Annotated in this window: 51 protein-coding genes and 7 pseudogenes; 38 read left to right on the plus strand and 20 right to left on the minus strand. The window is 39.4% G+C overall.

Annotation, left to right across the window (positions count from 1 at the left end):
- Nucleotides 1-37 precede the first annotated feature (37 nt).
- The 18 genes and pseudogenes from LIR34_RS14685 to LIR34_RS14770 all read left to right on the plus strand — a co-directional run bounded on the left by LIR34_RS14685 (nucleotide 38) and on the right by LIR34_RS14770 (nucleotide 18,078).
- The gene (locus LIR34_RS14685; RefSeq protein WP_265107742.1) at nucleotides 38-124 is read left to right on the plus strand and encodes a hypothetical protein; all 87 of its coding nucleotides are present in this window, start codon (nucleotides 38-40) and stop codon (nucleotides 122-124) included.
- A gap of 1 nt (nucleotide 125) precedes the next feature.
- A complete protein-coding gene (locus LIR34_RS14690; RefSeq protein WP_173903122.1) occupies nucleotides 126-1,517 on the plus strand; it encodes a tyrosine-type recombinase/integrase in 1,392 nt (463 codons plus the stop codon).
- 980 nt (nucleotides 1,518-2,497) lie between these two features.
- Entirely contained in the window at nucleotides 2,498-3,463 is a 966-nt protein-coding gene (locus tag LIR34_RS14695) for a ParB/RepB/Spo0J family partition protein (RefSeq protein ID WP_117754071.1), read from the plus strand.
- Between the two features lie 14 nt (nucleotides 3,464-3,477).
- Nucleotides 3,478-4,152: pseudogene (locus tag LIR34_RS14700) on the plus strand (ParA family protein); the annotation flags it as partial.
- Between the two features lie 18 nt (nucleotides 4,153-4,170).
- Nucleotides 4,171-7,275 (plus strand): annotated as a pseudogene (locus tag LIR34_RS14705) (SpaA isopeptide-forming pilin-related protein); the annotation flags it as partial.
- Nucleotides 7,271-7,405: a TnpV protein gene (locus LIR34_RS14710; protein WP_244092337.1), complete on the plus strand. Its 135-nt coding sequence runs from the start codon at nucleotides 7,271-7,273 to the stop codon at nucleotides 7,403-7,405. The pseudogene LIR34_RS14705 and the gene LIR34_RS14710, both read left to right, overlap by 5 nt.
- Nucleotides 7,406-7,618: 213 nt before the next feature.
- Nucleotides 7,619-7,948: a DUF6442 family protein gene (locus tag LIR34_RS14715; protein ID WP_005349825.1), complete on the plus strand. Its 330-nt coding sequence runs from the start codon at nucleotides 7,619-7,621 to the stop codon at nucleotides 7,946-7,948.
- Nucleotides 7,945-8,151, plus strand: coding sequence for a helix-turn-helix transcriptional regulator (locus LIR34_RS14720; protein WP_003865061.1), 207 nt, complete (start codon nucleotides 7,945-7,947; stop codon nucleotides 8,149-8,151). Before LIR34_RS14715 ends, LIR34_RS14720 begins: the two co-directional genes overlap by 4 nt.
- A 9-nt stretch (nucleotides 8,152-8,160) precedes the next feature.
- Nucleotides 8,161-8,463: a hypothetical protein gene (locus tag LIR34_RS14725; RefSeq protein WP_008121271.1), complete on the plus strand. Its 303-nt coding sequence runs from the start codon at nucleotides 8,161-8,163 to the stop codon at nucleotides 8,461-8,463.
- 19 nt (nucleotides 8,464-8,482) lie between these two features.
- Nucleotides 8,483-9,280 carry a YhfC family intramembrane metalloprotease gene (locus tag LIR34_RS14730; protein WP_227240103.1) on the plus strand — a complete coding sequence of 266 codons (798 nt, stop codon included), beginning with the start codon at nucleotides 8,483-8,485 and terminating at the stop codon, nucleotides 9,278-9,280.
- A gap of 78 nt (nucleotides 9,281-9,358) precedes the next feature.
- Nucleotides 9,359-9,543: pseudogene (locus LIR34_RS18130) on the plus strand (YdbC family protein).
- Nucleotides 9,544-9,562: 19 nt separating this feature from the next.
- Nucleotides 9,563-9,898, plus strand: a pseudogene (locus LIR34_RS14740) (group II intron maturase-specific domain-containing protein); the annotation flags it as partial.
- A gap of 232 nt (nucleotides 9,899-10,130) precedes the next feature.
- Nucleotides 10,131-11,597: a GH39 family glycosyl hydrolase gene (locus LIR34_RS14745; protein ID WP_173903125.1), complete on the plus strand. Its 1,467-nt coding sequence runs from the start codon at nucleotides 10,131-10,133 to the stop codon at nucleotides 11,595-11,597.
- A 38-nt stretch (nucleotides 11,598-11,635) separates the two neighbouring features.
- Nucleotides 11,636-13,381: a cache domain-containing sensor histidine kinase gene (locus tag LIR34_RS14750; RefSeq protein WP_173903126.1), complete on the plus strand. Its 1,746-nt coding sequence runs from the start codon at nucleotides 11,636-11,638 to the stop codon at nucleotides 13,379-13,381.
- 20 nt (nucleotides 13,382-13,401) lie between these two features.
- Entirely contained in the window at nucleotides 13,402-14,961 is a 1,560-nt protein-coding gene (locus LIR34_RS14755; protein ID WP_173903127.1) for a response regulator transcription factor, read from the plus strand.
- Between the two features lie 89 nt (nucleotides 14,962-15,050).
- Nucleotides 15,051-16,334, plus strand: coding sequence for an ABC transporter substrate-binding protein (locus tag LIR34_RS14760; protein ID WP_227240107.1), 1,284 nt, complete (start codon nucleotides 15,051-15,053; stop codon nucleotides 16,332-16,334).
- A 4-nt stretch (nucleotides 16,335-16,338) separates the two neighbouring features.
- Nucleotides 16,339-17,226, plus strand: coding sequence for a carbohydrate ABC transporter permease (locus LIR34_RS14765; RefSeq protein WP_161286395.1), 888 nt, complete (start codon nucleotides 16,339-16,341; stop codon nucleotides 17,224-17,226).
- A 12-nt stretch (nucleotides 17,227-17,238) separates the two neighbouring features.
- On the plus strand, nucleotides 17,239-18,078 hold the full coding sequence (locus LIR34_RS14770) for a carbohydrate ABC transporter permease (protein ID WP_161286393.1): 840 nt from the start codon (nucleotides 17,239-17,241) through the stop codon (nucleotides 18,076-18,078).
- A gap of 59 nt (nucleotides 18,079-18,137) precedes the next feature.
- On the opposite strand, the pseudogene LIR34_RS14775 reads toward LIR34_RS14770, so the two are convergent.
- A pseudogene (locus LIR34_RS14775) lies at nucleotides 18,138-19,301 on the minus strand (IS1182 family transposase); the annotation flags it as partial.
- A gap of 80 nt (nucleotides 19,302-19,381) precedes the next feature.
- On the opposite strand from LIR34_RS14775, the pseudogene LIR34_RS18000 reads away from it, so the two are divergent.
- The 14 genes and pseudogenes from LIR34_RS18000 to LIR34_RS14845 all read left to right on the plus strand — a co-directional run bounded on the left by LIR34_RS18000 (nucleotide 19,382) and on the right by LIR34_RS14845 (nucleotide 31,036).
- Nucleotides 19,382-20,291 (plus strand): annotated as a pseudogene (locus tag LIR34_RS18000) (DUF6017 domain-containing protein).
- Nucleotides 20,292-20,300: 9 nt separating this feature from the next.
- On the plus strand, nucleotides 20,301-20,597 hold the full coding sequence (locus LIR34_RS14785) for a hypothetical protein (RefSeq protein ID WP_005334864.1): 297 nt from the start codon (nucleotides 20,301-20,303) through the stop codon (nucleotides 20,595-20,597).
- 7 nt (nucleotides 20,598-20,604) lie between these two features.
- Nucleotides 20,605-21,009, plus strand: a complete 405-nt coding sequence (locus LIR34_RS14790) for a hypothetical protein (RefSeq protein ID WP_173903128.1) — start codon at nucleotides 20,605-20,607, stop codon at nucleotides 21,007-21,009.
- Between the two features lie 134 nt (nucleotides 21,010-21,143).
- A complete protein-coding gene (bsh, locus tag LIR34_RS14795; RefSeq protein WP_161286586.1) occupies nucleotides 21,144-22,121 on the plus strand; it encodes a choloylglycine hydrolase in 978 nt (325 codons plus the stop codon).
- A 38-nt stretch (nucleotides 22,122-22,159) separates the two neighbouring features.
- Nucleotides 22,160-22,840, plus strand: coding sequence for a GTP pyrophosphokinase (locus LIR34_RS14800; protein ID WP_161286584.1), 681 nt, complete (start codon nucleotides 22,160-22,162; stop codon nucleotides 22,838-22,840).
- Nucleotides 22,841-22,875: 35 nt separating this feature from the next.
- Nucleotides 22,876-24,435: a cardiolipin synthase gene (cls, locus tag LIR34_RS14805; RefSeq protein WP_173903129.1), complete on the plus strand. Its 1,560-nt coding sequence runs from the start codon at nucleotides 22,876-22,878 to the stop codon at nucleotides 24,433-24,435.
- Nucleotides 24,436-24,725: 290 nt separating this feature from the next.
- The gene (locus LIR34_RS14810; protein WP_173903130.1) at nucleotides 24,726-26,159 is read left to right on the plus strand and encodes a phospholipase D family protein; all 1,434 of its coding nucleotides are present in this window, start codon (nucleotides 24,726-24,728) and stop codon (nucleotides 26,157-26,159) included.
- Nucleotides 26,138-26,848 (plus strand): response regulator transcription factor, encoded by a 711-nt coding sequence (locus LIR34_RS14815; RefSeq protein WP_173903131.1) that lies wholly within the window; start codon nucleotides 26,138-26,140, stop codon nucleotides 26,846-26,848. Before LIR34_RS14810 ends, LIR34_RS14815 begins: the two co-directional genes overlap by 22 nt.
- The gene (locus LIR34_RS14820) at nucleotides 26,848-27,891 is read left to right on the plus strand and encodes a HAMP domain-containing sensor histidine kinase (protein WP_005347239.1); all 1,044 of its coding nucleotides are present in this window, start codon (nucleotides 26,848-26,850) and stop codon (nucleotides 27,889-27,891) included. The genes LIR34_RS14815 and LIR34_RS14820 overlap by 1 nt, the downstream gene beginning before the upstream one ends.
- A 33-nt stretch (nucleotides 27,892-27,924) precedes the next feature.
- Nucleotides 27,925-28,989, plus strand: a complete 1,065-nt coding sequence (locus LIR34_RS14825; RefSeq protein ID WP_173903132.1) for an FUSC family protein — start codon at nucleotides 27,925-27,927, stop codon at nucleotides 28,987-28,989.
- Nucleotides 28,979-29,551, plus strand: coding sequence for a CDP-alcohol phosphatidyltransferase family protein (locus LIR34_RS14830; RefSeq protein ID WP_161286579.1), 573 nt, complete (start codon nucleotides 28,979-28,981; stop codon nucleotides 29,549-29,551). The genes LIR34_RS14825 and LIR34_RS14830 overlap by 11 nt, the downstream gene beginning before the upstream one ends.
- Nucleotides 29,552-29,804: 253 nt before the next feature.
- Nucleotides 29,805-29,984 (plus strand): hypothetical protein, encoded by a 180-nt coding sequence (locus tag LIR34_RS14835; protein WP_227240109.1) that lies wholly within the window; start codon nucleotides 29,805-29,807, stop codon nucleotides 29,982-29,984.
- A gap of 5 nt (nucleotides 29,985-29,989) precedes the next feature.
- Entirely contained in the window at nucleotides 29,990-30,235 is a 246-nt protein-coding gene (locus LIR34_RS14840; RefSeq protein ID WP_330585630.1) for a hypothetical protein, read from the plus strand.
- A gap of 237 nt (nucleotides 30,236-30,472) precedes the next feature.
- Nucleotides 30,473-31,036, plus strand: a complete 564-nt coding sequence (locus LIR34_RS14845) for a hypothetical protein (protein WP_173903133.1) — start codon at nucleotides 30,473-30,475, stop codon at nucleotides 31,034-31,036.
- A 74-nt stretch (nucleotides 31,037-31,110) separates the two neighbouring features.
- Here the strand turns inward: LIR34_RS14845 and LIR34_RS14850 are convergent, their stop codons facing one another.
- Together LIR34_RS14850 and LIR34_RS14855 are read right to left on the minus strand one after the other, a co-directional pair.
- The gene (locus tag LIR34_RS14850; protein WP_117640132.1) at nucleotides 31,111-31,320 is read right to left on the minus strand and encodes a DUF6219 family protein; all 210 of its coding nucleotides are present in this window, start codon (nucleotides 31,318-31,320) and stop codon (nucleotides 31,111-31,113) included.
- A gap of 60 nt (nucleotides 31,321-31,380) precedes the next feature.
- Nucleotides 31,381-31,560 (minus strand): hypothetical protein, encoded by a 180-nt coding sequence (locus LIR34_RS14855; RefSeq protein WP_330609240.1) that lies wholly within the window; start codon nucleotides 31,558-31,560, stop codon nucleotides 31,381-31,383.
- Nucleotides 31,561-32,373: 813 nt separating this feature from the next.
- Between LIR34_RS14855 and LIR34_RS14860 the strand changes: the two genes are divergently transcribed.
- A complete protein-coding gene (locus tag LIR34_RS14860; protein ID WP_008705300.1) occupies nucleotides 32,374-33,012 on the plus strand; it encodes a DUF1847 domain-containing protein in 639 nt (212 codons plus the stop codon).
- Nucleotides 33,013-33,136: 124 nt separating this feature from the next.
- On the opposite strand, the gene LIR34_RS14865 is transcribed toward LIR34_RS14860, so the two are convergent.
- The 3 genes from LIR34_RS14865 to LIR34_RS14875 form a co-directional block, all read right to left on the minus strand.
- The gene (locus LIR34_RS14865) at nucleotides 33,137-33,424 is read right to left on the minus strand and encodes a tyrosine-type recombinase/integrase (protein WP_330597755.1); all 288 of its coding nucleotides are present in this window, start codon (nucleotides 33,422-33,424) and stop codon (nucleotides 33,137-33,139) included.
- Between the two features lie 96 nt (nucleotides 33,425-33,520).
- Nucleotides 33,521-33,844 carry a VOC family protein gene (locus LIR34_RS14870; RefSeq protein WP_244092338.1) on the minus strand — a complete coding sequence of 108 codons (324 nt, stop codon included), beginning with the start codon at nucleotides 33,842-33,844 and terminating at the stop codon, nucleotides 33,521-33,523.
- Between the two features lie 18 nt (nucleotides 33,845-33,862).
- Nucleotides 33,863-33,973, minus strand: coding sequence for a VOC family protein (locus tag LIR34_RS14875; protein WP_244092339.1), 111 nt, complete (start codon nucleotides 33,971-33,973; stop codon nucleotides 33,863-33,865).
- A gap of 312 nt (nucleotides 33,974-34,285) precedes the next feature.
- Between LIR34_RS14875 and LIR34_RS14880 the strand changes: the two genes are divergently transcribed.
- Complete coding sequence (locus LIR34_RS14880; RefSeq protein WP_173686037.1) at nucleotides 34,286-34,525, plus strand: DUF6061 family protein; 240 nt, start codon at nucleotides 34,286-34,288, stop codon at nucleotides 34,523-34,525.
- Between the two features lie 186 nt (nucleotides 34,526-34,711).
- On the opposite strand, the gene LIR34_RS14885 is transcribed toward LIR34_RS14880, so the two are convergent.
- From LIR34_RS14885 to LIR34_RS14940, 12 genes are all read right to left on the minus strand, one after another.
- On the minus strand, nucleotides 34,712-35,173 hold the full coding sequence (locus tag LIR34_RS14885; RefSeq protein ID WP_173686036.1) for a hypothetical protein: 462 nt from the start codon (nucleotides 35,171-35,173) through the stop codon (nucleotides 34,712-34,714).
- Between the two features lie 2 nt (nucleotides 35,174-35,175).
- Nucleotides 35,176-35,994, minus strand: a complete 819-nt coding sequence (locus LIR34_RS14890; RefSeq protein WP_173686035.1) for an ABC transporter permease — start codon at nucleotides 35,992-35,994, stop codon at nucleotides 35,176-35,178.
- 12 nt (nucleotides 35,995-36,006) lie between these two features.
- Nucleotides 36,007-36,801, minus strand: a complete 795-nt coding sequence (locus LIR34_RS14895; protein ID WP_173686034.1) for an ABC transporter permease — start codon at nucleotides 36,799-36,801, stop codon at nucleotides 36,007-36,009.
- Nucleotides 36,794-37,720, minus strand: coding sequence for an ABC transporter ATP-binding protein (locus tag LIR34_RS14900; protein WP_173686033.1), 927 nt, complete (start codon nucleotides 37,718-37,720; stop codon nucleotides 36,794-36,796). Before LIR34_RS14900 ends, LIR34_RS14895 begins: the two co-directional genes overlap by 8 nt.
- Nucleotides 37,721-37,854: 134 nt before the next feature.
- Nucleotides 37,855-38,772 (minus strand): sensor histidine kinase, encoded by a 918-nt coding sequence (locus LIR34_RS14905; RefSeq protein ID WP_173686032.1) that lies wholly within the window; start codon nucleotides 38,770-38,772, stop codon nucleotides 37,855-37,857.
- A 5-nt stretch (nucleotides 38,773-38,777) separates the two neighbouring features.
- Nucleotides 38,778-39,470 (minus strand): response regulator transcription factor, encoded by a 693-nt coding sequence (locus LIR34_RS14910; protein ID WP_002594745.1) that lies wholly within the window; start codon nucleotides 39,468-39,470, stop codon nucleotides 38,778-38,780.
- A complete protein-coding gene (locus LIR34_RS14915) occupies nucleotides 39,463-40,398 on the minus strand; it encodes a nucleotidyl transferase AbiEii/AbiGii toxin family protein (RefSeq protein WP_237998141.1) in 936 nt (311 codons plus the stop codon). Before LIR34_RS14915 ends, LIR34_RS14910 begins: the two co-directional genes overlap by 8 nt.
- Nucleotides 40,399-40,992 (minus strand): type IV toxin-antitoxin system AbiEi family antitoxin domain-containing protein, encoded by a 594-nt coding sequence (locus tag LIR34_RS14920; RefSeq protein ID WP_055056411.1) that lies wholly within the window; start codon nucleotides 40,990-40,992, stop codon nucleotides 40,399-40,401.
- Nucleotides 40,993-41,074: 82 nt separating this feature from the next.
- Nucleotides 41,075-41,779 carry a DUF6040 family protein gene (locus LIR34_RS14925; RefSeq protein WP_173685913.1) on the minus strand — a complete coding sequence of 235 codons (705 nt, stop codon included), beginning with the start codon at nucleotides 41,777-41,779 and terminating at the stop codon, nucleotides 41,075-41,077.
- Nucleotides 41,763-43,484, minus strand: coding sequence for a MobA/MobL family protein (locus tag LIR34_RS14930; protein WP_173755580.1), 1,722 nt, complete (start codon nucleotides 43,482-43,484; stop codon nucleotides 41,763-41,765). The genes LIR34_RS14925 and LIR34_RS14930 overlap by 17 nt, the downstream gene beginning before the upstream one ends.
- Before the next feature lie 328 nt (nucleotides 43,485-43,812).
- Nucleotides 43,813-44,127, minus strand: a complete 315-nt coding sequence (locus LIR34_RS14935; protein WP_019162971.1) for a hypothetical protein — start codon at nucleotides 44,125-44,127, stop codon at nucleotides 43,813-43,815.
- A 146-nt stretch (nucleotides 44,128-44,273) separates the two neighbouring features.
- Entirely contained in the window at nucleotides 44,274-44,504 is a 231-nt protein-coding gene (locus tag LIR34_RS14940; protein ID WP_097773271.1) for a helix-turn-helix domain-containing protein, read from the minus strand.
- 175 nt (nucleotides 44,505-44,679) lie between these two features.
- Here LIR34_RS14940 and LIR34_RS14945 point away from each other — a divergent pair, with 175 nt between their 5' ends.
- Both LIR34_RS14945 and LIR34_RS14950 read left to right on the plus strand, forming a co-directional pair.
- Nucleotides 44,680-45,309, plus strand: coding sequence for a helix-turn-helix domain-containing protein (locus LIR34_RS14945; RefSeq protein ID WP_173903134.1), 630 nt, complete (start codon nucleotides 44,680-44,682; stop codon nucleotides 45,307-45,309).
- Between the two features lie 86 nt (nucleotides 45,310-45,395).
- Nucleotides 45,396-46,691 (plus strand): tyrosine-type recombinase/integrase, encoded by a 1,296-nt coding sequence (locus LIR34_RS14950; RefSeq protein WP_074732835.1) that lies wholly within the window; start codon nucleotides 45,396-45,398, stop codon nucleotides 46,689-46,691.
- A gap of 297 nt (nucleotides 46,692-46,988) precedes the next feature.
- On the opposite strand, the gene LIR34_RS14955 is transcribed toward LIR34_RS14950, so the two are convergent.
- On the minus strand, nucleotides 46,989-47,192 hold the full coding sequence (locus LIR34_RS14955) for a hypothetical protein (protein ID WP_173903135.1): 204 nt from the start codon (nucleotides 47,190-47,192) through the stop codon (nucleotides 46,989-46,991).
- Nucleotides 47,193-47,232: 40 nt separating this feature from the next.
- Nucleotides 47,233-48,177, minus strand: a complete 945-nt coding sequence (locus tag LIR34_RS14960) for an IS110 family transposase (RefSeq protein ID WP_265107741.1) — start codon at nucleotides 48,175-48,177, stop codon at nucleotides 47,233-47,235.
- A gap of 15 nt (nucleotides 48,178-48,192) precedes the next feature.
- Between LIR34_RS14960 and LIR34_RS14965 the strand changes: the two are divergent.
- Nucleotides 48,193-48,745 (plus strand): annotated as a pseudogene (locus tag LIR34_RS14965) (replication initiator protein A); the annotation flags it as partial.
- 240 nt (nucleotides 48,746-48,985) lie between these two features.
- On the plus strand, nucleotides 48,986-50,239 hold the full coding sequence (locus tag LIR34_RS14970; RefSeq protein WP_055182611.1) for an ATP-binding protein: 1,254 nt from the start codon (nucleotides 48,986-48,988) through the stop codon (nucleotides 50,237-50,239).
- Nucleotides 50,240-50,662 lie beyond the last annotated feature (423 nt).

Consider the following 50,662-nt stretch of genomic DNA (forward strand, 5'->3'; position numbering starts at 1 on the left):
GATCAACAAGTGGGCGGATAAAGGAAAGTTCACAGTAATAAAAGTTGGCAGTCGAGTTAGGATCCGTCGGGATGAATTTGAAGACTGGATGGAACAAAGAGATTTGGAAAGGAGCATGCAATAATATGGCATCAATAAGAGAACGAAACGGAAAATTCAATGTAATCTATTCTTATACGAATGAAAAAGGTGAGAGGAAACAGAAATGGGAAACCTATGAAACAAAAGCCGAAGCAAAGAGAAGAAAAAAAGAAATTGAATATAAAAAAGAGATGGGATCATTTGTCGTTCGTAAATGCAAAACACTGGATGAGCTTATTACAGAATATGTTGCATTGTATGGAAAAGAAAACTGGGCACTTTCTACATATGAAGGAAATGTCTCTCTTATCAATAACTATATCCTTCCAGTCATTGGTGATGCAAAGCTGTCAGAGATCAATACCCGATTCATCGAAAGATATTATCAGAGTCTTTTGAAGAGGCGTGCTGTTATCAATCCATTAAATAAAACAAGTAGAAATGAATTTGTATCATCCAGTACAGTCAGGGATGTTAATAAGCTGCTTAGGAACTGTTTTGAGCAGGCAGTGAAATGGGAATTGATGGAGAAGAATCCCTGCACTCATGCGACTGTGCCAAAACATAAATCACAAAAAAGAGACATCTGGACAGCGGATACATTGATGTATGCGCTTAGTGTCTGTGAAGATGAACGATTAAAGCTCGCAATTAATCTATCGTTTTCATGCTCCTTACGACTTGGAGAGCTGCTTGGTCTTACCTGGGATTGTGTAGATATCTCTCCTGAGGCAATTGAAGAAAATCGTGCATATGTCTTTATTAATAAAGAATCACAGCGTATAAGAAAAGAATCTTTGAATGCACTGGATGGAAAAGATGTGTTGTTGGTATTCCCGACAAATCATAAGAAGAATTCTACGGTACGTATTTTGAAAACACCGAAGACAGAAAGCAGTGTACGTAAAATTTTCTTACCGAAAAGTGTTGCTAATATGCTTGTAGAATGGAAAGCGGAACAGGATGAAATGAAAGAAATCCTGGGTGATGAATATATGGACTATAATCTGGTTATGGCAAGTACCTTTGGGCTTCCTCTAGGTGATGGAGCAATTCGTGGTCCGTTAAAGAAACTAATTGAAGACTATAATCTCCCACCGGTTGTATTTCACAGTTTTCGTCATAGCAGTGTTACTTATAAGCTGAAACTGAATGGTGGAGACATCAAAGCGGTACAGGGTGATTCCGGCCATGCTCAGGTCAATATGGTTACGGATGTGTACTCTCATATTCTGGATGATGACCGAAGGAAAAATGCAGAGCTTTTTGAAGAAGCATTTTATGAGAAAAAGAATCTGGATCCACAGATGCATGTACAGCAGGAAAATAATAATGCAACTGTTGCTGATGAAATCGATCCGGAACTTCTGGCAAAAGTGTTGGCAAATCCAGAGATGCGGGCATTGCTCAATTCACTGGCGAAGACGATGAAGTAATGAAAAATAGTGAAAAAATAGTGTAATTTTAGTGAAAAAACGATTCGCAACGATATAAGAAATAAGTATCGGAATAATAATACAAATAAAGCTTCAAATGAATCAATAAATGAATCAATAAATGAATCTTTAAATTCAAATAGTTGGTAGCATACACGAACACAAGGCAGACAGGAATTATTTCTCGAAGCCAATGTAGATGAACAGAAAAGACTTTTAGAAGTTCTTCGATTCCGTTACAGAAAAGGTTACAGAAATTTTTAATGAATAAAATTTGCCAGTCAAAAACGCATGGACAAACCGTCTCGTATGCGGTATATTAATTGTAGACAAGAAAATATCTTGTGCTTTTGATAGGAAGTTTAATTGAATACTGTTTACCATGATCGAACGTACGAAGCATGGTGGTCATATAACAGATGTCGATGGTAATATCAAGGCATTCCCCGATTATTAGCTGGAGCAAACAATCAGCTAACTTTCAGAGCTTTACAGAGCTTGACATAGGGGGTATTCAGAATAACTCAAATTGAATCGGAAACAGTTTTTAATAGTGTCCCATATGGGTTTACCTTACCTCAGATTGACAGAGAGTGACAATAGGTTGGAGCTCTCCTAAGCGAGGGGTCGGAGGTTCAAATCCTCTTGGCGACGGGCTTCAAAGCGTTCGAAAATGTTAGCTGGATTAGCTGACAACGAACGCTTTTGTTATTTTCTAATCACGTTCGTGACACAAAATTCCATTCAAAATGATCAATTTCCAGCTAACGCAATCCGATTTTTGTTAGCTGACAGCTAATCAAAATTACCGGTTTGCAAACATGGGTTTTAGGAAGTTCAGCTAACATTTGGGTTCCGCTCTGTTGTCACCCCTTATTCGGGGATGTAAATCAGAGAAAAGGCGGGAAAAGAAACAATCTCTCCCAAACTTGCAAACATGAATTAGCTGAAACAGTATTCAATTCTATTAGCTACAGCTAATGGTCAAACAGCAATGTCTGTTTGGAACTTTACTATCTATAAAAGTTCCAGGCAGGCATTTTTTATTTCCTGAATCCTGGAGGAAAGGAGTCAAGATGACTGAGCCAAACAGACAATCAGGAGAAAACGAAGAAAGAATCATAGAAATTGAGATTGAGCGTCTTCGTCCGTTCAAAGAGCATCCGTTTCAGGTAAAAGATGATAAGGAAATGTTTCTTTTGCAGGAAAGCATTGAGAAGTATGGAATTTTAAATCCGCTAATCGTCAGACCAGTACCGGATGGATACTATGAGATCATATCCGGTCACAGAAGAAAACATGCTGCGGAGAAACTGGGATACCGTAAAGTACCGGTAATCATTCGGGTATTAAGTGAAGATGATTCCATCTTGAGCATGGTAGATTCCAATCTTCACAGAGAACGGATTAGCTACAGTGAAAAAGCTTTTGCTTACAAACTGAAGAATGACGTATTAAAAAGAAAAAGTGGTCGAAAAAAGAGCCAAGTTGACCACAAAACACCAAGAAAGCGGGCAATAGAAATCATCAGTGAGGATTGTGGAGATAGTCCAAAACAAGTGCAGCGTTATATATCACTGACAAAGCTTATACCGGAAATGCTGCAGAAACTGGATGATGAGATTATTTCTTTTTGTCCGGCTGTAGAGATAGCTGCATTAAGTGAAAAAGAGCAAAAGGAACTGCTTGTAGCAATGGAGTATGCACAGGCAATCCCGTCACTCTCACAGGCCCAGAGGATCCGGCAACTGAGTAAAGAAAAGCAGTTGTCACTGGAAAAGATGGAAGAAATCATGTGTGAGGTTAAAAAGGGTGAAATCACAAGAGTGGCTTTCACGAACGAGCAGTTACACAAGTATTTTCCAAATTCCTATACACCGGCAATGATGAAACGGGAAATACTGGCACTGTTGAAATTATGGAAAAAAGAATCATGGGAAAGTTAAAGGAGGAAGAAATCATGTGTAAAGTTATATCCGTAGTAAACCAGAAAGGTGGCGTCGGAAAGACCACCACAACCGTAAATGTAGGCATTGGACTGGCAAGAGAAGGTAAGAAAGTGTTGCTGATCGACGCGGATCCACAGGGAAGTTTAACAGCAAGTCTTGGATATGAGGAACCGGATGATCTTCGCATCACACTGGCAACGATCATGATGGATGTCATTAACGAAGAAGAAATCTCTCTGGAAGATGGTATCTTACATCACCAGGAAAATGTAGATCTACTTCCGGCAAATATTGAGCTTTCTGCCCTGGAAGTAACGATGGGAAATGTCATGAGCAGGGAAATGATCATGAAAGAATATATCGATGCGATAAGATGCCGATACGATTATATCCTGATCGACTGTATGCCGAGCCTTGGTATGATGACAATCAATGCACTGGTCTCTTCCGATTCCGTGCTGATACCTGTACAGGCCGCATATCTGCCGGTGAAAGGACTTCAGCAGCTGATCAAGACTATTCTTACAGTAAAGAAAAGGCTGAACCGGAAACTGGCGATTGAGGGCATTCTGTTGACTATGGTTGATTTCAGAACCAATTACGCAAATTTCAGGAAAGGAGGCGATCATCTTCGTATAAAAGATAATACGCAGACACGAACAGATAATCATATACAAAAAATCAGAAAGGAAGGATTTAAGAGAATGAACGTGAAAAAGAAAGCACGCAGGGTGATGTCCGGTTTATTGACTGCAGTAACGGTTCTATCGACGGTACTCTCTCCCGCAGTTGCCTATGCTTCTGATGATGCCGGATCTGTAAAAAAGATTCCGTATTATGAGGAGATCAAGGATCAGCTGGATGAAGATGAAGTGGTAACTGCAAAGGATTATGAGATCAAGGTTGGAGACAATTTCGATGTAAAGAGTGATTATACCGGTCTTACGATCCAGGATGACAGCAAAGTAAAAGTTACATTTCAGGAAGCAAAAGATACGGACGGGAATGACTTTTCTACCGATTATGCCAATTCCTATAAGGCAGTCTATTATGTAGAACCACAGACAACGGATCACCCAACCTACCAGATCAATCGAAAGATCGTAGTAAAAGAAGCGGATCAGCAGAAAGATTCGCAGTCAGAAAGTTCTTCTGATCAGGATGCTGGTTCTTCCGATGAGACAGAAACAGAGGATTCTGAGGCTGGCTCGTCTACAGAGGAAACTGGTGATGCTAAAACGGAGAGCAAAACAGAACTGACAGAAAAAGAATTTGATGCAGAGATCGAAGCAACGGAGAATCAGGAGACCGTTGATCCGGAAACAGGGATCACACTCTCAGAGGTTATGCAGGAAGCTGTTGACCAGGAAGTTGCTCTTGCAGATCTTGAAGCAGGTGAAAGTATTACTTTCGATATGCCAATGATGCTTGCTTCTGGTGAGACAGGAACAAAATCAGTCACTGTTACAGCGGGTTCCTGGTACTATTATGCAGACTATGGATTAGGTTCGTATCTGACTTGTCCATATTATGTGAAATGGGGAAGCATTAATGCGACAGCATACTGTGTTGAACCATCGAAAAAAGGACCGGGAAATGGAACTTATACAATCCAGAAACTTGCCGATGGAAAGACACTTGCAAAGGTCTGCTATTACGGAACAAAAGCAAGTGATGAGAATGGTTTCTTCGATGAGAAACATCCGGATTTTCCGGCAGGAAAGAGATTCATCATTACCCATCTTGCAGCAGCTTATGCAAATGGATCCAGTGACTGGGCATCCGGAACTAATGCAACAGGAAAGAACCTGGCAATGGAGCTTTACAATTATTGTGTAAATATGCCGGACATTCCGTCTGTAGATATGAGCTTTTCCGAATCTAATGTAAAGGCTTATGTGGAAGGAAACAGCCAGCGAACAAGCGTGATCACATTCAAAGCAGATAAACTGCAGACAATCACATTTAAGTTGCCAAGCGGTGTAAAGCTTGTAAATGTGACAACCGGTAAAACCAGTGCTGCAGGAGCAAGTGTAGAAATCAGTGGAGGTACACAGTTTTATCTGACAGCACCACTTGATCAGGCAGAGAGCGTCAGTGCTACATTTTCTTCTCGGATGAAGGGAAGCATTGATAAAGAATACTCTGCTTACAAGATTGTAACAGGATCTGGAACACAGGACCTGGCTCTTGTTTTCGGTGAAGGTGTCGGAAATGAGAAATATGTGGATTTTAAAGTAACCTGGACAAAAGAATGCAAGGTATCCATTGTAAAGAAAGACCAGGATACAGGCAACGCACTGGCTGGTGCAGTGTACGGGATCTATTCCGATGCTGCATGTACAAAGCTGATTGCAGAGATGCCTGCAACTGATCAGAATGGTGCTTCACAGCTCACAATGGAAAAGACACAGGAAGTTGTTTATCTGAAAGAAATCTCTGTTCCAACAGGGTATCAGATCGATACAAAGTCTTATAATGTGACTCTTGCTATCGGAAAGACAACGACTAAAAATGTAACGGACAAACGAGTAAATGCAAAGCTCAACATTGCAAAACAGGATGCTGAGACAGGCAATGAAGCCCAGGGTGATGCAACACTGGAAGGTGCGGTATATGGTCTTTATGCAAGGGAAGACATTGTTCATCCGGATGGAAGAACCGGAACAATCTATAAGAAAGACACCCTGATCACATCCCTGACAACGGATAAGAATGGCGAAGCTTCTGTATCGGATCTCTATCTTGGAAAGTATTATCTGAAAGAGCTTAGTGCTCCGGTGGGATACGTACTGGATCCGACAGAACATGATGTGGACTGTACTTACGAAGGTGCTACTGTTCCGACAGTAGAAAGAACTTCTGTATGTAAAGAAACTGTCGTCAAACAGCCATTCCAGATCATTAAGGCAGCAAACAATGGAAAAACCGATGCAGATCTTCTTAAGGGAGTTGGTTTTTCAGCATGGCTTGTCAGTGATCTGAAAGTAAAGGCAGATGGAAGTTATGATTTTGATTCAGCCAGACCGGTTGTACTGACTGCAGATGGACAGACAGAAATGTTTACCGATGAAAAAGGATATGCAAGATCGATTCCGCTTCCATATGGAACTTATGTGGTGAGAGAAACCACAAGCAAACACAACTATGCACCGGTCGATGATTTTGTAGTGAAGATCACAGAGAATCATCCGGATACACCACAGACATGGAGAGTACTTCTGGATAAGGAATTCAAAGCAAAATTAAAGATCATCAAAAAGGATGCTGAAACACAGAAATCTGTACTTCTGGCCAATACTGAGTTCAAGGTATATGACCTGGATAATCAGAAATATGTGGAACAGACAACATCCTATCCAAAGCCAACGGTGCACAAATCTTATTTCACAAATGAGGAAGGATACCTGGTACTGCCAAAGAATCTGAAACCTGGTAACTACCGGATTGAGGAAGTGACGGCACCCGATGGGTACACAATATCCAAAAACTATGTGACAGTTGCAGTTGATACAGATACTGCTTATCTGACCGATCCTGTCACAGGAGATGCAGTCATTGATGTGGAATATACCAATGCCCCGGTCAAAGGTCAGTTAAAGATCTATAAACAGGGTGAAGTGTTAAAGGGATTTGATAAGGACTTCCAGTATGAAATGGCTGGACTTGCAGGTGCTGAATTTGAAGTCTATGCGGCAGAGGATATTTATACTGCCGATCATCAGGTAGATGCAGATGGACAGAGAACTCTGTATTTTGCAAAGGATGCACTGGTAGCAACCGTCACAACGGATGCAGATGGTTATGCAAAAACTAGCGTTTAAGCAGGGTGTAACGGAAGAACTGAAAGCAACGGATATGATGAGATGGATAGGATTGATGAATAACATTCGAGCCTGTGCCGATGAGATTGTATTGAATGATATTGTGTATTCCTAACGGATACCAACCGAAGAAGAACTGCTGTCAAACCGATGGCAGTTTTTCTTTTTCGGCAAGTATTCAAGAAGTCATTAAGTCGTGAGTATAATCGAAGTGGTAGAAAAGTTATCTCTTATATCGGTTGTAACTTTTTTATGACTCTATTGACAAGAAAACTTGGTATGTGTATAATTAAAATATGCAAAGAAAACTTGGCATGGAGGTGTTTTTATGAAAAAGGACGAAATCTTAAATGCAAGCAGAAAAGAACATCGCAATAAGGACTTGGCTGAAATGGAAGTGGTATATCAAGCCGGAAGTCACGCAAGCAGAGTTGGTGCTTTAGTGTGTTGTTTGCTTTCGCTGTTATCTTCTGTGCTTGCTCATACTATGATTTACAGTCCGTGGGTTATATACTTCAGCATTATTGCAACACAATGGTTAGTTCGTTTTATCAAAATGAAGCGAAAGAGCGATTTGGTCTTGACTGTTCTGTTTTTTGTGTTTTCCATTTTGGCATTTGTTGGATTTGTTAGCCATCTTTTAGAGGTGAGAATATGAAAGAACAATTACAACTGAAAAATCACTTAAAGGAAGTTCGCACAGAAGCAAATCTTTCTCAAGCTCAGCTTGCAGAAATGGTAGGGGTATCAAGAAATACCATTAGTTCTATTGAAACAGGACAGTTTAATCCAACTGCAAAATTGGCTCTAATTCTTTGTATTGCATTGGACAAAAAATTTGAGGAACTATTTTATTTTTAGGAGGTCATTATGGAAAATATTATAATGTTGATTTTGGGAGTGTTCATATCTGTTGTGGGAATTGTAAATATCAAAGGCAATATCAGCACAATTCACTCTTATAACAGGCGAAAAGTAAAGGAAGAAGATATACCAAAGTATGGAAAAACAGTCGGCACAGGAACGCTGATTATAGGAATATCTCTTGTATTAGGTTTTATTGTTTCGTTTTGGAGTGAAATAATTATAGATTATATCATTCTTCCAGCAGTTATTGTTGGATTAGGCTTTATATTGTATGGACAGTTCAAATACAATAAAGGAATTTTTTAAGAATCAGGGAGGTATAAAGATGGAATTGAACACAATATCAGGACTGGCGATAGCGGGAGTTATCTGCTCCGTTGTCCTCTCGATGGGGGTACCGATTGCTTTGTTCATTGCAGGAAGGATGAAGCTTAAGGCAAGGATTTCTTCGTTCTTTATCGGAGCAGGAACCTATCTGCTGTTTGCCATGCTGTTGGAGCAGCTGCTACATGTTCTTGTCATTCAGTTCTGCGGACTGAACGCACAGAGCAGGCCATGGCTTTACTATGTGTACGCGGCTTTGGCTGCAGCGGTTTTTGAAGAGACTGGAAGACTGATTGCCATGAAGTTCTGGATGAAGAAATGGCTGGATTTTCCAAATGCACTGATGTATGGAATCGGGCATGGCGGTGTGGAGGCCATTCTGCTCGGAGGACTCTCCGGAATCAGCAATCTTGTGTCCATGCTGATGATCAACAGCGGAGCCATGCAGAATACGCTGGCGGCACTTCCTGCTGAGTCTGCAAACCAGACCGTGTCACAGCTGTCGGCCCTATGGACAACACCGGCGCCACTCTTTTTTGTAAGCGGAATCGAAAGAATCAGTGCCATCATTCTGCATATCGGGTTGTCACTGCTGATCTACCGGGCGGTAAAGGCAGGCAAATGTAGGACAGCGGCTTTTACAGCGGTTCTTGCATATGGGATTCATTTTATCGTGGACTTCTTTGCCGTGGCAGGTCCGGCGCTTCTTCCCATCTATGTGATTGAAATTGGTGTCTTTGTGATGGCAGCCGGAACTCTTGTTATGGCGCTGAAGATGGGAAGGATGGAAGAACTGTGAATTCCAGTTTTCTGCTATCATAAAACAGAATATATCTGACAGAACGCACCGTAGAAATACGGTGTTTTTTGTTACCCAATAGGAATACTTTCAGAAAGTGCCAAAGTTGGAAAAAAGAATTAAATATGATTTCATGGAATGGAGCTGCAGAAAAATATGATATTCGTGACTGGGCACCAGAACATGAAAAAATGGGAAAAGGAATTACTTTATCTCAAGAAGAGGCAGAAGCTCTGTATGAGTTACTGGGTAAAACTCTATAAAAATAGTTGTAATTAAATAAGCCTTGAGAAAATCAAGGTGTGTGCGAGGGGATGGCTTAACTACAACGGAATTGCAAGTATGAAGAACAACATAGATGACATCAATGGATGGCTCTATCACAGAATACGTATGTGTATATGGAAACAGTGGAAGAAACCGAGGACGAAATATAAGAATCTAGTCAAACTGGGAATTCCAGAACACTATGCGGCAACAATAGCAAACAGTCGCAGAAAGTATTGGTATATCAGTAATAACAAAGCTGTGATTTGGGCGCTGAATAAAGAAAGACTGATAAACAGTGGCTTTTACGATTTAGCCACAGCCTATCAGTCTGTGCACGTCAACTATTGAAATCGCCGTGTACCGAACGGTACGCACGGTGGTGTGAGAGGACGGCGGTTAGTCACCGCCTCCTACTCGATTTTTTGGTTGGCTACAAGTATTGACTGAGTGATCATAGGGAGATAGATGGTTAATTTTTTTACAGAATAGGTTGGGATTTTGACTTTGCAGTCAGGGTGTATTGCATGGGGAGAAAATGCATGTTTATAATAAAAATAAAATGCATTTTCAGGAGGCAAAAATGGAGAATTTAAAGTTTTATGTAGATCAGAATGCGCCAAAAACCAGATTTGATCATTATTGGGAAAAATGTGTAGGATCATGCCATGCGTATACTGCATTGCGTGAAGATTACAGAATGATGCTGAGAAAAGCAAAGAAGGATCTGGGATTTCAGTATGTACGTTTTCATGGAATCTTCAATGATCAGATGAGTGTGGTCAGGGAGGTAGAACCAGGAAAGTACGAATATAATTTTGTCAATATTGATAACATCCTTGATTTTTTATTAAGCATTGATATGAAACCGTTTTTGGAACTGAGTTTTATGCCGACGCCATTTGCATCAGGAGATCAGACTTGTTTCTATTACAAAGGAAATGTCACCATGCCGAAGAGTTTCGAATTATGGGATGGATTAATTGTTGAGCTGCTTAAGCACCTGGAAAGCAGATATGGAATAGAAGAAATGGAAAAATGGTTTTTTGAGGTGTGGAATGAGCCGGATCTGGATTTCTTTTTCGCAGGAAGCCAGGAAGATTATTTTCTATTATATGAGCATACAGCCAGGGCAGTAAAAAGTGCAGGGAAAAATCTGAAAGTAGGCGGACCGGCCACTGCCAACAATGAATGGATTCCGGATCTGATCAGCTACTGTGAGAAAAATTCAGTACCACTTGATTTCATTTCTACACATCATTATCCTTCAGATGATCCGAACTGGAATGCGGACATGCATCTGGACAATTTCTTCGGAGAAGAAGTCAGCTTAAACAGCGAAGAAATAGACCGCAGGGGTCTGTTGACCAAGATGGTACGTATTGCAAAGCATGAAGCTGGAAATCTTCCATTATATTATACAGAATGGAACACTTCAGCCAATGAAGGTGATGAATTCCATGATACACCTTACAGCTCTGCACTGGTGACCAAAACTCTCATTGACAATTATGGATATGTAGAAGCATATTCTTTCTGGACATTTTCTGATATTTTTGAAGAGCATGGACAGGTTTCGGGAGAATTCAGAGGAGGATTCGGACTGCAGACCATTCATGGTATTCCGAAGCCTGTATATCGCGCTTTTGAATTGATGCATGAATTGGGAGAAGAGAGGCTTCCGAAAGTGGAAGAACAGGGACATGTGGGTATCTGCCCGGTTATGGATGAAGAAGGCAGACTTGCAATTCTGGCTTATAATCAGGAGATGATCGGCAAACCGATATCACAGGAAAAAGTAGAGATTCATATTAAAAATGCATCAGGAACAAAAGCAGTGATCCAGAGAATCGATGACACTCACGCAAATGCGAAAAAACAATGGGAGGAAATGGGATGCCCAACTTATCCGCTTCCGGTTGAGGTGCAAAAATTAAAAGAAGCTTCCGAGTTGAAAACAGAGGAATTACCTGTTAAGGTAGAGGGAGAAGAAGTGGTGCTGGAGTTTGAGCTTCCGGTATATGGAGTTGCATTGATAAAATTGATGTAAAAAGAAAAAGAGGTGGATGCATGAAGGGTTTGAAAAAGATGAAAATAAAGACAAAAATATGGGGATTGTTTCTTGCCTGTATTTTATTGTCATCTGTCATTTCCATAGGAACAGTGGTATACAGCAATCAGAAATCTAATCTGAAACATATCGGTGAAATGACAACGCAGACTCTTCATGCCATCGACAGCAATCTGGAACTGATGATCGATCATGTGAATCAGGATACCTATGCGGTGTTCTGGAGTAAAATGTTTCAGGACACACTGGAAGAAGTATCCAAAGGAAATCTGACAGTCAAGACCAGAACAGAACTGCAGGACTGCCTTACGAATATCATGCTGGCAGGAGATTATATTTCCTCTATTGTATTTTATGATAATATAGGAAATTCTTTTATGTGCAACAGAGAAGAGGTTGTTTTGAAGAAAGACATTTCTGTAGAAGATGCCTACTGGTATGAAAAGGCTATAAAAGAAGATGGAGACTGGATTTTCGAAACAAATGGCGGAGGGGTCGTCAGCTATAAAAGCAAAAACAGAAACATTCTGTCTATGATCCGTGTAATTAAGAAAAAAACGGATTATTCCAAACTGGGAATTCTCATGGTAAATATCGATGAGAAAACCATCCGTGAGATTTTTGACTCTGTTGGCGGAAATCTGCATTCCAACTTTTATGTACTGATGAATGACACCCTGATCTTCGGACCGGAGAAAAAAGAAAACTATGATGTAAGCAAAAATATTATCGGATCTTTGAAAGAAAATGAGACGAAGATTGTACGCAACGGTAAAAATCCCATGGTATATAAAAAAATTACGTCTATGATAGACGGCTGGACTATAGCCATAGAGACTCCGCTGAGCAGCTTTTCCAGAAGCATCAGTTATTCCGATACAATCATCGTACTGCTTGTTAATATAGGAATGCTGATCTTGTGCTGGCTTTTCATTTCCCGTACAGTGAGCAGACCAATCCAGAAAATGGAAGAACAGATGATGTATTCGAAAGCTATTCCTGAGAATATGGAAGTGGATGAAGAGTGTGAGGATGAGATTACCAATCTGAAACGGACATATAATAATCTGCTGAATTCAATCAGGGAATTGCTGGAAAGAACCAAGGAAGAAGAGAAGATTATCCGGAAAAATGAACTGGATCTTATTCTGGAACAGATCAATCCGCATTTTCTTTATAATACTCTGGATGTGATCAGCGGACTTACTTTGATCGGGGACCAGGATAAAAGCTTCCAGATGACACAGGCATTGGGGAGATTTTACAGAAACAGTCTGAACAGAGGCAGCCAGATGATTCCTGTAAGAGAGGAACTGGATATCGTAAAAAGTTATATGACGATCATTAACATCAGATATGAAAATGAAATCAGTATTCGATACCAGGTAGATGAAAAGCTGATGGATACATTGATGTTGAAGCTGATCCTGCAGCCATTGGTAGAGAATGCAGTTCATCATGGCCTGCGTCAGAAAGAGGGAAAGGGAGAACTTCAGATTACTATGAGGATGGTGGACAACAGAATGATGGAAGTTTCGATAAAAGATAATGGCGTTGGAATTTCTGAAGAAAAAGTCAGACTGATATTGGAAGGTGAATATAAAAATTCAAAGTCAGGATTTGGAATTTACAGTGTGAAACAGAGAGTCGAATTATTTTATGGGGTTGAGGATGCAGTATCTATATCCAGTCAGCTGGGAAGAGGAACAGAAGTTTCAGTACGGTTTCCATATAAAGAAGAATATTATAATGTAAATGGGTAATACAAAGAAGAGGCATGATCATGGAGAAGGACATTATTAACATACTGATAGTAGATGACGAAAAATATGAAGGCATATTAATAGAAAAATGTGTTAACTGGGAATCTGAAGGGTTTCACATTATCGGCAATGTACAATGTGCAGAAGATGCTCTGAAACTTATGGAAAAACAGGTCCCTGATATTGTATATACAGATATTAATATGCCAAGAATAGATGGATTGGAATTAAGCAGACGGATCCGTGATACATATCCAGCAGTTCGCATTGTGATTGTCACCGGGTATCGGGAGTTTGAATATGCCAGAGAGGCTATCCATATAGGGGTGGAAGAATTTCTGCTAAAACCGATCCAGTCAGATGAACTTCTGGCGGCGGCAATGAAACTGCGGGAACAGATTCTGAAGAAACGGGAACAGCAGTCTAAAGATGTGGAAATTTATCCGGTCCTCTGTCAGGAACTGCTTCGAAGGATAGTTACCGGATACATTAAATCTGAAGAAGCTGTGGAAAAGCTTTCTGAATATCAGATTCAGCTGTGGAAAAATAATGGAGTCCGGGGAGTTTTGCTTATTATGAATCTGGAAGATCACGACATGCTGCTGAAACTCCTAGAAATTATGAATAAAACCATAGGTGAAAAAAAGTACGGATATTTTTTCCTGGAGAAAAACAAGATATTCTTTGTCATAGAAGAAACTCCGGAGATTAAAGATCTGCTTGGAACTGCATTTGAACAGATAATCGAACTGGGTAAAGACGGCATGGTAGCTGCATCAGTCAGCAGTTATTATGGAAAAATAGATGACAGCCCGAAAATTCTCTCAGAATGTGAAGAAGCCCTGGTAGATACTATGCGGGATGAGAGAAAAACTTTGATCTTCTATGAGGATTATATCGAATATATGCAGCAGATCAGTCATTCATATCCTGTAAATTTTGACAGATACAGGATTGCAGTAAAAAGTGGTGACCAGGAGGAGGCAGTTGCATTTATTGATTATTATCTGGAACAGTATATTTTCGACGGTCCGTTAATGATCTCACAGCTTCGCAACCTGGGAGTACTGATCTTCCACAATACCATTTCTGTATTGAAGGAAAGTAATAAACATTTTGATAATGAGGAACAGGTAAAAATTCTGGAGAATATTTCAGGTATTAATACGCTGCAGGAATTTTGCAGGACATTATATACTCTGATTGAAGAAACAATACAGACTGTTTCGCAGAACGTGGGAGGAAATACAGTTGCACAGAAGGCTCAGGAATATATTGAGCAGAATCTTGACAGAGAGAAACTGTCACTGAATCTGATCGCTTCGAATCTTTTTGTAAATTCCAGTTATCTCAGTCGTATTTTCAAACAGACAACAGGTGAGAGCATTACAAAATATATTATGAGAAAACGAGTGGAAAAAAGTATGGAACTTTTTGACAATACGGATCTGAAGGTGTATGAGGTAGCAGCGGCAGTTGGGATGCCGGATGCTCATTATTTCGGAACTTCCTTTAAAAAATATACGGGAAAAACAGTAAATGAATATAAAAGTAAAAATCGCACCCTTTCAGGTAAATAATCTGAATTGAGAAAACTCCTCCTGGATTTTATAATATCAGCATAACAATAAGTTACACAGACAGGGATCATAAAGGAGGAAAAAAGGGAATGAACAAATGGAAAAAGTTTACAGCAGCCTGCATGGGTGCGGCAATGGTTGGAACAACTGCATTTGGATCTTCGACAGTTTTTGCAGATGATACAGTGACACTGGATGTATGGCATCAGTTTACTGATCCGGAAAGCGCACAGACATCGGCATTTGAAGCAGCAGTAAAAGAATATGAAAAAGAACATGACAATATTAAAATCAAACTTCATGGTCTGGATACAGAGTCCTATAAAACAAAAATCTCTACAGAGTTCGCAAGCAGTGCTTCCGGTGTAGATGTATTTTATTACTGGGCACCGGGAAAACTGAAATTGTTTACAGATGCCGATAAGGTATTACCGTTAAATGATTATGTAACAGATGACATTAAGAGCAAAATTAAAGAAGGTTCTACAAGCAACTTTGAACTGGATGGAAATTTATATGGTCTTCCTATCGACAGTTATATGATGTGTCTTTTCTGCAATAAAGATTTATTTGATGAAGCGGGAGTAGAAATTCCAAAGACATATGATGAACTGCTCACAGCGGGTGAAGCTCTTGAAAAACTGGACGGAGTAACACCACTGGCAGTTGGTGCAAAAGATGCATGGCTTGCAGGTGCACTGTATGAGTCACTTGCACTGAGAGAAGTAGGCGCTTCTGAAGTACAGTCCACACTTCTTGGAGAAAAAGAGTTTACAAATGATGGATTTAAGAAAGCAGCAGAAGATGTTGTAGAATTATATGATAAAGGAATCTTAGGAAAGAGTCCGCTGGAAGATGGTGAAGCAGAAGCAACAGCAGATTTCCTTAATGGAAAAGTTGCAATGCAGCTTGACGGAAGCTGGTTTGCTGGAACAATCGATAATGCAGAAGACAGTTCTGTAAAAAATGTAGAAGTAATTACATTCCCTGTAGTTTCAGATAAGCAGGATGCTACTGATTATGCAGGTGGAGCAGGTGCATCTTTCTTTGTAAACAAAAATACAGATACTCCGAAAGAATCTGCTGATTTTGCAATGTATATCTCTGAAAAAATGGGTGAACAGGCTCTGGAACTTGGTACAGGATTCCCATGCTGGAATACAGAAATCGACACAGATAAGGTTTCTCCTACATTTGTAAAATTAATGGATCTGTATGATGGAGTAAAAACAGGTGTACAGAACTGGGATGGCATTTTAGGTGCAAATGCGGCAGCTGTTCATCTGGAACAGGCTCAGTCTTTACTCTCAGGAAGTGCTGATGTAGACAGTTTCATGTCTGCACATCAGGAAGCAATCAGCGCGCAGGAATAAAACTATGAAAAAACTTTTAAGTAATAAATGGTATGTTACTGTTTTCGTTGCACCAGGTCTCATTTTATTTCTGGTAATGGCAGTTATCCCGTTATTCACTACCGGATATTATGGACTGTTCAATTATGATGGAATTGGACAAAAAGTTTTTATAGGGTTAAAGAATTACAAAGAACTGTTTACAACGGACCCATATTTCAAGCGAGCCGTTTTGAACTCCTTTATTCTGGCAGCAGGCTCTTTGTTTATTCAGATTCCGATTGCATTATTTCTGGCTATTGTTCTGGCAAATAGAGTTAAGGGCGAAGGTTTTTACAGAACAGTATTCTTTCTCCCTGTTGTAATCTCCAGTATGGTAATCGGACAGCTCTGGTGTAAGATCTTCAACAGCGAAGGTCTCTTAAATGCAATCCTGGGTGCACTGGGAATGGCAAATGATACAGCATGGCTGGTAAATCCAAAGACAGCTTATATGACAACCGTTATCCCTGCAATCTGGCAGAGTATTGGATATCATATGGTAATTCTTTATGCGGGAGTTAAAAATATTTCACCGGAATATTATGAAGCGGCAAAGCTGGATGGCGCTACAGGATTTAAGGCAGCAACAAAGATTACAATTCCACTGTTAATGCCGACGATAAAAGTCTGTGCTACCTTTGCACTTGTCGGCTCTCTGCGAGTATTTGACCTGGTATATGTTATGACCGGTGGCGGTCCTAACCATGTCAGTGAGGTTCCGGCAACATTGATGTATGATAATCTGTTTGTAAAATGTCGTTATGGTTATGGAAGTGCTCAGGCGTTCTTTATCGTATTTGAGTGTCTGCTGTTCAGTTTCCTGCTCAACCTCATTTTTAAGAAGTCAGAAGAAAATGCATCAATGATTTGAGAGGAGCAGCAGATGAAGATCAGTGCAATGAAAATAAAAAAGACATTAATATATCTGTTTCTGGCAGTATTTACCTTTATCCAGATATTTCCTTTTTACTGGCTGGTTACATTTTCCTTCAAAAGTAATACGGAAATATTTGATTCCAATAATTTGGTAGGTTTGCCGAAAGTATGGCATCTGGAAAACTTTTCTAAGGCTCTTATGGGAGGCGAAATTTTACGATACCTGTTAAACTCTGTTTTTTATGCAGCAGTGACAGTTGTTGTTTCAACACTTCTGGCATCAATGGTTGCTTATGCGATCAACAGAATGTACTGGAAAGCCAAAGGTATCGTAGCGGCAATTTTCAGCCTGGGAATCATGATTCCTGTACAGGCAACTTTGCTTCCGCTGTTCCAGGGACTGGATCGTCTGGGAATCAGAGGAGGATATCTGGGACTGATGCTTCCATATATTACATTTGCAATGCCAATGACGGTTATGATATTAGGTGGCTTTTTCAAAGCTCTGCCAAGAGAGATTGAAGAAGCAGCATGTATAGATGGATGTAATATTTTCAATATGTTTTTCAAAATTATCCTTCCTATGATAAGACCCGGAATTGCTACGTCCTGTATTTTTGCTTTTCTGAATACATGGAATGAACTTTTATTTGCAAATACATTTGTAGACGATGCCAAATATAAGACACTTCCTGTAGGAATTATGTCTTTCGTAGGAGAACATTCAACAAACTGGGGAATTATCGGAGCCGGTATGGTAATTGCCACATTGCCAACAGTATTGATATATTTATTACTGAGCAAACAGGTTCAGGAAAGCTTCACAGTTGGAGCTGTAAAAGGTTAAGACAAGGGGAACTGCATACGCAGTTCCCCTCAGACTGTAGACAAACTTGGTGTTGGGGATTATGCCCAGCACCATTTTTCTTTTAAAACTTCTTTTCTTTTTATTTTCTTCAAAATCAACAAAAATCTGACTGTGTTCCAACCTCGTTTTTCCAGGATCTTTGCCAGTTTTTTCAAATTCATGCATGCAAAGGTAAGCCCGGCATTCATTTCCATCCGTGCTTTTCCTACATACTGTGTATATCGAAATCCATGCTGTTCTTTCGCTGTACCGAAGATCCGCTCTATGGTTTCTTTTCTTAACTGGTAGATCTGTCTGTTTCCGATCGTGTGCCGAATGTCTTCTACCACTTCCATATATTCTTCCCATACATGACGTGTGATCAGTTTTACATGATCCTTACTTTCTGTGCATTTTGAAAGACATTGGCATTCAGCACAATGTTCACCGCAGCTTTTATACTCTTTATATCCACTTCTGTTTGTTGTACTGTATGTCAATATATGTGCTCCCGGACATATATAACAATCATAGTATTTATCATATGCGAATTCGTGTTTTCCGAAAAAGCCTTTTTTGGTCTTGGGACGGTTATACGGAAAAAGTGGTTGAATTCCATCTTCCAACAGCCGATGGGCGATTGCCGGAGTTTTATATCCTGCATCTGCAACTACCATCTGCGGATTCAGTTTAGATATCTTATCGTATAATGCTTTAAAAGTACGACTGTCATGCTCATTACCAGGATGTACTGTATATCCAAGGATCCAGCCATGTTTATCACAAGCAGTTTCTACTGCATATGCAAAAACGTGTTTATGTTCACCCTTTCGAAACCATCCACTTTCCGGATCGCTGATGCTGCATTTTTGTGTTTTCACATCTTCAGGAAGTTCTTCAGATATAGAATCCTTATCATTTCCGGTTCCACCGGATGCAGGTGGCTGGTTATCATCTTTTTTCTTTAATGGCTTTTTTCCATGTGCCAGACGATCTTTTTCAATCTCTTTATTTAATTCCTCTTCATACCAGAGAGCCTGTTCGTGTGCAACCCGCTTACGCATTTTTTTACTGTTTGCACAGGCTTTTACATGTGTTGCATCCACGAAGATCTGTTCTGTATTTACAAGCTTATATTTCATACAATCTTCCAGAATCTTTGAAAAGATCTGCTCAAAAAGGTCTGTATCTTTGAAACGGCGGGTATAATTCTTTCCAAATGTAAGGATAGAAAAAGCTAAGAAAACAAAGTCAAAGAAGTTTAAAAAGAGGACTTCTTAGCAGAAAATGAAAGGAGGAAATTATGGAGAAAAAAATGACATTTAATTATTTTTACGGTACCGAAGCTGATCAGTTCAGCTTCTACTGCATACCAAAAGCATTATTTACAGACAGTTATTTTAAAGATTTATCGAGCGATGCTAAAATTTTATATGGACTGATGTTGGATCGAATGTCTCTTTCCATCAAGAATCAGTGGTTTGACGACAAAAACAGAGCATATATCTACTTTTCCATCGAAGATATCATGGAATTACTGAACTGTGGCAGAAATAAAGCTATTAAATCCATGAGAGAACTGGATGACGAAACAGGAATTGGTCTGATTGAGAAACGCAGACAGGGATTTGGAAAGGTGAACGTTATCTACGTGAAAACCTTTATGCCTGAGAAAACAGATGAGAAAAAATTTGAAGAGGAATTAAAGAAGTTTAGAAAACAAACTTCAAGAAGTTTACATTTCAAACCCTAATAATACTAATCTTAGTGATACTGAAATGAATGATAATAAATCTAATCCTATCATATCTGTGGATGAGAAAAGATTTGATAGCGATAACCGCTCTGAGGATTATCAGGCTTATGAAAACCTTGTCAAAGAGACCATTGATTATGAATCACTGGAAGTAACCCATCATGACGATATGCGACAGGTAGATAAAATCGTGAACCTGATCGTAGAAACTGTGATGTGTAAAAATGACAAGATCTTGATTGCCAGCAACTGGTATCCGGCATCACTGGTGAAGAAAAAATTTCTGATGCTGACCTATTCACATATCGAGTATGTCTTACACTGTATGCGTGGTAACACCACAAAGGTGAAGAACATCAAGAAATATTTATTAGCAGCCCTGTTTAATGCACCGTCAACGATGAACGGGTATTATCAGGCAGAGGTGAACCATGATATGCCAGGACTGGTAAGATAGGAGGTGTACATGTTTATTTTAAAACTTGCTGGAAAGATATTATTACTGCCGGTATGGCTGATCCTTTTTGTGATCGGCCTGGCAGTGAAGATGACAGTACAGACTTATGCGGTTGTAAGGGGAATCCTTGGTTTTATATTCACTTTGTTGATTATAGCAACTGCATACTGTTACCATGACTGGGTACAGGTTGCATTTCTGTTTTCGCTGAGTGTAATTCTGTATCTGATCCTGTTTGCAGGAGTATTCGTGGACACTGTACTGGACATGACAAGAGAACGTATTATTGATTTTATTATATCGTGAGGAGGATATGAAAATGAGCGAAAACAATGATTATATTCAGTTACCACCACTAAAAAAAGACACACCAGCCGATGTGGTAGCATTTATGTGGGAGTACATGAAAGTACCGGAGAATTCAAGAGAAAAAGTTAAGAATCTGCTTAAAGATGCAAATGAAAATGGAGTAAAAATAAGTCATCAGGCATCAACACTGTATGATGTTGTTCCGAAAGAAGAAATTGTTGAATTTGAAGAGCTTATGCGCAAAACCATAGCTGACATTGTATCAGAAGCCAGTAGCGTTGCCTGTTGGGTGTATGTGCAGAAATATGTGAAGCACAAAACCCTAAACGAAATGCTGCAAGAATTGCCAGACGTAGGTCAATTCATCCTAGCTATGAATACCTGGTTTGAAAAACTGATGGAGAAATAATCTAGGAAAATAGTTTAAAGTTTACATGTTATGATCATGTATGAAGTTGGAACAAAATAAAAGAATTGTGCTATAATATTGTTCAAGAAAAAACTCATTGACATATTTCAATCTATTTAGGAGGATAAACGATCATGTGTACAGCAGCAACTTATAAAACAAAAGATTTTTACTTTGGACGAACCCTCGATTATGAATTCTCTTATGGTGATCAGATAGTAATTACACCACGTAATTATGCGTTTAATTTTCGCCATGTTGGCGATATGAAAAATCATTATGCAATTATTGGAATGGCTCATGTTGCAGAGGATTATCCTTTGTATTATGATGCTATGAATGAAAAAGGAGTGGCAATGGCAGGACTGAATTTTGTCGGAAATGCTGTTTATGCTGCGCTTAAGCCAGATGTGGAAAATATTGCACAGTTTGAATTTATTCCGTGGATTTTAAGTCAGTGTTCTTCTTTAGTTGAAGTTCGCGAGCTTCTTGAACGAATTAATATTGTTAATACTCCTTTCAGCGAGCAATTACCATTAGCACAATTACACTGGATCATTTCTGATGAGAATGAGTCAATTACGGTAGAATCTATGTCAGATGGTTTGCATATTTATGACAATCCAGTAGGAGTGCTTACGAATAATCCGCCATTTCCACAGCAGATGTTTCAACTAAATAATTATATGTATTTATCTCCTAAACAGCCCAGAAATACTTTCTGCGAAAATTTGGCTCTTGATGCATATAGTAGAGGTATGGGAGGATTAGGTCTTCCGGGAGATCTCTCATCTTCCTCACGCTTTGTACGTGTAGCTTTTACAAAGGTAAATGCAATTTCAGGTGAATCAGAGGAAGAAAGCGTTAGCCAATTCTTCCACATTCTCGGATCTGTGGATCAGCAACGAGGATGTTGCGAAGTAGCGGATGGAAAATATGAAATCACATTGTATACGTCGTGTTGTAATGTTACAAAAGGTATTTATTATTACAATACTTATGAAAACCATCAGATCAGTGCAGTAGATATGCATGTAGAAAATCTGGATAGTGATAAAATGATTTGTTATCCAGTAATTCAAGGAGAACGAATCAACTATCAAAATAAATAATGTTTTGAAATCAGGGATGAGGTAGAAAGGAAAGTTCCATGACAAAAGATGAAGTAAAAAAACTCAGGATGAACAGTCCGGAATCACTACAGTTTTTCAATAATGCTACAAAATTTTATAATTTAATGATGATGTATCGTTGTGCTATTAGGGAGATACAAACTAAACTTGAGGTTTTGGATGATGAATTTTCAGTTGAGAACAATCGAAATCCTATTTCTTTTATAAAAACAAGAATTAAGCAGCCCAATAGTATTTACGATAAATTGCAGAAGATGGGATATGAATTTACAACAGAAAATATACAGACATATCTCAATGATGTAGCAGGCGTTCGAATAGTTTGTGCGTTTATTGACGATATTTATATGATATCAGATTTGATTACCCAACAGGATGATATTAAAGTTATTGAAATAAAAGATTATATAAAAAATCCAAAATCGAATGGTTATCGAAGCTATCATATGATTGTTGAAATACCAGTATTTTTTGCTAAGGGTAAAACACCTATGCGTGTAGAATTACAGATTCGAACTAATGGTATGGATTTCTGGGCAACATTGGAACATCAACTTCGCTATAAAAAAGGAATTGAAGAAATGCCTGGCTATGATGAGATAAGTGAAGAATTACTTCATTCTGCAAGAGCTATCATTGAAGCAGATAATGAAATGCAGAGAATAAAAGACAAAATTGGTATGTTCCACGAAATTTAGGGAGAAAACTGAGCAAGTAGGAAGGTGGAATATATATGAAACAAGATACTTTAGAGGGCAAAGCAAAAACAAAAAATGGGGTAAAACGGCTGTGTTTTTCCATAATCTGCATTCTTCTGGAAGTGATTTTTATTATTACTATCGTAACACGCTTGAATGAATATGCAGAAATCATAAATTTATTTACAAGGATTTTGAGTGGGATCTTAGTTTTGGGATTGTACGCATCAAATAAGACATCCTCTATGAAAATGCCTTGGATCATCTTAATTCTAGTTTTCCCAATTATGGGTGTAGGCCTGTATTTGTTGATTGGTTTGAATGGTGGCACACATAAAATGCGTGAGCGATATGCAGAAATTGATAGCAAATTGTTACCAATGCTTCCGGACAGTCAGGAGTGTTTGAGCAAAATAAAAGAAACAATTCCGAAAGCAGGAAATATAGCAAGTTACATACAAAGAAATTCGCAGTATCCAATCTATCAGAATACGGATATTGTGTATTTTGATGAAGCAGTGAAAGGATTAGAGGCACAGCTTAAGGATTTGGAGAAAGCACAGAAGTTTATCTTTATGGAATATCATGCGATAGAAGACGCTGAAGCATGGCATAAGATTCAAGATGTTCTGGAAGAGCGAGTAAAAGCAGGTGTGGAAGTTAGAGTATTCTACGATGATATGGGTTCTATAGGCTTTATTAACACAGATTTTGTGAAAAAGATGGAGGCAATAGGAATTCATTGCCGTGTATTCAATCCGTTTATGCCAGGTTTAAATCTGTTTTTGAACAATCGTGATCATAGAAAAATAACAGTTATTGATGGAAAAGTCGGATTTACAGGTGGATATAATCTAGCAAACGAATATTTTAATTACACACACCCGTATGGACAGTGGAAAGATACAGGTATTCGTTTAGAAGGAGATGCTGTTCAGTCGCTTACGGTGACATTTTTGGAAATGTGGAATGCAGTAAGTGATAAGGATGCTAATGATTCTGATTTTAGTAAATACCTTTTCCACTATGATTATGCGGCACAGCAAACTGGGTTTGTTCAACCTTATGCAGACAGCCCTATGGATAATGAGCAAGTAGGAGAAGAAGTTTATATCAGTATGATAAATAAAGCTGAAAAATATTGTTGGTTTATGACTCCATATCTAATCATAACAGATGAAATGACGCATGCGTTATGTCTGGCTGCTAAGCGAGGGGTAGACGTAAGAATTATCACACCTGGTATCCCTGATAAAAAATTCATTTATAATATAACTCGTTCTTTTTATCATGGATTAGTTAAACATGGTGTTCGTGTTTATGAGTGGACTCCTGGTTTCTGTCATGCAAAAATGAGTGTGGCAGATGACTGTATGGCAACTTGTGGAACAATTAATCTGGATTATCGAAGTTTATATCACCATTTTGAAAACGGCTGTTTTATGGCAGATTGTCAGGCAGTTGTGGAAATAAAAAATGATCTGATAAGAACGATGGGAGAATGTCGTGATGTGACAGACCAATATCAAACCGGACGAAGTGCATATTTGCGACTGGGACAATTATTTATGAGATTATTTGCTGGATTGCTATAAGAATCTGATGAAACGACCTTTCAAAAAACAGTTGATTTAGAAGTTAACTGTTTTTGAAAGGCCGTTTTTGCTATATCTAACAGTCTGTTGTACAAAGAAGATTTTGCATGGATAGTGATTAATACAACGGAGTAAGAAAAGCTCCTTCATATATTAGAATAAAAATATGACTGTTTCTTTAAAAAGAAGCCGGTCATATTTTTTTATGAAAAATAAATTTTGTTGAGGTTAAATTGAGATTGACTTTGTATTGTATAAGTATGAAATAAAAAGGAATCAGGTGATGTACAATGAAAAAGCATAAAATATGTAAAATCCTTCTTGTTATACTGGCAATTTTTTTATGTGTGGCTTTTTATGAATTGCTCGGAATCTGCGTTGCATATAAAAAGCAGCCGGAAGTGTCCAATACAACCAAAAAAGAAACAAAAAATGGGTCATGGAACGAATGCAGTGAAAATACAGAACGGGCAGTAATCATAGAAAAGAATCCAGAAGCGCTTTTACAAAGAGTGCGTTTGATCAAGAATGCAAAAAAGGAAATTATTCTTTCTACTTTTGCATTTCAATCCGATGAAAGTGGAAAATTGATTTTAGGAGCACTGCATGATGCGGCAGACAGAGGTGTACATATTCGTCTGTTAGTAGATGGAATGGAGAGCTGGATTGATATGGAAGGAAATCCGTATTTCTATGGATTATCTTCCCATGAGAATGTTGAAATTAAACTGTATAATAAGGCCAATCCGTTGAAACCGTGGAAAATGATGGGTAGAATGCATGATAAATATCTGATTGCAGATGGAAAGAGATATATTCTTGGGGGAAGAAATACATACAATTATTTCCTGGGTGATTTTCCGGGACATAAGAACTATGACAGAGACGTGTTAGTGGTTTGCGATGAACCTGAGAAAGAAAATTCAGTTAACCAGTTGTCAGAGTATTTTGAAACCATATGGAATCAGGAAGACTGTGGTTATTTTCATAACAATAAAAAACTGGCAAATAGAAAATCTGTAAAGAACGCAGTTTTAGAGCTGCAGAACAGCTATCAGAAATATTTTGAAGAGAATAAGGAAAGAATCTGCGAGACCAATTATACGGACGAAACTTTTGAGACAGAAAAGATTACATTAGTGTCAAATCCTATTCACACAGGTTCCAAAGAACCAGTAGTGTGGTATCAGTTGGGAGAATTGATGAAAAATGCAAAAAATCGTGTGAAGATCCACACGCCATATATTATCTGTAATGATATGATGTATAATACATGGGAGGAGATTGCAGAGAACGTTTCAGATTTTTCTATCATGACAAATTCAGTTGCGAATAATGGGAATCCATTTGGGGCTGCCGATTATGCGAAAAACAGAAATAGAATCTTAAGTACAGGAATTAATATCTGGGAATATGAAGGCGGTTATTCATACCACGGAAAAAGTATTCTGATTGACGATGATCTGTCTGTAATCGGTTCCTTTAATATGGACATGAGAAGTGCATATCTGGATACGGAACTGATGCTTGTAATTCGCAGTAAAGATATTAATAAACAGTTGGAAGAGGGCATGATGGAATATGAAAGAGTGTCCCGCCAGGTATTGGAAGATGGAACCTATCGTGATCCATATCATGTAGAGCCAATCGAATTAACAAAGAAACGTCAGAGAAAAATATTTTTGGTACAGCATCTGCTTGGATGGTCAAGGTATCTGTTTTAATAAGGAGGAAGGAAAACGTGTTTCAAATATTGATTGTAGAAGATGATAAAGAATTAAGCCAGCTATTCCAAAAAGTGCTTGAGAAGAATGGATATCAAGTCAAAAGTGCATCGGATGGAGCACAGGCATTAGAAGTATTGGATAAGGAATATATTGATCTGATCATTTCTGATATTATGATGCCGGTTATGGATGGTTATGAACTGGTGTCGGAACTCCGTTCAGCAGGATATCAGATACCGGTACTTATGATCACTGCGAAAGGTTCCTTTGATGATATGCGCCAGGGATTTCTTTCGGGAAGTGACGATTATATGGTAAAACCGGTAAATGTGAATGAAATGGTTTTAAGAGTCGGAGCACTGCTTCGCCGTGCACAGATACTGAATGAACACAAAATTGTGATCGGTTCAACAGAGTTTGATTATGATGCAATGACGGTTACAACTGATAAGGAAAGTCTTGTTTTGCCTAAAAAAGAATTCCTGCTTTTATATAAGCTTGCAGCTTCGCCAGGCAGAACATTTACAAAACAACAGTTGATGGATGAAGTATGGGGATACGAGACGGAGGCAGACCCACATACGATAGAGGTACATATAGGAAGAATCAGGGAGCGTTTTAAAGATAACCCTGATTTTGAAATCGTAACAATGCGTGGAATTGGATACAAGGTGGTGAAAAAATAATGGAACAAAAGAAAGAAAAAGGATTGCGGATCCGATCCTGTCTGACTGGTGCAATCTGGCTGGCACTCGTATTTTCAACAGTCATATCTGCGTTATTATTTGCTTTTTTGAATCATTTTTTTAATCTGCCTGGTAGCATACCTGTGCTTGGCTGGCTTTTGATTTTCAATACATTGATTGCAGGGCTGATCACTTCCTTTATCAATGCAAAGTTACTGGAACCAATTACCAGGCTTAGTAAAGCAATGAAGGAAGTTTCTCAGGGAGATTTTGAACAGCATTTGGAAACGAACAGCCGTATAGCAGAAGTTGGAGAATCTTATCAAAGTTTTAACGTTATGACAAAAGAACTTCGTGCAACAGAGGTGCTGCAGATGGATTTTGTATCTAATGTTTCTCATGAGTTTAAGACCCCGATTAATGCCATTGAAGGGTATACAATGCTGCTTCAGGGAGAAGAACTGTCTCCGGATCAAGAGGAATATGTAGAAAAAATCTTATTTAACACCCAAAGACTTTCCGGATTGGTTGGTAATATTTTGCTGTTATCCAAGTTAGAGAATCAGAATATACCAATGAAAAAAACAGAATATCGTCTGGATGAACAGATCCGCCAGGCATTTCTTTCATTGGAAACAAAATGGACAGAAAAAGAAATTGGTTTTCAGGTAGAATTGGAGGAAGTTAAATATACTGGGAATGAAGGACTTTTTATGCATATCTGGATAAATCTTTTGGATAATGCGATTAAGTTCAGCCCTTCAAAGGGGACAATTACGATGTTTCTGAAACAAGAACAGGATTCTGTTAAGTTCATTCTGGAAGATGAAGGACCAGGAATAGAGGATGATGTAAAATCCAGAATATTTGACAAGTTCTATCAGGTAGATGGATCTCATAAAGCAGAAGGAAATGGCCTAGGTCTTGCACTTGTAAAACGGATTGTAGATAGTGCCGGAGGAACAATCAAAGCAGAAAACCGTGAATATGGTGGATGCAGATTTGTTATAGAGCTGCCAAAGCAGAAAGATGAGATTATATAGTTTTAAGATAAATTAGAAGATGGGAGGATTTATATGACATTTTATCAGGAGTTGCAGTTAAATCAGGCAGGTTCTAAAAACCTGTTGAAAAAGAGTGAAACACTAAAAGAAAAATTATATCATATGTGGGTATATCTGGTGAAGATAGCTGTTACAATGGCATTTTGTTTTTTCTTTGTTAGTATTTTCAGCATCCTATTTGGAAATGAGAACAGCATTGTAGGTGTAGTAGTCTTATTATGTCTCATGGTGTTTAGAAATGCGGATCTGGGGATCCACACCGGACAATCTACGATGCTTTTGGCTTTGTTCTTTGTAATTATGACTGTATGTCCGCATTTAGCAAATCAGTTTTCACCGGTATTGGGAATGCTGTTAAATATTGCGGCACTGGCTGTGTTGATTCTGTTCGGATGCCATAATCCATTTATGTTTAATCAATCTACATTGGTTCTTGGGTATCTGCTGCTATATGGTTATGATGTTACGGGAAAAAGCTATCAGATGCGATTAGTCGGAATGGCTTTAGGTGCAGCACTTACCTGCTTCGTATTTTATCGAAATCATAAAAACAGAACTTATAAAAGAAATCTGAAAGATCTGATACAAGAATTTGATATCACTTCTTCCAGAACAAAATGGCAGATATGTCAGATTTTATGCGTACCGATTGTCCTTTGCATTGCAGAACTTTGTAATATGCCACGTGCAATGTGGGCTGGTATTGCGGCCATGTCCACGATTTTGCCGTTTATGGAAGATATGCACTACAGAGTCCGTAAAAGGATTGTCGGAAATATTGCAGGTGTTATATGTTTTACAGTATTATATTTTCTGCTTCCTTCGTCAATCTATGCATATATAGGAATTCTTGGTGGAATTGGTGTAGGATTTTCAGCACAATATGGCTGGCAGGCAGTATTTAACACATTTGGTGCTTTAGCCATTGCTGCAGAGACTTATGGACTACAAGGAGCGGTTAGTCTTAGAGTGATTCAAAATGTTTTTGGTGTTGTGTTTGCTTTAGCATTTTGTGTTATATTTTATTGGTTTATGTCTAAAAAAAAGGAAAGTGAGGTGACCGTACATGCAGAGTGAAGTGAATCAGGAAGAAAATTTGAATAGAATTATTACGGTTCCTAATCTTCTTTCTTTTTTTCGGCTTTGTCTGATTCCGGTAATTATATGGAGTTATTGTGTAAAGAAAAATCCTCTGTTAGCTGGTGAAATCTTATTGCTGTCTGGTCTTACGGATCTTGCTGATGGATATATCGCAAGAAGATTCCATAGGATTAGTAATTTAGGAAAAATACTTGATCCGGTGGCTGATAAGCTGACACTGGCAGCGATGTTAATCTGTCTGTTTACTCGTTTTCCGCATGTGCTTCTTTTAATCGTAATAATGGCAGGTAAGGAGCTGTATATGGTAGTCAGTGGATGTCTTGTGATACGAAAGACAGGAAAAGTACATGGTGCAGACTGGCATGGAAAGATAGTAACCTTTTTATTATATGGAACTGCAGCGGTGCATATTATATGGTTCCACATTACACCGATGGTATCAGATCTGTTGATTGGTTTGTGCGCTATAATGATGGTCATATCGGTCGCTCTGTATATTATCCAAAATACCAGGACTCTTAAGGGAGAGACTGTATAAGCAATTTTATATTGCAATGACTAGAAAAATATTTAGGAGAAGATAGATATAAACAGTAAGTCAAACACACAAACTATGGAGTCTTTAGTCGGTTTAATAAAATTTTAAATGAAAAGCCTAATCCCCCAGCATAGCTGGGGGATTAGGCTTTTCATTCAAGGAAAATTATCATTGGTCACGTCCGATCAGAAGCCTTGGCATTCGTGCTGATGATCTGGTAATGGGAACAGTACCGGTGCAGTTAGATTTGTTTATGAATGAACAACGTCGAGAAAAACAGGAGAAGTTAGACAGAGCAGTAGATGAAATCAGACGACGGTTTGGTTATCACAGTGTCCAGAGAGCATTTATGTATCAGGATAAAGTCTTATCAAGTTTGGATGCACAGAAATCCCACACGGTACATCCAGTAGGATATTTTAATGGGAGGTAAGTTCTTTGGAAAATTATAAAGTATATGTTGAAGTAACCGTAAAATTTAGTACTGATGGTGTTATGATGCCCGTAGAATTTATCTGGGAAGATGGAACGAAGTACATCATTGATAAAGTAAAATCAAAAGAACGATGTGCGAGTCGTAAGGCAGGTGGTACTGGAATCATGTATACAGTAATGGTAGATGGTAAGGAATGCCATTTATATTATGAATTTGATAAATGGTTTATGGAGCGCAAGAGTGCGTAAAGATTTAAGAAAGAAAATGGGATCTGCGGAAGAGCTGACCTTTCCCTTTTGCTCTTTTCAGATTGACATATAAGGGCATTACATCTATGTTCATGAAACAATATACCCACTATATTGTCCATGCAGATGTGGCTCTGCTCAAGAATAATTCTTATTGAGCTTCCGTCAAAATCACAGGGATGGGAGTGTAGAACGTCAGAGAAAGACGATTCAATACGAAAAAAGGAGATTTTGATAATGACAGAGAGAGATTATGCGATTAGATCGTTTAAGGAAATTACATTAAATGCAGCACAACATACAGAAGAGAGAATGGATCTGTACTATGAAAAGATTAAAACACTGATGAACAATTATCAGGATTTGATTTTGGAAAATCAGATGGTTTTGGATGAATTAGAGCAAGAGTGTCAGGAAAAGATCAATGAGAATATGGCCTATGCCCTTCAGTATATGGATGCCTATGATTACCGCATGAATTTAGGAAAACTGAAAAAAGAAGTAAACAATATCATTCTAATCTATGGACTTTGTGATATGGTCAACCGGGCAATGACACTGGTAAAATATTTTACGCCGAATTTTGGAACAGAATATTATGATGTGCTTTATGGCTGCTTCTGCAGGCATAGAAAAATGACAGATATGGAAATTATGCTTGAACTGGGGATGAGCCGGGCAAGTTTTTATCGGAAGAAAAAAGCAGCTCTCCGGTATATGGGATATTATTTTTTTGAAATCGTAGTGCCACAGTCTGCAAACAAACGATATAAGCCATCTTTTCCAGAAACGGAAGAGTAGATTTGAAAGAGCCTGATGGAATCTCCCCTTTCCATCAGGCTTATATATAATGGAATACTCCCCTATTCCTCTTATTATTCCGCAGATTCTTCAGCTGCAGTTTCTTTCTTTTTTCTGGATTTGCCAGAAATCATTTTATGACCAGAGTAAATGGCCATAGCCATGCAGATCAGTGAACTGAATGCACAATATTTATGCGCTGATTTCATATTCTTATAGCCGGTGTAGCAAGTTCCGATCATGGAAACCAGCGCACCGATAGACCAGTATTTATGTGATTTCATTTGAACCTCCTGAGCTTTTTTTATATCATACATCTTTTTTAGAAATATGCAAACTTGAATTTATCGTCTTGTTCCATTCTTATCAAAATTCTTTTTTAATGCTATTTCTGTTGGGAGAATAGACCCAATTAAAGGAATAAGTTGAACACCACAGATAATTCCTCCTATACTCCCAACACAATCTTCATTTTTTCCAATCACTAAAAGCATGAATATTACTGTTATCGGCAACATAACCATTCCACAGACATACCAGACTTTACCACAATATTTATGAGCAAATTCCCATGCGAAATTGCAGATGAACAATTATTATGGAGAAATTATAACAGAGTATTTGACAAATTATATGTGTTTTATTGTGTTGTCAGTGGAAATCTTCTCCATACTTTTTACTTTCGGAGTGGTAAAAAGTGTTGTTGTACTGTTATTTGTGGACACGGCAATTTTTATTGGATTGTTAGTAGTTGGTTTGGTAAAAATGGATTTGAGAGGGAAAGAAGTTTTATGATTCAAATTTTATATTTCAGAAATAACAATAAGATACTATTTTTCCCACGCCTACTATGAGAACGGCGGCTATGAGATAGAAATTGCATATACTGGCGAATAAAAGAACCGCTGTTGCATGGTTTATTGGCTTCCATGTAGCTGGTATTCGGCTGAGGTATTGAAAGAGCTGGGATTGAAATGAGGGAAGTGGATAAATGTTTTGATTGACGAAATAACCTATACATGATAGTATAAATCCAAAGATGATGGTCTATCAGAGAGACTGTTATATATCTTCAAGTTTAAAAAGATAATTTTCAATAATTTTTCAAAAATCAGAATCGACAATTCATGACAAATCAATCCTGAATCGGGGAACGTTTCTCATAGAAAAGAACTACAAAAAATAAGAAAATAAAAACGGAAAACCATTGTCTGTAGTATAAGTATTTGTTATTATGAAGTAAATAGCGGATATTTTACAAAGTAAAGCTTAATCTAGAGAATCTGCCAGTGGCAGGCCTCTGTAGATACCAAGGTATACAAAAGGAGAATGAAAAAATGAAAAAAGAAGACATGTCCTGTATCGACTGCGCAGTAAAAAACTGCAACAAAATGGATAAAACCTATCCGGATTTCTGTCTGACAACACACATGGATGAAGAAGTTCTAAATGAAGCTATGGAATGCTACAATGAAGACGAGAACCGCAAAGTAACAATCGCTGCAGCTGAAGTAGAGTATGAGAATTACTGCAAACATACCCGTGTCGAAGAAATCATGGATTTTGCAAAGAAGATTAATGCGAAAAAGATCGGGATCGCAACCTGTGTCGGATTGTTGAAAGAAAGCCGTATCCTGGCAGATATCTTGCGCAGACATGGCTTTGAGGTGTATGGTGTCGGCTGTAAAGCCGGAACACAGAAGAAGACATCGGTCGGCATCCCGGAATGCTGCGAAGGTGTCGGTGTGAATATGTGTAATCCGATCCTGCAGGCAAAGCTTCTGAACAAGGCGAAGACGGACCTGAATGTTGTGGTCGGACTTTGTGTGGGGCATGACAGTCTGTTTTACAAATATTCCGAGGCACTGACTACGACAGCAGTGACGAAAGACCGTGTATTGGGGCATAATCCGGTGGCGGCGCTTTATACTGCGGATAGTTATTATTCGAAGTTGAAGAAGAGTGAAGAAGAGTAATATTTCTAATTTGGGCGTTTAAAGATACATAAAGATATCCCATTCAAGCATTTCTCTTTTTATCCAACGAAAAAAAGAACACACAACACTCTGTATGTTCTCTTTCTGTATGTGAAGTCCAATATTATACTTTGAAGTAGCTATCCAATCCTTTGAACTCTTCCGCTTTCATTTCTTTTGTAACATCAGCATAGATGTTCAGTGCAGTTGAAATATCTGAATGTCCGAGTGCGTCTTGAATGACCTTTATATTTACTCCAGCTTCACACATTCTTGTTGTAAATGTATGTCTAAGCGAGTGGCAGCTAAAATGAGGAAGTAACACATCAGGTTCATCACTGTGCAAAAACTGCTCATCATTGCAATCACGGATAATTCTTCGGATTGTCTTGTAGTTTGCGAATATCCGTATAAATAGAAAAAGCCCTTTGAGAAGAGGATTTCTCCCCTCTCAAAGGACAACCAGACAAACTGAAAGTTGCCGCTTTCCTGTACTTACCATTTTTCATTAAAGCGGCTGCATCATCTCAAGAATGATTCCATCCGGGTCTCTAAAATAAAAAGCTCTACTTTCCCCAAATCCATCTGCTCTAAAATCGAAATACTGCGGTTCAGACAAGCACTCCACATTATTATCTACGAGATGTTTGTAAGCAGAATCAATATCATCTGTGTAGAAACATACTTCCGAGATAGATGTTGTAAACAAATCAGAGGGAACTTTCTTTACTTCGTTGTTTACAAACTGAATCAGCTCAACTGGCGGTGCTTCAACAGCCTTGGAGCCATTCAAATAAGCGACCCTTGCTTTGCAATTTACTCTACGAAACATTTTATCTGTTTCTTCGCCTTACATAAAAATCTCTCCTTGAAACTCAAGCCCAAGGACATCTCTGTAGAATGCAATTGAGCGTTCCAAATCAGAAACCGTTAGTCCTACATGATAAATTCTTCCAACCATATATATTTCTCCTGTAAATTCCGATTGAGATTTCACCTGTTTTAAGAGATTTAATAACTGTTATATTTTGTTATTAAATTCTCCGCAAGCCCTTGAAAACACTGGATTTGTCACAGGTGAGTTTTCCCTTATTGTTTCCCTTGTGTTATATCGTCCCACCAGTGTTTACGAACTCTGATAAGGGAAAATACAAGGGCAAAAAAATTATATAAAATAGTATAACACAAAATAAAACTGACTTGGTGAACTGATTGGAATGCTTCTTAATTTTTACAATTAATGATCGATTGAATCATAAGGAGATGGGATACGATGAGAACAATATTTGCAGAATACAATCCACAGTGCAACAGTATTGATGTTTATACCAGTGCCGGCTATATGCTTCGCATTGACTGCTGGGAAGCTGAAAAGAATTTAAAGACTACACCTGGATCAGACTGTGCATTAAACGCACTCGCCATTGATGACCCTCTTGAATATACAAGGTTATATCTTGATGGAAATCTACAGATGTGGGTAGATGCGGAAGACTCATTAGAAATATTTTGATTTTTAAACAAATACAACAGTCGTTTAAATCACTATTAGCTACAATATTTCCAGAAAATTCATCATAGGTTTGTGTAAACGCAAAGAAACGGCGGCTCTGAAAATCAAAGCCGCCGTTTCAAATGGGCATAAAAATATGTCTGCTCTACGACGGCTTTTTTTCTTTTGCCGTCGTCCCGCAGAGTATTATTCAATATTTAATTCAATGTTTCCAGTGAAATTCTCACATTCAATGCCGATATAGTTTCCACCTTCAGGGAGTGTAATTGTATCACTATATGTTCCGGTTGTTTCAAACAAAGTGACTGCTTCATCAGCTCCAGAAATCCAAAATACTTTTGCAGTTCCCTCCGTAACCTCCAGCGCGCAGTCAATAGACAGATCCTTACCAGCTTCACGCTTTATAGAAGTTCCGCCGAACAAATACTCTGTATCTGAAAAATCCTCATAGTTGGCTGTATAGCTTCCTGTATAATCATCAATTCCTTTTTCTTTCGTACCTTGTAAGGATGAATTTCCGGTAAGCGCTATGGAACCAGCAGACTGAACAATATTGTTATACTGATCGAGAAATTCGTCTTTTGTACAACCTGAAAGCATAGAAGCACCCAATAGTATCAGGCATAATGATAAAACTATTTTCTTCACAGCTATCGCCTTCCTTTCCTGCGTACAGCACGCTTTCCTTTTCCCTTGGCATTTGCCTGTTTACGGGATTTCATTTCTTTTTTGTTACTGGACATCAGTAACAACAGCACCGCCCAGAGAACCATGATGCCAACCCCAATGACCGCCAACAAAGGGGTTGAGGATGTGGTTGTTCCGGCATATTCACTCATGTCAAATCCCACTAAAATCAGCGCAGCGGAGAACGGATAGATGCTGGCAAGGATACCACTTTTGAAAAACAACATGCTGTATCCAAGGAAGAACGCCAGAATGGAACCGCCCAGATATGCCCCTCGGATCTGCCCAAAAATCAGGATCAGCGGCATACAGACCAAATAGGTCGTCAGAGCCGCTAACACGATCTGCGTACCTCCATGAAAAAACACTTCCGCTGTCAGTCCCGATAATCCAACCGTCAATCCAGTAATCAAGGTAATGCCAACGCTGTATATTCCCAGCAGAACTGCAAGCATACCGACTAAAAGTAACTTAGCTTCCAACATTTTCGGCATAGAAACAGGAATTGTCATGATGTTTTTCAGTGTATCATGAGTGGATTCTCTGTCTATAAGCCATCCTCCGATCATTACCAGTGAAATTGGAAGGAATATCTGAGTGTTTCCCCAAACAACATTTTCAAATAGTGCAGAAAAATCATAATTTGGATTTCGGTACTCTGCCTCCACAATCAACTGACTTCCATACTGAACCAAAGGACAGAGTGCAAGTGCCACCAGCCCTACCAAAAGAATCTGGCACCGGCGCAGTTTCAGTAATTCCGATTTTAATAAGTTCCACATAGTCACACCCCCTTAGATTTCCTGTCGCCGGTAAACAAATGCAATCAGCGTAAGAAATACAATGGCTTCCACAATAATCACACCGAATACCTGAACACCATTCAGAAAATACGGACTGACCCGTTCCAACAAATCTGCTAACTCCACACTGGTCTGGCTTTGGTCATAAAATTGGAATGTCCAGCGGAAGGCCAGCGGCCCCGGAAACAGGGTTCCTATGTTCAAACCAAAAGGCTGTGTGAGAAACATATCGTTCATGGAAAGGATATAATTCGCAATCGTATAGAAAAAGGTAATCACGACAGACACGATATAGTTTTTATTAAGAAGAACAACGAGCAGAATACAGGGAAGTGCGCCCACCCACATAATCAGCCCTTCTTCAATTCCAACGCCAAACAAGGTCCAAAACCCAACCGGTTCCCAACCCTGAAACAACAAAACCGCAAGATTTACCAATCCTCCAACTGCCATAAAGCCAACGGCAAACAACAGTAAAACCAGCATCTTGGACAGCACCAGCTTGGTTCTATTTACCGGTACGGTAACAAGGTTTTTCAGTGTGTCATTATCAAGTTCCTCAAACAACAGATTCGAAGCCAGTATCACAAGAAGCGGCATCAAAAGCAAATATGCACTAAGCTGGAATAGGCTGGACATCACTCCATTTACAGCATCCACATCAGTGTTTACATCTGCCAGAAAGAAAGCATAAGCCAATGGCATGAAAACAGAAAGCAGTAGGGAAATAAATACCAATGGCTTCCGTTTTAATTTCAAAAATTCGCATTTGATTAGTTTAAGCAATTCCTTCTCCCCCTGTCACACGCTTGAAGTAATCTTCAAGACTTTCTTCACAAGTATGCACCTCCGATACCTCCAATCCGTTTTCTACAAAGGCAGTTACAATTTTCCCCACAGGCAGATCAAGGTTGTGCAGGCGCAGATTGTGGTCGTCCTGTATGGAGAAATGGTTTTCATGGAAATTGCGTTCCAAAATTCTTGCCGCCTGTGCAGTATCAGAGAGCATAAAACGGATATGCTTACTACTTTTTTGCTCCAGCTCAGCAAGGCTTTCTTCTTCCAGCAACGCGCCGTGGTCGATAATTCCAATATCGTCAGCCAGCAAAGAAATCTCCGAAAGAATGTGACTGGAAATCAAAATAGTTTTTCCTCTTGCGTCGCAAAGCTCCCGAATAAAGGAGCGTACTTCTGCAATACCGATGGGATCGAGGCCGTTGATCGGCTCATCCAAAATCAAAAGCTCCGGATCGTGCATAACGGCAAGGGCGATGGCAAGCCGCTGCTTCATACCAAGAGAATACTGTGAAAAGAGCTTTTTATCTTTGTAGGGCAGTCCTACCAGATCCAGAGCATCTTTGATAGCATGATTGTTTGGTACGCCCCGCAGAGTAGCAAAGATACGCAGGTTCTCTGTGCCGGTCAGATTGGGATAAAAACCGGGGGACTCGATCAGGCTTCCGATACGGGGCAACAGCTTCTTTTCATTCCCTTGCAAAGACTTTCCCCAGATTTTGACCTCCCCGGAAGTCGGCTTCGTTAAGCCCAACAGCATTTTCATGGTAGTGGTTTTTCCGGCTCCGTTTCTGCCCAGCAGACCGTAAATTCTCCCACGCTTCACATGGATATTTAAGTCAGCCACACTCTTTTGTGAGCCGTATTGCTTCGTCAGATTTTTTGTTTCAATGATATAATTTGTATCCATATTCAAAACCTCCTGTTCTGTAAGGTATTCTATCATGCCAACCTTGCATTAACCTTGCCGCAACCTTGCATTAACCTTGCAATTTGAAATCCAGTAAAATGACAAAGGCTCCCGCCATAAAGACGGGAACCCGCTTAACTCTCCAAAGGAAAAAGCAACATAAATTCAGTTCCTTTTCCCGGCAAACTTTCAACTGTTATACTCCCACCCATCTTTTCTACAAGCTGATGGACAATAGAAAGACCAAGACCGCTTCCTTTTTCAGACCGTCCTTTGTCACACTTATAGAGCCGTTCAAAAATGTGTTTCAAATCTTCCTTCTCAATTCCCACTCCATTATCCGCCAGCAGCAGCTCCATGTTATTTTCCTTCTTTGACAGGGCAATTTTGATTTTGTCTGCATGGCTGTGAGCGATTACATTTTGAATGAGATTATTGACAATCCTCATATAGCTGTCCATATCCAATCTTACCCGGACAGGCTGTTCGGGAATATCGATGTCATACTCAACCTGTTTATCCTCAAAAATCGGTATCCAGTCAATGAGGATATTTCTTGTCAGCTCTGCGGCCTCAACGCTCTGGATTTCCAAAGCAAACTCGTTTGAATTTAACTTGAACCAGTCAAAGAGTACATCAATATATTCTTTCAGATCATGGGCTTTCCGGCGGGCGGTTTCAATATAATCATCCCGGTCTTTTCCTGTGACCAGTCCTTTGTGTGCAGCGTCAAGATACCCAATCAGAGTAGTAAGGGGCGTTCGCACATCATGGGAAAGGCTCGTCATAAGCTGGCGGTTGGTTTCTTCTGTCTGCCGTACAGTTGAAAGTCTGCTTTCATAGGCCACAACGATCTCGTTGATTTCATAGGCAAGAGGTGCTGTCAGTTCATTTGTTGCAGATAGAATACGCCGGTTGCCATTTCCGTTTTTCACATCAACCAGCACATCGGTCATTTCTGCTATTTGTTTTTTTACACGCCGAACGAGAACGATGGAAGTCAATACAGCCCCAACAGCAATCACAATGGACAAGAATACAATGATTTCCATACTGACTACACCTCCTTATTAAACCGGTAGCCAATCCCTTTGACCGTTTGTATATACTTTGGGCTTGAAGGATTGACTTCTAATTTTTTACGAAGCCGACTGATAATCGCCATAATGTTACTGTCATCATAGAAATATTCTTCGCCCCAAACTTCCTCATAAATCTGCTGTTTTGTCAAAATTTTTCCTTGATGCTTTGCACAGTACAGGAGCAGATCAAATTCCTTTGGTGGAAGTTCAAAAGTGCCATTTTCCGTCGTAACAGAACGATTTTCAAGGTCAATTTGCAATCCATCAAAATCCAGTTTTTGCACAGCTCCGGCTTGATGATTAAAACGGGTGTAGCGGCGAATGAGGGACGCAATACGGGCAATCAGTTCGTCCATATCAAACGGTTTTGTCAAATAATCGTCCGCCCCGGCTCGTAAGCCCCGCACTTTAGAAATGCTGTCATTTTTGGATGTGAACATCAAAATCGGCAGGCTGTTCTCTTTGCGGATTTCTTCCAGCGTTTCAAAGCCATCCATACCGGGCATCATCACATCCAGCACTACAAGCTGGTATTCCTGCTCTTTTAATTTCTGTAAACCCTCTTTCCCGGTATTACAAAAATCAGCTTCTATGTTTTCTGCTTGTACGCTGCGTTTAATCAAAGCACACAGTTCTCTGTCATCATCTATAATCAGGATTTTATTCATGATGCAACTCCTTCCCTTGTTTTGTTGTTCCGTCATTCGGCTTTTCTACGTTCTTGGCGAACTGCAATACATTATATGTATTTTTTGATATAATTTCATATAATGTGCGAATTGATTTCATAATTGTATGCCATGGAATGTCAGCAGAGTAAGAATAATTTCTTTGATAAACTTTCCATAGATTTTCCATAACAGAGCTGGATTGAATCTCGTCAAAAACCTCATCTATGTCTTCAGTTTCTATCTGTTCTAATGTTTCTCGCTTCTTAGCGGTAGCAACAAGTGCATCCCTTAATACATCTTTTGAAAGTTGCTCCCCATACAGTTTTTGTAAAATATAGATGTCATAAAAATCTCTCATTCGTGTATTTGTAACGTTTCGACTAATAACAGTTTCCAGTTTTTCAGCCAATACCGTTTCCAGATTATATGCCCATACCTCGATTGTGCGATTTTCAAGCATAAGATTAAATTTGTACTTGATTTCTCTTGGTGTAATGATATCTCCTGTAGAAATATCAATCTTTAATGGTGTGATTACTCCATCAAATTTTGTTTCCATGCTTACACGAACACCCGGATAATCTGCTTCTTCCATGATTTCTGATATCCGTTTGATCCGAAACAAGACACCATCGTTCAGAGGGATTGATATAATTTTGGATATAATCATCTCTACATCCTCCACACTGACATTAGTGCCTTTTATGGTAGCATCCAGATCCATAGTAGCTCTGGCATCCAGACCGACCATTGCCGCCACCAGCATCCCACCTTTTAATATAAACTGATTTTTATACTCTGATAAAGAAATTCGTTCTAAAAAACGTTCCATCATATAATTCCGCATCAAAATCTGTGCATCTGCGGATTTTTTCTTTGACAGATTACGAACCAAATCCTTTAATTGTCTTGCCGTTGTTATCATCTAAAGTAACACCTCCAAATATGGTCTTAGTATCTTTTCAACATGAAACATAGCTGCGTATTTCATAAGCATCCGTAAGTTTTTATCCTTACGTTTCGCATATTGCTTTAATGCATCTTGGAATACCTGCATTTCAATATTTTTCCTGCTGCGAAGCAGATCGCAAATCGTTCTCTCCATATCATAAACCGGAACTGAATGTCCAAATGATGTCAGCATAGTTGTGATCCCTATTTCATGTAAATCCTTTTTTACTGTATACACTTGAAAACCGTCTTCCTGCAAACGGCTTGGATTATATCCAGTTCTTACTGTTATGGTGTATTTCAAAGGCTCTCTGTCCGTTAAATCATGAAAAAACAATGCAGTTTCGTGAGAAAATACAGCTTGACCACAACGCAAATGCAAAAGGAACATCGCATCTGTCCACGTATCAGGTGATACATACACACCATGAGAAGCTTGCTCTAATCCTCGTTCCTTCACATAGGCATAAAACACAGACTTACTAATTCCATTATTTAGGACTTGAAATGTCTGAATTGTCCCTCCACATTCACGCAATAACAAATCTAATTTTTCAAATTGAGTCATATAGATTCTCCTTTCATGCTAATATGATAATATATATTAGCATGAAAGTAAATATAAATAACGCCAATGAACAAATTAGATTTTAAAAATATCCCCGTTCTTCCTGCCAGTCTTTCACATAACATCGGATTCCGATATAGACCACATGCACAAGAAGTAATAGCACAATAAGGTTTATCGGAATAACAGATTTTATCCACTCACCAAAGTAGATTGCGATAGCTATGCTCATTAGTGCCACCATAATACTGATGATATCCCAGCAATATTTCCAGTAGATTTTTCCAACCTGATAGCCAATCCAAACTATAATCAATCCTGTTATTATGAATAAAATCCCCATAACAATAGCTGCGATCAGCCAATACACAATCCCGGAAATGACACTGTTTGAGATTCCATCGCTTAACTGTCCGAAAGAATCTGCGCCTGTCACAAATTCTTGAAACAGGCTTACCATTCCTTTTCCTATCGTACCGAAAAAAGTGATGCAGTCATTAAGGAAAACTGGAGAGAGGATAGCAGTAAACAGTGTGGTGGCTATGCTGTACCATGCCAGCAGGAACATAAGGATTTTATAACCAGCCGTCATATTTTTATATTTTTTCTCCAACTGGATTTTGCGGTTATCGCATTTCTCTTTTGCTTTCTGGTAAGCAGTGCGGTCACAGTTATCGCATTTCTCATAAGGTACTTTTTTCTCGACAGGCACATCTACTGTCTTTTGGTGCGTCTGTGCATAGCGTTTTGCCTGCTCCGCTTTTTCATACTTAAATTTCCATGCCACGACTTCTGCGTCGGCTCTTTTCCTGCTGTCTATCTCGCAGGTTAATTGTTGCTCTGTTTGCCTTAATCTTGTCTGCAATGCTTCGATATTCTCGGCTCTGTTTTCGCTGTTCAATTTCTCGTTCAAGCTCAGCAATCTGCTTAGCTGCCTGTTCAGTTCCATAATCGTCTCGTCTTTCTGATCCAGTTCGTCCTGCATCTGTTCCGTCATCAGCAGAAGTTCTTCCACCTGCCCGACGTTCTCTGAGTTTACGCATTCTCTCATCTATATCCCTCGCATTCTCTATCTGCTGTTTAAGGTCAGCAATTCGCTGTTCTGTTTCAGTAATAAGCTGTTCTCGTTGTTCAGCTTCTGCGTTAATTTCTGCCATTGCTGATTCTCGTTTTCCAACTGTTCGATTCTGTTTTTCAGCTGCTCGATCTGGGAAAGCAGTTCTTCTGTATCTGGCAAAAGATTCAGCAGCCCGGATAACTCGCTGTTTAATATCTGCAAACTCTGGTTCTGCTCCTGAAAGGACAGAAGCTGCCTGTCCCGTTTCTGCAATTCCTGTACCATCTCTGCCATAAGCTTCTGCTGTTCCTCGATCTGGTTTATCATTGACTCCATCATGGGAATAACTTCCCGGCTTTCTTCTAAGGTCATTCAATCGCTCCTTCCATTGTGATAATGCACCAGACACTTTTCCGAAACTGATCTGTATCTTTTTCAACAGTGTATTTTGTCTTTTTATGATCTGGTTTTCCTCTACTTTCCATGAAGCTGTCTGTACCTGTCCATTTTGAAACTTCTCATCAATTTTTCTTGCATCTGCACCCTCATGAATTGTAGGAATTTCTAATTTCCCCTGTCTTGCATAGGAACGGTGGTCAACCCGTTGCTCTACTGATAAATGTGCATTACAGACTTTCGCCCATTCGCTCCGCCACAATTCACAATTCTTTGGATCATTCCACCCGGTAGCATCGGTCAGCACCCGTTTCCATTGTTTGCGGTTCCTTGCACCAACTTTCTGATTACCATTTTCGTCCAGTACCGGGATTCGGATTCCATGACGGTCAGGGTTCTTTTTATCCTGCCACCAGTCCGGGTTGGACTCATCAACCACGATATTTCCGTCAGTATCTCTGACAAACTCCCAGTCTTTGACTTCTTTGTTTCCCCATGAGTAGTCTGGATTAAAGGGACGCATGGTTACAAGTAAATGCACATGCGGGTTTCCATCGCCCTTATCGTGAATGCTCCAATCTGCACACATGCCTTTGTCAACAAAGTTTTTCTGAATATAGTCCGTTGTATATTTGATCTGTTCCTGTCGGCTCCATTCTTTCGGAAGAGAAAACTCAAACGACCTGCCGAGTTGTGCATCCGAGGTCTTCTCAATCTTCAAAACTTCATTCCACAAACGCTGTTTCTGAAAAGTAAGTTTAAATTTTTCCAGTGCAGCATCTTTGTTATCTGCTCTTTTATATCGGACAGATTTCTGGAACCGTCTGATATTTTCAGCAGGTACATTCAGCCATTCCTGTGGTGCATTTTCACACATCAACAGGCTGGTATAAACAACTTCTCTTTTGGAAGTGTAATAACTGATTCTGCCTGTTTCTTCATTTTTCATCACATCGCCATTGAGATAAGCAGATGCCGATATGATGGATTTTCCTTTGCTGCGTCCAACAATCTTTACTGTATAATGAAAAATTGCCATGATCCGTTTCCCCCCTTTCTGCCGTATCCGGCTTTGATTTCCGTCAGGTAACGTTTTCCTAAAAGAAAATGGTATCTGCCGGAACGCCCTCTGCGTAAGAGTGCCCTGTGCATAACAGCCTGCATGGAATGCGCCCCTCTGGCGAAGAGTGCCTCCTGCGGCATGAGCAGGTCTGCATGAAATGCCCGCCGACGGAACGAGCCCGGCAAGCATAAGCGCAGACCGGTTGCCATCTGTGGCAAACTTATACGGACGACCTCTGGTTGTCCATAAGTGCGCCCTTCATGAAAAAGCTATGAGGGGAATGGAAGCTCCACTCCCTCCGGCATTACACTTCCTCCGTATTTGTAACTGGCTCTTTCTGCATTGCCTTTGAGAAAAATTTCCCATTTGCTTCCTGCCTTTTTAAGAAGCCGACCAATTTGGGAATATCTTCTTCCTCAATCGCACAGCCAAGCACTGATTCCACTGCACCGCCGACCTGACAGAGCCTGTGAGTTCGTTTTTTACTTTCCTCAGCTTTCTTTCGCTTTTCCAGTTCCCGTTTCTGTGCTGCGTACTGTTTCGCTTTCTCAAGGCTTTCCTGTTCTCTCTTTTCCAACTGGAGCATACGCTCCTCATAACTCTTTGTTGATCTTGCCATAAATATCATCGTCCTTTCTTTTTTCTACCAAACATAAGTTTCCTGTTGTCTGTCAGACGAAGTGCATGGTATAATCTGCTTGCGTGTAGGTATATCATGGCTTCGGTCTGATAGAACCTTTGGCGGTTTCTTTTGGAACCGCCTTTTTAAGTTGCACCGTTTCTTGTGACGGCTTTTACATTTCCCTTATCCCTCAAGTCCCTGCCCTCGTTGGCTTCCATGAAGAGTTCCAGCATATCCGTTTTGATCAGGACTTTCCTCCCGACCTTTAATACCGGAAGTTTCTTCCACTCCACCAGCTTTCTCAGGGTGTTCCTGCCGATTCCTGTGTAATCCGCAGCTTCCTCAATAGATAAGGCAATCTTTCTTTGCGTCATGTGACCACCTCCTTGCAAATTGCATTATGCAATTTCTTTTGTGCTGTCAGTATAACGTGTTTATATCGTCCTGTCAAGCATTACGAAATTGTATTATTTGTTATCGAATTGCATATTGCAATATTATTTGTTATGTGGTATAGTAATGACATACCGAAAAAGGAGGCACATCAGCATGAAAGATAAAGAATTACGCAAGCTGATCGGTAGCAGGGCAAAACAGCGCCGTACAGAATTGAATCTGACACAGCCTTATATCGCTGAGAAGATGGGTGTGACTGCATCTACAATCCAGAGATATGAAGCCGGAACGATTGACAATACGAAGAAAATGGTGCTGGAAGGTCTTTCAGAAGCTCTACATGTATCTGTGGAATGGCTCAGAGGAGAAACAGACGAATACGAAACAGACATTACGGATAAAAGGGAATTACAGATTCGTGATGCAATGACGGATATTCTCAAACAATTACCTCTTGACCTTACGAAAACAGAAGATGCTTTTTCCAAAGACTTACTGCTGTTAATGTTGAAACAATATGAACTGTTTCTGGATTCGTTCCAGTATGCCTGCAAAAATTACAAGGGCAATACAAAAGAAGCGGACATTGCCAAAACACTAGGGTTTGAATCGAATGATGAATATAACGAGATTATGTTTCTCAGGGAGATTACCCATACTGTCAACGCATTCAATGACATGGCAGATATTGTAAGGCTCTATTCCAAGAAACCGGAAACAGCAGAACAAAGGCTTGCAAATCTTTTATCCGAAGTTATGTATGAGGATTCTGAAACGGTATAGTAAGGCAACCGGAGTTGTGATATACTTACACGCAAGAAGCATTTCAACAGTTCCGATTGTCTGATATCGAAAGGAGACATACGATTATGGCAAAAGGATCTGTTAGAAAGAAAGGAAAGAAATGGTACTACCGCTTCTATGTAGAGGACGCAAGCGGCAAAATGGTTCAGAAAGAATATGCCGGAACCGAAAGTAAAAGTGAGACGGAAAAACTTCTCCGCAAGGCACTGGAAGATTACGAAGATAAGAAATTTGTTGCAAAGGCAGATAATCTTACTGTAGGTGAACTTCTGGACATGTGGGCAGAAGAAGAACTGAAAACCGGAACACTCAGCAACGGCACAGTGGAAAATTATCTTGGTGCAATCCGCTGTATCAAAAAACACCCGATTGCAGACCGCAAACTGAAAACAGTTACTGCCGAACATTTACAGGCATTTCTTGATCTGCTTACATTCGGTGGTGAGTTTCCAGACGGGAAAGTAAGAAAAGGATACAGCAAAGATTATATCCATTCTTTTTCCGCAGTGTTACAGCAGTCATTCCGTTTTGCAGTATTTCCAAAACAGTTAATCAGTTTCAATCCGATGCAGTATATTAAGCTGAAAAAACAGGCAGAAGAAGTTGACCTCTTTTCCTATGATGAAGTCGAAGAAGGCACACAACCGATTTCACATGAAGATTATGAACGGCTTATCAAATATCTGGAAAAGAAAAATCCACCTGCAATCCTGCCGATCCAGATTGCATACTATGCAGGACTTCGTATCGGGGAAACCTGTGGTCTTACATGGCAGGACATTAACCTTGAAGAACAATGCCTGACCATAAAACGCAGTATCCGTTATGACGGTGCAAAGCATAAAAATGTAATTGGCACAACCAAGCGAAAGAAAGTAAGAATTGTTGATTTTGGAGATACGCTGACTGAAATATTGAAAGCAGCCAGACGGGAACAACTGAAAAGCTGGATGCAGTACGGGGAACTTTACCACCGCAACTACTACAAAGAAGTGCATGTGAAAAACAGGGTGTATTATGAATACCATCACCTTGACGGAACACAGGAAGTCCCGGCAGATTATAAAGAAATATCCTTTGTCTGCCTCAGACCGGATGGCAGTCTGGAACTGCCGAGTACACTCGGCATTGTTTGCAGGTCAGTATCAAAAAAGCTGGAAGGATTTGAAGATTTTCACTTTCACCAGTTACGACACACCTACACCAGCAACCTGCTCTCGAATGGGGCGGCTCCGAAAGATGTACAGGAACTGTTAGGACATTCCGATGTCAGTACCACAATGAATATCTACGCTCACTCAACAAGAAAAGCAAAGCGGGATTCCGCAAGACTTCTTGATAAAGTAGCGAGCAATGCCTAAATAAAATTTCCCTTATTTCCCTTGCGGATTCCTCCCAAGGGCAAAAACAAGGGAAAATACATATCATTTCACTATCTAAGGGGCTGGAAAGCCCGTAAAATAAGGAAAGTTCAGGAAATCTCTCCACAAATTCCGATTTATCTTTGCCTTATGTTATCATAATTCGGTTTAAATTGCTATAAATAGCCTTATCTCAATAATAGAAAACCCCAGAAATCATTAAGATTCCGAGGCCTTATGTTTGAACATATTTACCTTTTAATTTATGTAACAAATAAAATTTTGATTGACCTTTTGTTAATATGAATCAATCATCTGCATTAGCTTCTTATAAAATTCATTTCTATCGTTGTAAATTTTTTCCAATTCTTTTTCTGTAAACAGTGCATAGGTTCTATCAGGAACAGCTGTCAAGCCATCGCAGCTAAATGGTATGCGCCGCCCACCCCTGAAAATGGCTGCTTCCCAGTATTTTTTTCTAAAATATTTAATTATTCCCATGTAGTACCACCTCTTTCCCATATTTGTTATTGACGTTCTGTTAATGGATGTTGTCAGTCATCATGCCCCAGATAAAGCAGGCAAGTTCTCTGGCGACTGCTGTTTTGGCTACATTAGCCTTCTTATTCTGCCCCAGAACCAGCTGATAGTATCTGCGTCTCAGGCGCTCATTCGCTTTATCAGCGTAAGCTATGATATCAGCCGGATTTCCTTTCTGCCTTGCTTTCAATGCCTTTGATTTATAGCCTGGTTTTCCACGTGTATAACTCTGGGCTGCTTCCACTAGCAATGTTCGTATATGACTGTTTCCGGCTTTGGTAATTCCGAGCCTGTTCTGATCCTCACCGCTGGAATCTTCGCCTGGTGTAAGCCCCAGATAAGATGCAAACTGCTGGGCACTGGCAAAGCGTTTAAAATCGCCAACTTCTACAAGGGTAGATAAGGCCGTCTGGATTTTCACACCAAGGAGACAGGACAGATGACTGACATTTTCCTGGTAATCTTCTTTTGATGCAAGTTCCTCAATACGCTTATCAAGTCTCTCCAGTTTGTCAGTCAGCTGATCATAGGTGGCAAGATATTCGGTGAGGATTTCCTGATAAAGTCCTTCTGGCTCTAATGAGCGCAGCCATGTTAAATGTGCCTGTGTCCAATGGCTTTTCGTAGTATCATACCGGTAATTATGGCGAAGACAGAACGTTAGGATCTGTTGCTTGATCTTTTTCAATGCGAGTTTGTGATCCTGCCGCATCCGAATATATTCTTTCACCTGCTCATCCTGTTCCGTTGGGATATGTACCGGGCTGTAATCATGATGTGCAAGACATCGTGCAATCAGGGCAGCATCTCGTTTGTCTGTTTTTACCTTTTTCCTGCCCGTCGGTTTTGACATAGTTGTTGGAGCAAGAATAATGCACTTCATGTTATGGCTGGTAAGCTGGTGGTATAACGTGAAACCAAGTGTTGCTGATCGACGCGGATCCACAGGGAAGTTTAACAGCAAGCATTATTTACAGACAGTTACTTTAAAGATTTATCAAGCGATGCTAAAATTTTATATGGACTGATGTTAGATCGAATGTCTCTTTCCATCAAGAATCAGTGGTTTGACGAGAAAAACAGAGCATATATCTACTTTTCCATCGAAGATATCATGGAATTACTGAACTGTGGCAGAAATAAAGCCATCAAATCCATGAGAGAACTGGATGACGAAACAGGAATTGGTCTGATTGAGAAACGAAGACAGGGATTTGGAAAGGTGAACGTCATCTACGTGAAAACCTTTATGTCTGAGAAAACAGATGAGAAAAAATTTGAAGAGGAATTAAAGAAGTTTAAAAAACAAACTTCTGTGGAAAATGAGGAACCTACAGAAGTCTACAATTCAAACTTCATGAAGTCCCAAAATCAAACTTCAAGAAGTTTACATTTCAAACCCTAATAATACTAATCTTAGTGATACTGAAATGAATGATAATAAATCTAATCATATCATATCTGTGGATGAGAAAAGATTTGATAGCGATAATCGCTCTGAGGATTATCAGGCTTAACGAACATATTTAATGAAACATCGGAACCATCTTCTTTTTGTTGTCTACCTATAATAACGATTGGAGTAGTCGATTATAGACACTGCAATCAAAAAAATCTGAAAATATATTTATCAACATTACATAAAAGTGTGTAAATGCACATAAAATGGGAATACATATTGAAATTCAGGTCGTTCTGTGATAGAATCTCATTACTAAAAAGTGTGCAGATGCACGGAAATGGGGAGTGCAATGATGGAGATTAAAAGAGACGCCTACCTACAGCAGCTGATCGAGCGAAAAGATAATGGAATGATAAAGGTGATTACCGGCATTCGTAGATGTGGCAAATCCTTTTTGCTGTTTACCATCTTTAAGAGATACTTACTGGAGAACGGCGTTGATGTTGATCATATTATTGAGATTGCATTGGACGGTATTGAAAATGAGGAACTAAGAGATCCTAAGGTGTGTTTCAAGTACATCAAAGATGCCATGAAAGACGATGGCAAATACTATCTGCTTCTTGATGAAGTGCAGTTCATGCCACGATTTGAGGAAGTGCTGAACAGCCTGCTACGCATGAGCAATATTGATGTGTATGTCACCGGAAGTAATTCCAAGTTCCTGTCCAGCGACATTGTGACCGAGTTCCGTGGCAGAGGTGATGAGATTAGAATCTATCCTCTTTCCTTTGCAGAGTTTTATTCTGTCTATGACGGTGATTATGATGATGCCTGGGATGACTACATGATCTACGGAGGATTGCCGCAGATCGTAAGTTTCCAGAGCGAACGACAGAAAGCGGACTATCTGAAGAACATCTTTGCAAATGTCTATCTGAAGGATGTTATTGAAAGAAATAAGATTCAGAACGTGGATGAGATTGGGATTCTGGTTGATGTGCTTGCATCTGCAATCGGCGCACCGACCAATCCTTCAAAGATTGCCAATACCTTTGCCAGTGAGCGTCAGATGACTTATGCTAATAAAACCATCTCCAAGCATATCGACCATTTGACAGATGCCTTTTTGATTTCCAAGGCAAGCCGATACGATATTAAGGGCAGAAAATATATCGGTGCAAATCTGAAATACTACTTTACTGATCTGGGACTGAGAAATGCACGTCTGAATTTCAGACAGCAGGAGCCTACTCATATCATGGAGAACATTGTTTATAACGAGCTGCTGATCCGTGGCTACAATGTTGATGTGGGTGTCGTGGATATCTTCGATAAGGATAAAGAGGGCAAACGTGTTCGCAAGCAGTTGGAGGTTGACTTTGTGGTGAATCAAGGAAACCAGAGATACTATATCCAGGTTGCATATGACATGACTTCGGAAGAAAAACAGACGCAGGAGTTCAATTCTCTGCGTAATATCCCGGACTCTTTCAAGAAGATCGTCATTGTAAATGGCAGCAAAAAGCCTTGGAGAAATGATGAAGGTTTTGTCATCATGGGAATGAAGTATTTCTTGCTGAATGCGAATAGTCTGGAATTTTAAGTCGATTTGAGTTGTTGCTGTGGTGTTGTTCTATTTCAAAAAAGAGTGAAATGATATAAATAAGGCCACGGCTGATTTCGTGTTGGAACAGCCGTGGCTCAGTTTATTTTTTTATCCGTACAAACGAGACTGTTCCACAGATTATGTAGAACAGACAGAGTACGATTCCGATAGTGAGAACATACGAGAATAAAGATGAACTTAAGAACGAGATAAACAAAAGTTTGTTGAATTAAAAATGAAATAAAGTTCCAGTAATCATAGAGTGTATGGATTCAATTCCATATGCTCTTTTTCTTTACTGAAAAATCTAATGTTACGAGTTTCTTACGAGTGGCATTAAAAAAACTCGCAAGAAAACTCGTAAGAAAAAAGTAAAAAAATTTGCTTTTGACCACTGTAAAACATGCTCTGAGCGTTTCG

The sequence above is a fragment of the Blautia sp. MSK17_66 genome (genome assembly GCF_020538025.1).
GTDB lineage: Bacteria > Bacillota > Clostridia > Lachnospirales > Lachnospiraceae > Blautia_A.

Coding starts and splice junctions, on each gene's coding strand:
- LIR34_RS14690 (WP_173903122.1), top strand. CDS start 126: ATGGCATCAATAAGAGAACGAAACGGAAAATTCAATGTAATCTATTCT.
- LIR34_RS14695 (WP_117754071.1), top strand. CDS start 2,498: ATGGTCAAACAGCAATGTCTGTTTGGAACTTTACTATCTATAAAAGTT.
- LIR34_RS14710 (WP_244092337.1), top strand. CDS start 7,271: ATGCAAAAACTAGCGTTTAAGCAGGGTGTAACGGAAGAACTGAAAGCA.
- LIR34_RS14715 (WP_005349825.1), top strand. CDS start 7,619: ATGAAAAAGGACGAAATCTTAAATGCAAGCAGAAAAGAACATCGCAAT.
- LIR34_RS14720 (WP_003865061.1), top strand. CDS start 7,945: ATGAAAGAACAATTACAACTGAAAAATCACTTAAAGGAAGTTCGCACA.
- LIR34_RS14725 (WP_008121271.1), top strand. CDS start 8,161: ATGGAAAATATTATAATGTTGATTTTGGGAGTGTTCATATCTGTTGTG.
- LIR34_RS14730 (WP_227240103.1), top strand. CDS start 8,483: ATGGAATTGAACACAATATCAGGACTGGCGATAGCGGGAGTTATCTGC.
- LIR34_RS14745 (WP_173903125.1), top strand. CDS start 10,131: ATGGAGAATTTAAAGTTTTATGTAGATCAGAATGCGCCAAAAACCAGA.
- LIR34_RS14750 (WP_173903126.1), top strand. CDS start 11,636: ATGAAAATAAAGACAAAAATATGGGGATTGTTTCTTGCCTGTATTTTA.
- LIR34_RS14755 (WP_173903127.1), top strand. CDS start 13,402: ATGGAGAAGGACATTATTAACATACTGATAGTAGATGACGAAAAATAT.
- LIR34_RS14760 (WP_227240107.1), top strand. CDS start 15,051: ATGAACAAATGGAAAAAGTTTACAGCAGCCTGCATGGGTGCGGCAATG.
- LIR34_RS14765 (WP_161286395.1), top strand. CDS start 16,339: ATGAAAAAACTTTTAAGTAATAAATGGTATGTTACTGTTTTCGTTGCA.
- LIR34_RS14770 (WP_161286393.1), top strand. CDS start 17,239: ATGAAGATCAGTGCAATGAAAATAAAAAAGACATTAATATATCTGTTT.
- LIR34_RS14785 (WP_005334864.1), top strand. CDS start 20,301: ATGTTTATTTTAAAACTTGCTGGAAAGATATTATTACTGCCGGTATGG.
- LIR34_RS14790 (WP_173903128.1), top strand. CDS start 20,605: ATGAAAATGAGCGAAAACAATGATTATATTCAGTTACCACCACTAAAA.
- bsh (WP_161286586.1), top strand. CDS start 21,144: ATGTGTACAGCAGCAACTTATAAAACAAAAGATTTTTACTTTGGACGA.
- LIR34_RS14800 (WP_161286584.1), top strand. CDS start 22,160: ATGACAAAAGATGAAGTAAAAAAACTCAGGATGAACAGTCCGGAATCA.
- cls (WP_173903129.1), top strand. CDS start 22,876: ATGAAACAAGATACTTTAGAGGGCAAAGCAAAAACAAAAAATGGGGTA.
- LIR34_RS14810 (WP_173903130.1), top strand. CDS start 24,726: ATGAAAAAGCATAAAATATGTAAAATCCTTCTTGTTATACTGGCAATT.
- LIR34_RS14815 (WP_173903131.1), top strand. CDS start 26,138: ATGGTCAAGGTATCTGTTTTAATAAGGAGGAAGGAAAACGTGTTTCAA.
- LIR34_RS14820 (WP_005347239.1), top strand. CDS start 26,848: ATGGAACAAAAGAAAGAAAAAGGATTGCGGATCCGATCCTGTCTGACT.
- LIR34_RS14825 (WP_173903132.1), top strand. CDS start 27,925: ATGACATTTTATCAGGAGTTGCAGTTAAATCAGGCAGGTTCTAAAAAC.
- LIR34_RS14830 (WP_161286579.1), top strand. CDS start 28,979: ATGCAGAGTGAAGTGAATCAGGAAGAAAATTTGAATAGAATTATTACG.
- LIR34_RS14835 (WP_227240109.1), top strand. CDS start 29,805: ATGAATGAACAACGTCGAGAAAAACAGGAGAAGTTAGACAGAGCAGTA.
- LIR34_RS14845 (WP_173903133.1), top strand. CDS start 30,473: ATGACAGAGAGAGATTATGCGATTAGATCGTTTAAGGAAATTACATTA.
- LIR34_RS14850 (WP_117640132.1), bottom strand. CDS start 31,320: ATGAAATCACATAAATACTGGTCTATCGGTGCGCTGGTTTCCATGATC.
- LIR34_RS14855 (WP_330609240.1), bottom strand. CDS start 31,560: ATGGTTATGTTGCCGATAACAGTAATATTCATGCTTTTAGTGATTGGA.
- LIR34_RS14860 (WP_008705300.1), top strand. CDS start 32,374: ATGAAAAAAGAAGACATGTCCTGTATCGACTGCGCAGTAAAAAACTGC.
- LIR34_RS14870 (WP_244092338.1), bottom strand. CDS start 33,844: ATGTTTCGTAGAGTAAATTGCAAAGCAAGGGTCGCTTATTTGAATGGC.
- LIR34_RS14875 (WP_244092339.1), bottom strand. CDS start 33,973: ATGGTTGGAAGAATTTATCATGTAGGACTAACGGTTTCTGATTTGGAA.
- LIR34_RS14880 (WP_173686037.1), top strand. CDS start 34,286: ATGAGAACAATATTTGCAGAATACAATCCACAGTGCAACAGTATTGAT.
- LIR34_RS14890 (WP_173686035.1), bottom strand. CDS start 35,994: ATGTGGAACTTATTAAAATCGGAATTACTGAAACTGCGCCGGTGCCAG.
- LIR34_RS14900 (WP_173686033.1), bottom strand. CDS start 37,720: ATGGATACAAATTATATCATTGAAACAAAAAATCTGACGAAGCAATAC.
- LIR34_RS14905 (WP_173686032.1), bottom strand. CDS start 38,772: ATGGAAATCATTGTATTCTTGTCCATTGTGATTGCTGTTGGGGCTGTA.
- LIR34_RS14910 (WP_002594745.1), bottom strand. CDS start 39,470: ATGAATAAAATCCTGATTATAGATGATGACAGAGAACTGTGTGCTTTG.
- LIR34_RS14915 (WP_237998141.1), bottom strand. CDS start 40,398: ATGATAACAACGGCAAGACAATTAAAGGATTTGGTTCGTAATCTGTCA.
- LIR34_RS14920 (WP_055056411.1), bottom strand. CDS start 40,992: ATGACTCAATTTGAAAAATTAGATTTGTTATTGCGTGAATGTGGAGGG.
- LIR34_RS14930 (WP_173755580.1), bottom strand. CDS start 43,484: ATGGCAATTTTTCATTATACAGTAAAGATTGTTGGACGCAGCAAAGGA.
- LIR34_RS14935 (WP_019162971.1), bottom strand. CDS start 44,127: ATGGCAAGATCAACAAAGAGTTATGAGGAGCGTATGCTCCAGTTGGAA.
- LIR34_RS14940 (WP_097773271.1), bottom strand. CDS start 44,504: ATGACGCAAAGAAAGATTGCCTTATCTATTGAGGAAGCTGCGGATTAC.
- LIR34_RS14945 (WP_173903134.1), top strand. CDS start 44,680: ATGAAAGATAAAGAATTACGCAAGCTGATCGGTAGCAGGGCAAAACAG.
- LIR34_RS14950 (WP_074732835.1), top strand. CDS start 45,396: ATGGCAAAAGGATCTGTTAGAAAGAAAGGAAAGAAATGGTACTACCGC.
- LIR34_RS14955 (WP_173903135.1), bottom strand. CDS start 47,192: ATGGGAATAATTAAATATTTTAGAAAAAAATACTGGGAAGCAGCCATT.
- LIR34_RS14970 (WP_055182611.1), top strand. CDS start 48,986: ATGGAGATTAAAAGAGACGCCTACCTACAGCAGCTGATCGAGCGAAAA.